Annotated in this window: 42 protein-coding genes and 1 pseudogene; 14 read left to right on the forward strand and 29 right to left on the reverse strand. The window is 68.7% G+C overall.

The genetic code is table 11. The annotated features are described in order from the left end of the window. The 6 genes and pseudogenes from CIW48_RS29060 to CIW48_RS29085 all read right to left on the reverse strand — a co-directional run. A pseudogene (locus tag CIW48_RS29060) lies at positions 1-217 on the reverse strand (transposase); the annotation flags it as partial. Positions 218-482: 265 nt separating this feature from the next. Beyond that, the gene (locus CIW48_RS29065; protein ID WP_149313894.1) at positions 483-1,589 is read right to left on the reverse strand and encodes a YeiH family protein; all 1,107 of its coding nucleotides are present in this window, start codon (positions 1,587-1,589) and stop codon (positions 483-485) included. Positions 1,590-1,618: 29 nt separating this feature from the next. Next, positions 1,619-1,936, reverse strand: coding sequence for a cytochrome c (locus CIW48_RS29070; protein WP_149313895.1), 318 nt, complete (start codon positions 1,934-1,936; stop codon positions 1,619-1,621). Beyond that, positions 1,933-3,141, reverse strand: a complete 1,209-nt coding sequence (locus CIW48_RS29075) for a molybdopterin-dependent oxidoreductase (protein WP_149313896.1) — start codon at positions 3,139-3,141, stop codon at positions 1,933-1,935. The genes CIW48_RS29070 and CIW48_RS29075 overlap by 4 nt, the downstream gene beginning before the upstream one ends. 65 nt (positions 3,142-3,206) lie before the next feature. Beyond that, positions 3,207-4,565: an MFS transporter gene (locus CIW48_RS29080; protein ID WP_149313897.1), complete on the reverse strand. Its 1,359-nt coding sequence runs from the start codon at positions 4,563-4,565 to the stop codon at positions 3,207-3,209. A 101-nt stretch (positions 4,566-4,666) separates the two neighbouring features. Next, complete coding sequence (locus CIW48_RS29085) at positions 4,667-6,361, reverse strand: choline dehydrogenase (RefSeq protein ID WP_149313898.1); 1,695 nt, start codon at positions 6,359-6,361, stop codon at positions 4,667-4,669. Between the two features lie 126 nt (positions 6,362-6,487). Here CIW48_RS29085 and CIW48_RS29090 point away from each other — a divergent pair, with 126 nt between their 5' ends. Then, on the forward strand, positions 6,488-7,516 hold the full coding sequence (locus tag CIW48_RS29090; RefSeq protein ID WP_149313899.1) for a histone deacetylase family protein: 1,029 nt from the start codon (positions 6,488-6,490) through the stop codon (positions 7,514-7,516). Positions 7,517-7,532: 16 nt separating this feature from the next. Here CIW48_RS29090 and sucD read toward each other — a convergent pair whose 3' ends face one another. The 4 genes from sucD to CIW48_RS29110 form a co-directional block, all read right to left on the reverse strand. Beyond that, positions 7,533-8,450, reverse strand: a complete 918-nt coding sequence (gene sucD, locus CIW48_RS29095) for a succinate--CoA ligase subunit alpha (protein WP_149313900.1) — start codon at positions 8,448-8,450, stop codon at positions 7,533-7,535. Further along, positions 8,447-9,574 (reverse strand): ATP-grasp domain-containing protein, encoded by a 1,128-nt coding sequence (locus CIW48_RS29100; RefSeq protein ID WP_149313901.1) that lies wholly within the window; start codon positions 9,572-9,574, stop codon positions 8,447-8,449. Before CIW48_RS29100 ends, sucD begins: the two co-directional genes overlap by 4 nt. After that, the gene (locus CIW48_RS29105; RefSeq protein ID WP_149313931.1) at positions 9,571-11,004 is read right to left on the reverse strand and encodes an aldehyde dehydrogenase family protein; all 1,434 of its coding nucleotides are present in this window, start codon (positions 11,002-11,004) and stop codon (positions 9,571-9,573) included. The genes CIW48_RS29100 and CIW48_RS29105 overlap by 4 nt, the downstream gene beginning before the upstream one ends. An 84-nt stretch (positions 11,005-11,088) precedes the next feature. Next, positions 11,089-12,393: an MFS transporter gene (locus CIW48_RS29110; protein ID WP_149313902.1), complete on the reverse strand. Its 1,305-nt coding sequence runs from the start codon at positions 12,391-12,393 to the stop codon at positions 11,089-11,091. Positions 12,394-12,627: 234 nt separating this feature from the next. Between CIW48_RS29110 and CIW48_RS29115 the strand changes: the two genes are divergently transcribed. Together CIW48_RS29115 and CIW48_RS29120 are read left to right on the forward strand one after the other, a co-directional pair. Next, positions 12,628-13,491, forward strand: a complete 864-nt coding sequence (locus CIW48_RS29115) for a LysR substrate-binding domain-containing protein (RefSeq protein ID WP_149313903.1) — start codon at positions 12,628-12,630, stop codon at positions 13,489-13,491. A gap of 77 nt (positions 13,492-13,568) precedes the next feature. Beyond that, entirely contained in the window at positions 13,569-13,823 is a 255-nt protein-coding gene (locus CIW48_RS29120) for a hypothetical protein (protein ID WP_207105495.1), read from the forward strand. Positions 13,824-13,961: 138 nt separating this feature from the next. Here the strand turns inward: CIW48_RS29120 and xsc are convergent, their stop codons facing one another. Beyond that, the gene (gene xsc / locus CIW48_RS29125) at positions 13,962-15,740 is read right to left on the reverse strand and encodes a sulfoacetaldehyde acetyltransferase (RefSeq protein ID WP_149313905.1); all 1,779 of its coding nucleotides are present in this window, start codon (positions 15,738-15,740) and stop codon (positions 13,962-13,964) included. A gap of 214 nt (positions 15,741-15,954) precedes the next feature. Between xsc and CIW48_RS29130 the strand changes: the two genes are divergently transcribed. From CIW48_RS29130 to CIW48_RS29150, 5 genes are all read left to right on the forward strand, one after another. After that, the gene (locus CIW48_RS29130; protein WP_149313906.1) at positions 15,955-16,716 is read left to right on the forward strand and encodes an IclR family transcriptional regulator; all 762 of its coding nucleotides are present in this window, start codon (positions 15,955-15,957) and stop codon (positions 16,714-16,716) included. A 17-nt stretch (positions 16,717-16,733) separates the two neighbouring features. Then, complete coding sequence (locus CIW48_RS29135) at positions 16,734-17,669, forward strand: bifunctional enoyl-CoA hydratase/phosphate acetyltransferase (protein ID WP_348645145.1); 936 nt, start codon at positions 16,734-16,736, stop codon at positions 17,667-17,669. A gap of 62 nt (positions 17,670-17,731) precedes the next feature. Then, positions 17,732-19,237: a PLP-dependent aminotransferase family protein gene (locus CIW48_RS29140; protein WP_149313907.1), complete on the forward strand. Its 1,506-nt coding sequence runs from the start codon at positions 17,732-17,734 to the stop codon at positions 19,235-19,237. Positions 19,238-19,340: 103 nt separating this feature from the next. Further along, a complete protein-coding gene (locus CIW48_RS29145) occupies positions 19,341-19,757 on the forward strand; it encodes a nuclear transport factor 2 family protein (RefSeq protein WP_149313908.1) in 417 nt (138 codons plus the stop codon). Further along, the gene (locus CIW48_RS29150) at positions 19,754-21,142 is read left to right on the forward strand and encodes an FAD-binding oxidoreductase (RefSeq protein ID WP_149313909.1); all 1,389 of its coding nucleotides are present in this window, start codon (positions 19,754-19,756) and stop codon (positions 21,140-21,142) included. Before CIW48_RS29145 ends, CIW48_RS29150 begins: the two co-directional genes overlap by 4 nt. Before the next feature lie 10 nt (positions 21,143-21,152). Here the strand turns inward: CIW48_RS29150 and CIW48_RS29155 are convergent, their stop codons facing one another. The 7 genes from CIW48_RS29155 to CIW48_RS29185 are packed head-to-tail and all read right to left on the reverse strand — an operon-like array spanning position 21,153 to position 29,312. Beyond that, positions 21,153-22,181 carry an ABC transporter ATP-binding protein gene (locus tag CIW48_RS29155; protein WP_149313910.1) on the reverse strand — a complete coding sequence of 343 codons (1,029 nt, stop codon included), beginning with the start codon at positions 22,179-22,181 and terminating at the stop codon, positions 21,153-21,155. After that, positions 22,178-23,188, reverse strand: a complete 1,011-nt coding sequence (locus CIW48_RS29160) for an ABC transporter ATP-binding protein (RefSeq protein ID WP_149313911.1) — start codon at positions 23,186-23,188, stop codon at positions 22,178-22,180. The genes CIW48_RS29155 and CIW48_RS29160 overlap by 4 nt, the downstream gene beginning before the upstream one ends. Positions 23,189-23,190: 2 nt before the next feature. Beyond that, on the reverse strand, positions 23,191-24,099 hold the full coding sequence (locus CIW48_RS29165) for an ABC transporter permease (RefSeq protein ID WP_149313912.1): 909 nt from the start codon (positions 24,097-24,099) through the stop codon (positions 23,191-23,193). Next, on the reverse strand, positions 24,096-25,079 hold the full coding sequence (locus CIW48_RS29170) for an ABC transporter permease (protein ID WP_149313913.1): 984 nt from the start codon (positions 25,077-25,079) through the stop codon (positions 24,096-24,098). Before CIW48_RS29170 ends, CIW48_RS29165 begins: the two co-directional genes overlap by 4 nt. Continuing rightward, positions 25,076-26,689, reverse strand: coding sequence for an ABC transporter substrate-binding protein (locus CIW48_RS29175; protein ID WP_149313914.1), 1,614 nt, complete (start codon positions 26,687-26,689; stop codon positions 25,076-25,078). The genes CIW48_RS29170 and CIW48_RS29175 overlap by 4 nt, the downstream gene beginning before the upstream one ends. Beyond that, positions 26,680-27,678, reverse strand: coding sequence for a GTP-binding protein (locus tag CIW48_RS29180; RefSeq protein ID WP_149313915.1), 999 nt, complete (start codon positions 27,676-27,678; stop codon positions 26,680-26,682). The genes CIW48_RS29175 and CIW48_RS29180 overlap by 10 nt, the downstream gene beginning before the upstream one ends. Then, positions 27,675-29,312 (reverse strand): amidohydrolase, encoded by a 1,638-nt coding sequence (locus tag CIW48_RS29185; RefSeq protein WP_149313916.1) that lies wholly within the window; start codon positions 29,310-29,312, stop codon positions 27,675-27,677. The genes CIW48_RS29180 and CIW48_RS29185 overlap by 4 nt, the downstream gene beginning before the upstream one ends. A 335-nt stretch (positions 29,313-29,647) precedes the next feature. Here CIW48_RS29185 and CIW48_RS29190 point away from each other — a divergent pair, with 335 nt between their 5' ends. Next, positions 29,648-30,010: a transposase gene (locus CIW48_RS29190; RefSeq protein WP_149313917.1), complete on the forward strand. Its 363-nt coding sequence runs from the start codon at positions 29,648-29,650 to the stop codon at positions 30,008-30,010. 203 nt (positions 30,011-30,213) lie between these two features. Here the strand turns inward: CIW48_RS29190 and CIW48_RS29195 are convergent, their stop codons facing one another. From CIW48_RS29195 to CIW48_RS33575, 7 genes are all read right to left on the reverse strand, one after another. Beyond that, a complete protein-coding gene (locus CIW48_RS29195; RefSeq protein ID WP_173009438.1) occupies positions 30,214-31,161 on the reverse strand; it encodes an acetamidase/formamidase family protein in 948 nt (315 codons plus the stop codon). Positions 31,162-31,183: 22 nt separating this feature from the next. Next, positions 31,184-31,897: an urea ABC transporter ATP-binding subunit UrtE gene (urtE, locus tag CIW48_RS29200; RefSeq protein WP_149313918.1), complete on the reverse strand. Its 714-nt coding sequence runs from the start codon at positions 31,895-31,897 to the stop codon at positions 31,184-31,186. Next, positions 31,894-32,604, reverse strand: a complete 711-nt coding sequence (locus CIW48_RS29205; RefSeq protein ID WP_149313919.1) for an ATP-binding cassette domain-containing protein — start codon at positions 32,602-32,604, stop codon at positions 31,894-31,896. The genes urtE and CIW48_RS29205 overlap by 4 nt, the downstream gene beginning before the upstream one ends. After that, positions 32,601-33,701: an urea ABC transporter permease subunit UrtC gene (gene urtC / locus CIW48_RS29210; RefSeq protein WP_149313920.1), complete on the reverse strand. Its 1,101-nt coding sequence runs from the start codon at positions 33,699-33,701 to the stop codon at positions 32,601-32,603. Before urtC ends, CIW48_RS29205 begins: the two co-directional genes overlap by 4 nt. Continuing rightward, the gene (gene urtB / locus CIW48_RS29215) at positions 33,698-35,329 is read right to left on the reverse strand and encodes an urea ABC transporter permease subunit UrtB (RefSeq protein WP_149313921.1); all 1,632 of its coding nucleotides are present in this window, start codon (positions 35,327-35,329) and stop codon (positions 33,698-33,700) included. The genes urtC and urtB overlap by 4 nt, the downstream gene beginning before the upstream one ends. Further along, positions 35,322-36,548, reverse strand: coding sequence for a transporter substrate-binding protein (locus CIW48_RS29220; RefSeq protein ID WP_149313922.1), 1,227 nt, complete (start codon positions 36,546-36,548; stop codon positions 35,322-35,324). The genes urtB and CIW48_RS29220 overlap by 8 nt, the downstream gene beginning before the upstream one ends. 169 nt (positions 36,549-36,717) lie before the next feature. Next, entirely contained in the window at positions 36,718-37,221 is a 504-nt protein-coding gene (locus CIW48_RS33575) for a M28 family peptidase (RefSeq protein ID WP_173009439.1), read from the reverse strand. A 1-nt stretch (position 37,222) separates the two neighbouring features. On the opposite strand from CIW48_RS33575, the gene CIW48_RS33580 reads away from it, so the two are divergent. The 3 genes from CIW48_RS33580 (at position 37,223) to CIW48_RS29235 (ending at position 38,993) form a co-directional block, all read left to right on the forward strand. Further along, positions 37,223-37,417, forward strand: coding sequence for a hypothetical protein (locus CIW48_RS33580; protein WP_173009440.1), 195 nt, complete (start codon positions 37,223-37,225; stop codon positions 37,415-37,417). A gap of 333 nt (positions 37,418-37,750) precedes the next feature. Then, positions 37,751-37,885, forward strand: coding sequence for a hypothetical protein (locus CIW48_RS34640; RefSeq protein WP_281407402.1), 135 nt, complete (start codon positions 37,751-37,753; stop codon positions 37,883-37,885). Positions 37,886-37,949: 64 nt separating this feature from the next. After that, entirely contained in the window at positions 37,950-38,993 is a 1,044-nt protein-coding gene (locus CIW48_RS29235; protein WP_149313924.1) for a YihY/virulence factor BrkB family protein, read from the forward strand. Between the two features lie 143 nt (positions 38,994-39,136). On the opposite strand, the gene CIW48_RS29240 is transcribed toward CIW48_RS29235, so the two are convergent. Next, positions 39,137-39,391 carry a hypothetical protein gene (locus CIW48_RS29240; protein WP_149313925.1) on the reverse strand — a complete coding sequence of 85 codons (255 nt, stop codon included), beginning with the start codon at positions 39,389-39,391 and terminating at the stop codon, positions 39,137-39,139. 258 nt (positions 39,392-39,649) lie between these two features. Between CIW48_RS29240 and CIW48_RS29245 the strand changes: the two genes are divergently transcribed. Further along, positions 39,650-40,885 (forward strand): MFS transporter, encoded by a 1,236-nt coding sequence (locus CIW48_RS29245; protein ID WP_149313926.1) that lies wholly within the window; start codon positions 39,650-39,652, stop codon positions 40,883-40,885. A 342-nt stretch (positions 40,886-41,227) separates the two neighbouring features. On the opposite strand, the gene CIW48_RS29250 is transcribed toward CIW48_RS29245, so the two are convergent. Together CIW48_RS29250 and CIW48_RS29255 are read right to left on the reverse strand one after the other, a co-directional pair. After that, a complete protein-coding gene (locus CIW48_RS29250) occupies positions 41,228-41,803 on the reverse strand; it encodes a hypothetical protein (RefSeq protein WP_149313927.1) in 576 nt (191 codons plus the stop codon). A 168-nt stretch (positions 41,804-41,971) separates the two neighbouring features. Then, complete coding sequence (locus CIW48_RS29255) at positions 41,972-42,223, reverse strand: hypothetical protein (RefSeq protein ID WP_149313928.1); 252 nt, start codon at positions 42,221-42,223, stop codon at positions 41,972-41,974. Positions 42,224-42,533: 310 nt separating this feature from the next. On the opposite strand from CIW48_RS29255, the gene CIW48_RS29265 reads away from it, so the two are divergent. Beyond that, entirely contained in the window at positions 42,534-42,785 is a 252-nt protein-coding gene (locus CIW48_RS29265) for a hypothetical protein (protein ID WP_149313934.1), read from the forward strand. Between the two features lie 367 nt (positions 42,786-43,152). Here the strand turns inward: CIW48_RS29265 and CIW48_RS29270 are convergent, their stop codons facing one another. Next, entirely contained in the window at positions 43,153-43,437 is a 285-nt protein-coding gene (locus CIW48_RS29270) for a hypothetical protein (protein WP_149313930.1), read from the reverse strand. Between the last annotated feature and the right edge of the window lie 400 nt (positions 43,438-43,837).

Genomic DNA, 43,837 nt, shown 5'->3' on the forward strand with positions numbered 1-43,837 from the left:
CGGCGAGCAGGCCGCGGATCATGTTCACCAACTGGGTGCGTTGCTTGACCAGCAGGTCGCGCGTCCGGTGCAGCGCCAGCGCCGCCTGCTGCTCGGTCGACTTCACCGGCACGAAGCGCATGCTCGGGCGCGTCACCGCCTCGCAGATGGCAGCGGCATCGTTCGCATCGATCTTACCGCGCTTCACATATGGCTTCACGTAAGCCGGCGGCATCAGCTCCTGCATCTGCGTGGCTGCTGCTTCGACAGCGACCACATCCTGGCACCGAGATGCCGTCAGTTGGAGCGGGAGCCATCCACCCCATCTGCTTTCCGGCAAGCACTCAAGGTCCCCTTCTGGCGCGGAGCTGAAATTGGCCCAGCCGCAAAGGTCTGCAGCTTTGCGCCTAATGCAGCCTATTATTGGGGCGCGTCAAACCCGCTGGAAGCAGACTTCGAGGCAGCGGGCTCAACGCGCAACGGATGCAATCGGTCGCGATGACTTACTCGATCCCAAGACCGCGGATGAGCAGCACGGCAATGGCGAGAAGGACGGCGAGGGAAGAGGTCACGGCCAGCGTGACCCGTCCGCCCACTCGGGCCAGCACGCGCACGTCAACGCCGAGGCCCAGGGCAGCCATCGACACGATCGTGAGGAAGCCCGCGACCCGCGAGACCGGCGCCACCCAGTCGCTCGGGATTGCCCCCAGCGAGCGTAGGGTCGCCATGGCGAGGAAGCCCAGGATGAACCAAGGCATCAGCTTGAAAAAGCCGAGGCGGCGGGTTTCGCCCCGCGTTGCGCCTTCGGAGCTTGCGCCCGGCAGACGCGAGGCGATCAGCGATAGCGCCACCACGACCGGTCCCAGCATCAGCACGCGCACGAGCTTAACCAGGGTTCCGATCTGCGTCGCGAGCAGGCCTACGGGCACCGTGGCAGCGAGCACCTGCGGCACGGCGTAGACGGTGAGGCCGGCAAGCACCCCGTACTGGTGCGCGCTGAAGCCCGCGAGGGGCACGAAGAGCGGGAGGCCGAGCACCATCAACACGCCGATCACGGCGGTGAAGGCGATGGCGGCCGCCACGTCGCGGCTGTCGGCGCCGATCACGGGCGCAACCGCCGCGATCGCCGAATTGCCGCAGATCGCGTTGCCGCAGGCGATGAGAAGCGCCATCCGCACCGGCAGGCCGAGCGCCCGGCACAGGCCACAGCTCGCAAGGATGGTGAGCACCACCGTCCCGACGATGCCCGCGAGCAGCGCGGGACCTGACGCGACGATGGCGGATAGGCTGACCGAGGCGCCGAGCAGCGTGACGGCAACCTCGAGAACCTGCTTGGCCGAGAAGGCTATGCCGGCCTTGAACCGTCCGCCCGGCACCCATGCCGTGCGCAATGCCGTGCCGAGCAGGATGGCCAGGACCAGGGCTTCGATATACGGATGGCTGAACCAACGCTCCTCGGCGGACTGCAGCCCCTGTGCCGCGACGGTGATGACGAGGCACAGCAGCAGCCCCGGCAGCAGGCTCCCGGCCGCCCTGGCCCAGGTATGAAGGCGGCTCGCGCCGCGGGACGGAATTTCGGCTTCAATCTGTTCGGCGATCCTGGCGATCATCGCTCGGTGTGCTTCCCGCTGCCCAGGGCTCAATAGGTAGCGGCGAGGTAGGCGGCGATGGCCTTGGCGTCCGCTTCGCCAATGGGGGCGTGGTAGACCTTGACCATTTTCGTCACCTCGGTCTCCCAGAACGCCGCGCCTTTCTTCGGCGGCTGCGTGGCGACGTAGTCGACCGAGTGGCAGACCATGCAATTGCCCTGCGCCGCCTCGAAGCCCGGCTTGTGGCTGGCGTCGGCGGGCGCGCGCAGCTGCGCCGTGGGCTCGGGCAGGGCGTAATCCTGCGGCGCGGCGGAGAGCGGGCCGCCCAGCGCGATGAGAAGCGCGACAGATCCGGTCAGTCTCATCATGCCGCCCTCACACGGGTCATCTCGACGACGTTGCGCATGTACCCGGCCGGGTTCCAGCGCGGCTCCATCGGCTGGGTGTCGCCGTCGTTGCCCGTGGCTCGCACCATCAAGACGTGCGCGCCGGGGGCCAGCTCGACCTCCGCATTCCAGGTGCGGAAGGCGTAGCGGCCGAGATCCTGGCCCAGCGTCGCCCCGATCCAGGTCTTGCCGTCGTCGGCCGAGACCTCCACCGAGCGGATGCCCGAGCCGCCGTCGAAGGCGATGCCGCGCAACGGCACCCGCCCGGCCTTCACCTGCTGCCCGTCCGTGAGGTTCGTCACGAAGGAGCGGACGTTGAAGCGGCCGATCGGCACCGTCTTATCGGGCGCCTTGCCCGGCTCGGTGCAGGCGCACGCGTTATCGGGGATGCGATAGGCGGTCTTCATCCAGAAGCCCTCGAAGGGCTTGTCGAGGACCGTCACCGCGTTGAGGTGCTTGACCCAGTAGGTCCCGTAATAGCCCGGCACCACGAGCCGAAGCGGGTAGCCGTTGAGCCAGGGCAGGTCCTGCCCGTTCATCCCCCAGGCCAGCATCACCGCGCCGTCGCTTGCATGGTCGAGGGGCAGCGCCTTGGCGAAGTCGGGCGTCTCGGGCAGGACCGGCCCGTCGAGACCCTCGAAGGAGACCTGCACCGCCCCCCCCTTCACGCCGGCCTTATCGAGCACCGCCTTGAGCGGCACCCCGGTGAAGCGGGCGCAGCCCATGGCGCCGTTGGCGAGTTGCCCGCCAGCCATGCGCGGCTCGAAGAAGCCGCGCGAATTGCCCGAACATTGGTTGACCGCGACGACCTCCGCCCCCGGCATCCGCTTGAGGTCCGCGAGCGAGAGGGAGAGCGGGCGGTCGACATGGCCCTTCACCTCGACCCGGAACGCGTCCGGGTCGATGCGGGTGGGGATGTCGGCGAGGTGGTAGCGCACGAAGAACGCGTCGTTGGGGGTGATTGCCCCATGGTCAAAGACCGAGAACGGCGTCTCCAACTGCGGCGGGCGCGCTGTCATCTCCAGCAGCGGGCGCTTGCCGGGATAGGCCACGAGCGGCCGCTCGCCGTTGCCGAAGGGCAACATCGCCTCCTCGGCAGCACTGGCTGGGCGCAAGCCAAAGGCCGCTGCAGACAGAGCCAGTCCGCCGCCTACCAGGATATCGCGCCGCTTGGGTGAAGGAGCCATCACGTTCTCCGTTCGATCACGGCGGCCAGAAGGCTCGGCCGCCGGCTTCAGTCCGGGTTGGCCTGTCAGGCGACCTGTGGGTATCTCGCCGGGCGGCCCGGCAATTCCTGAATCAGGCGTCGGCGGTGGATCCGGCCGATCCAGATCGCGGAGGCGGCGCTGACCAAACCAGAGAGGGCGCAGTATCCGCACACAAGCCAGGGGTTGTTCGGCCCGGAATATTGCAGCAGCGCCGTCGCGATGATCGGTGTCAGGCCGCTCGCGAAGATCCCGGAGAACTGGTAGACGAAGGAGATCCCCGTATACCGCACCCGCGCCGAGAACAGTTCCGAAAACAACGCCGCTTCCGGCCCGTAGACCGCCGCGTAGAGGATCCCGAATGGGATTATGATCGCGAACCAGATCATGCGGATGCTGTCAGGGTACGAGACGAACACCCAGAAGGCCGGGAAAGCCGCGAAGCCGGAGATCACTGCGCCCCAGGCATAGACCTGTGTGCGGCCGATGCGGTCGGAGAGCCAGCCGAAGAAGGGAATCGTTGCGCACATCACCACCGCCGCGGCGGTGACGCCGAGCAGAGCCTCGGTCCGTGGCACCTTCAGGGTCTGCGTCAGGTAGCCGATGGCGAAGACGGCGAAGATGTTGAACACCACGCCGTCGACCATGCGCGCGCCCATGCCGGCCATGACCTCGGCCGGATAGCCCTTGATCATCGACACGAACGGGATATCCGCCTCGCGGTTGGCCTGCTTGACCTTGGCGAATTCGGGCGTCTCCATCACGTTCAGGCGGATATACGCGCCGACCGCCACGAGGACGACGCTGAGCAGGAACGCGACCCGCCACCCATAGGCCAGGAACTGCTCCTCGTTCAGGGTGTAGGACAGAAGCGCCACCACGCCCGAGGCGAGGCACAGGCCGAGCGAGAGGCCGATCTGCGGGATGCTGGCATAGAAGCCGCGCTTGTCCTCCGGCGCGTATTCGAAGGCCATCAGCACCGCCCCGCCCCATTCGCCGCCGAGGCCGATGCCCTGGACCACCCGCAGCAGCAGGAGCAGGATCGGCGCCGCAAGGCCGATCTGGGCGTAGGTCGGCACGATGCCGATGAGGAAGGTCGCCACGCCCATCAGCATCAGGGTGATGACGAGCATGCTTTTGCGGCCGATACGGTCGCCGAAATGTCCGAAGATCACGCCGCCGAGCGGCCGCGCAATGAAGCCGACGGCGAAGGTCGCATAGGCGAGCAGCGTCGAGACGAGGGGGTCGCTGACCGGGAAATACAGCTTGTTGAAGACGATGCCGGCTACGACCCCGTAGAGGAAGAAGTCGTACCACTCGATCGTCGCGCCGATGAGAGATGCGGTCACGACCTGACCGATCCCTCCCCTGGCCGATTGTGCTGAGCGCCGCTCCGGATACGACATTGGCACCTCCTCCCTCAGTCTCGTCTTGGGTATTAGGGCGAATTCCTCACATCGCGGGTGCCTTCACCGGGCACCTCTCGAAGTCCCGTTGGCCGTGACCTTCAGGGATGTGCCGGCTCCGGCGCCGGCATCGCGCGCGGGGTGGCCGTGCGCGCCTGAACGGTCTCCCGCGCCTCGGCGAGGATCAGGTCGGAGGCCTTCTCGGCGATCATCACCACCGGGGCGTTGGTATTGCCGGAGACCAGCGTCGGCATGATCGAGCAATCGACCACGCGCAGGCCGTCCATCCCGCGAACCCGCAGGGCGGGATCGACCACCGCCATCGGATCTGTGCCCATCTTGCAGGTGCCGGAGGGGTGGAAGATCGTCGCGCCCGCGTTCCGGGCGAAGTCGAGGAACCCGGCATCGTCGGTGACGCCCGGTCCCGGTTTCTCCTCCGAGAGGATCAGCGGGCGCAGGGCCTGCGTCGCGGCGAGCTGCCGGGCGAACTTGATGCCCTCGACGGTGCAGCGCCGGTCGGTCTCGGTTGCGAGGTAGTTCGCACGCATCACCGGCGGCGCGAGGGGGTCGGTGCTGCGCAGGGTGACGGTGCCCCGGGATTCCGGCCGCAACTGGCAGACCGAGAAGGTGCAACCTGACCAGGGATGCGGCTGCCCGCCCGCCATGTCGGCCGAGAGAGTAGCGAAGTGGAACTGGATGTCGGGCGTGCCCGGCCCCGGCATAACGCGGGTGAACAGCCCACCCTGGTTGATGCCCACCGCCAGCGGACCGCTGCGGGTGAAAAGCCAACGTAGTCCGATCCGCGCCTTGCCGGCGATGTTGCGCAGATCGTCGTTAGTCGTGATCGGCTTGGTCAGTCGGTAGATCAGTCTGACCTGCAGGTGGTCTTGCAAGTTCTCGCCGACGCCGGGCAAGTCGTGCCGCACCGGGATGCCGTGCGGCCGCAACGCGGCCTCCGGGCCGATGCCGGAGAGGAGCAGCAATTGCGGGCTCTGAAGGGCGCCCGCCGCGAGGATCACTTCCCGCGCCGCCCGGATCTCGACTTCGCGGCCGTGCCGGAGGACCCGCACGCCCACTGCGCGCCGTCCCTCCAGGATCAGTCCGGTGGCGTGCGCGTCGGTCTCGACGCGCAGGTTCGGGCGCCCCTTGGCCGGGCGCAGATAGGCCACCGCTGTGCTGCAGCGCAGCCCGTTGCGGGTGAAGAGCTGGTAGTAGCCCACCCCCTCCTGATTGCCGCCGTTGAAATCGTCCGTGCGGCGGACGCCGAGTTCCCCGGCGCCCTCGATGATCCGCTCAATCAGTTCGTGCTTGTGGCGGATGTCCGAGCACCAGAGCGGGCCGTCGTCCCCATGAGTGGCGCTGGCGCCTCGTGTGTTGTGCTCGCTGCGGATGAAGTACGGCAGCACATCGCGCCAGGACCAGCCATCATTCCCGAGACTGGCCCAATGATCGTAATCCTCGGCCTGCCCGCGCACGAAGATCAGCCCGTTGATCGAGCTCGATCCGCCGAGCGTCCGGCCGCGCGGCCAATAGATCGCCCGGCCGTTCATGGACGGCTCCGGTTCGGTGGAGAAGCCCCAGTTCAGGGTCTTGTGGACCATCGTCTTCCCGTAGCCGATGGGAAGGTGGATCCAGGGGGAGGTGTCGCGCGGGCCGGCTTCCAGCAGCACGACCCGATGGCGCCCGTCCGCCGAGAGGCGGTTGGCGAGGACGCAACCCGCCGTACCGCCACCGACCACAACGTAATCGCATTCGACGCGCTCAGGCGCGTCTGCGGAATGATGGCGTTTCCTCAAGATTATCTCCGTCCCGAGCGTTTGTCTCGAAAAACGGTACGTTATGTTCTATTTGATGAGAGGATTAGGCCTGTGTCAATATGTTCACCGTGAATTCGGTGAGCCAGATCCGGCGAGGAGCAAGGCATGCAGGCGTTCCACCACGGCGACAGCCTCCGGCACGATCCCGACCGCTACTTCCGGCGCGGCGCGATCATCAGCCATCCCGAGCAGGCCGAGCGGTACCGCCTCCTGCTTGAGGCGACGCAGGATGGGAGGCACCTCCTGCGCGAGGCCGGCGATGCGGGGCTCGACCCGATCCTCGCCGTGCACGATGCGGGCTACGTTGCCTTCCTGCGGGATGTCTGGGCGCGCCGGGCCGAGTTGCCGGGCATCGAGGACGAGATCCTGACGGGCCACTTCGCCCGGCCGCAGATGCACCGTCGGCCGGAGGGGCTGCTCGGGTTGATCGGCCTCTACACCGCCGACACATCGACGCCGGTGCGGGCTGGGACGTGGGCGGCAGTCTACGGTTCGGCTCAGGTGGCAATCGCCGCCGCGGACGCCGCCCTGAGCGAGTCGCACGCCTACGCCCTGTGCCGGCCGCCGGGGCACCATGCCTATGCCGATTCGGCTGGAGGGTTCTGCTACTTGAACAACAGCGCCATCGCCGCCGAACGCCTGCGCGCCACCACCGGCGGCAGGGTCGCGATCCTCGATATCGACGTCCACCACGGCAACGGCACGCAGGGCATCTTCTATGGGCGGGGCGACGTGCTGACCGTCTCGGTCCATGCCGACCCGGCCGATTATTTTCCCTACTTCGCGGGCTATGCCGACGAGACCGGCGCGGGGCCGGGCGAAGGCTTCAACCGCAACCTTCCCCTGCCGCAGGGATCGGGCGATGCGGCCTGGCTCGCGGCGATCCGTGAGGGGTTGTCTGCCATTGCCTCCATCACGCCCACCGCCCTCGTCGTGGCCCTGGGGCTCGATGCCTCGGCGGACGATCCGATCGGAGCGCTCAAGGTGACAACGCGGGGCTTTCAGGAGGCCGCGGCGCTGATCGCCGACGCCCAACTGCCCACCGCCATCGTGCAGGAGGGCGGCTACCTGTGCCCCGCCCTCCCCCGCAACCTCGCCGCGTTCCTCGCCGGGTTCGACGGCAGGCGGATGTGAACGCCGTGTCTTCCCCTCACTTCCCCGCGTGAAGGGCAAACCCGGCGGCTGTCGGCACCGGGTGCCCGAGGGCGCACCGGAGCAGTTCCGGGAGCTCACCCGGCGTGTCCGCGACGGCGACGCCCGCCGCCTCCAGGGCCGCGCGCTTGCCCGCGTAGCTGCCGCGATCCCCGGAGACGATGGCGCCGGCATGGCCCATCTTCTTGCCAGGAGGAGAGGCCCGGCCAGCGATGAAGGACACGACAGGCTTGCTCATCCCGGCGGCGTATTCGGCCGCCGCCTCCTCCATCGCCCCGCCGATCTCGCCGACGAGGACCACGGCGCGGGTTCGCTCGTCCCGGTCGAGGGCCATTAGCGCATCGCGGGTGGTGGTGCCGATCATCGGATCGCCGCCGATGCCGAGGAAGGCCGACTGGCCGTAGCCCGCCCGCGTCAGGTTCAGGCAGACCAGCGTCCCGAGGCTGCCGCTGCGAGAGATCACGCCGATCTCGCCGGGTTGGAAGATGTTCGGGTTATGCCCCGGCATGATCCCGACGAAGCCCTCGCCCGGCGTCACCACCCCGGCGGTGTTCGGGCCGACGATCCGCGTGCCGTGGGCGCGGGCCGCGTGATGGATGGCGAGTACGTCCTGCATGGGGATGTGCTCGGTCAGCACCACGAGGGTCTTCGTCCCCGCCTCGATGGCGTCGATGGCGGCGGCCTTCGCGGCGGCGGGGGGGATGAACATCACCGCCCAGTCGAAGTGCGTGCCGGCCATGGCCTCCCGCGCTGTCGCGTAGACCGGAAGACCGAGATGCTCTTCCCCTGCCCGCTTCGGGTTGACACCGGCCACGACCTGCGTGCCGCAACCGAGCATCTTCTCCGTCCAGAAGCTTCCCTGCTTGCCGGTGAGCCCCTGCACGAGGACGCGTGCGTTCTGGCGATAGATGGTCATCGGGCCGCCTCCACCGCGGCCTGCACCGCGTCCTCCATCAGGTCGTAGGGCTCGACCCCAAGCCCCTCGCGCACGAGGCGCACGGCCTCGTCCTCGCCGGTGCCGTGGATTGAGAAGAAGACCGGCACCTCAGGGTTGAGGCGCTTCCAGGCGGTGACGACGCCCTCGGCCATCACGTCCGTGCGGGCGAAGGCCCCGCAGAAATTGACGACGAGGCTCTTCACGCCGGGATTGGCCAGCACGAGCTTCAGCGCTGCCTCCGACTTGGTGTAGGCCTCCCCGCCGATCTCCAGGAAGTTCGCTGGGCGGCCGCCGCAATGGCTGATGACGTCCATCGTCGTCATGGTCAGCCCGGCGCCGTTCGCCAGTACGCCGACATTGCCGTCGAGCTGGATGAACTTCAGACCCTGCTCCGCGCCCTCCCGTTCGAGGGCACTCATCGGTTCGGGCGAGGCAGCAGTGGCGAGGTCCGAATTCCGGAATGCTGCCGAATCGTCGAGGGTGAGCTTGCAATCCAGGGCGACGACGCGGCCGTCCTCCAAGAGCGCCAGCGGATTGATCTCGATCAGCTCCGCATCGACGCTCCCGCCCACCCGGTAGAGGGCGGGCAGGATCGCTTCGATGTGCGCCCGCGCCGGGCCGAGATCGAGCCCGTCCAGGAGGGCGCGGGCCGCCTGTTTATCGAAACCCTGGTCGAGGTCGACCCGGTGGCGGTGGAGCGCGTCGGGCCGCGTGGCCGCGACCTCCTCGATATCCATGCCGCCCTCGGTGGAGAACAGCACGAGGGGCGTCCGGCTCTCCGTGTCGGTGAGGATCGCCGCGTAGAATTCCCTGACGATGGCTGCGCGCTCTTCGAGCAGCACCGACTCGACCCGGTGCCCGTCGATGGTCATGCCGAGGATGGCGGACGCCACCTCGCGCGCCTCGTCCGGGTTCATGGCGGCGCGGATGCCGCCCGCCTTGCCGCGCTTGCCGGTGGGGACCTGCGCCTTGACCATGCAGGGGCCGAGTTCGGCCGCCGCGACGGCGGCGTCCTCGGCGGTCAGGCAACGAATGGCCCTGGGAACGGGGATGCCGGCGGGCGCCAGCACCCGTGCCTTGGCGACGTGTTCGAGGAAGTTCATCGCGCGCTCTCCCGATAGCCGATCTTGTTCCAATGGGGGCCGAACAGGTCTTCCTCGCTGGGTTTGTCTTCGGGGATCGGGGTTACGAGGTGGGTGATGTTGAGGAAGTGGCGGTAGCTCAGGTTCTCGGAGATGCTGTTCTTCTGCCAGGAGCCGCAGCCCATGCTGAGGGTGAAGCCGAGGCCGGAATTGAATCCGCCGCCATTGCCGAAGGTGTGGGCGAAGTTCACCAGCACCCGGACCACGTCGAGATGTTCGGCCAGCTCGCGGGCGCGATCCATGTCCGTGGTGTGGATGCCGCAGGAATGGCCTTTGCCCTGGTGGTCGAGGATCGCCGCGACCGTCTTCTTGGCATCGGCAAAGTCCTTCGCCCGGTAGACGGTGAGGACCAGGGCGAGCTTCTCGCCGGAGAACGGTGCCCCGCGGCCGATCTCGGTCTCCTCCACGAGGAAGTATTGTTTGGCGGCAGCCGCCTCGGGCAACTCGAAGGCCCTGGCCAGCACCGGGGCATCGCGGGCGATCAGATCCCGGTTGAGCTTGCCGCGCACCCAGAGGCGGTCGGCGATGCGCTGCTTCTCCTGCGGCGTGCAGAGATAGGCGCCGGCCCGCTCCAGGGCGGCGATGGCCTGTTCGTAGACCGCGTCCACGATGACCACCGCGTTCTCGGAGGAGCAGGAAGTCGAGTTGTCGAAGATCTTCGAATCCCGGATCCGCGCGGCGGCGGCGTCGAGGTCGGCGGTTTCGTCGATCATGACCGGCACGTTGCCGGCGCCGACGCCGATGGCCGGCGTCCCGCTCGAATAGGCCCGGCGGACATTGTCCTGCGAGCCCGTGACCACGACGAGGTCGCAGGCGCGCATCATCGCCTCGGTCGAATCCTTCGTGACCGGGGCGGGCAGGATCTGCACGAGGTCGGCGGGAAGCTCGATCGCCTCGAGTTCGGCGCGCATCAGCTCCACCACGCGGGCGGTGGTGCGATAGCCGAGCGGCGACGGCGCGATGACGATGGCGTTGCGGCCCTTGATCGCCATCATCGCCTTGTTGACCGGCGTGGCACCTGGGTTGGTCGAGGGCGTCACCGCTCCGATGACCCCCATCGGCTTGGCGTATTTCACGAGGCCGCGGGCCTCGTCGCGCTCGATGACACCCACCGACTTGCCGCGCAGCAGGTCGCGCAGGGTGCCGAAGGTCTTGCGCTGCTTCTTGACGATCTTGTCCGCGACGTTGCCGAGGCTCGTATCGGCCACGGCGAGTTCTGCGATCTCGCGGGCATGCTCGGGCCTGTAGAGGGCCCAGGCGAGGGCGCGGACGGCGGCGTCGGCCTGTTCCTGATCCACGTTCGCGAAGAGCGCCTGAGCGGTCCGCGCCCGCTCCATCGTCTCGGCGACGGGATCGTGGACGGCCAGATCGTCCGGTTTGGCGAGGGGCATGATAGCGGCAGGCGACATGGCGCGCTCCTTCAGATGTCGAGGGCGTTTCGGGTCGAGGCGGGTCGGCCGGAGGGCCTGGTCCGGTCAGGCGGTGGGCCTGACCGGGACGGGACGGCTGAGGACGAGGTCGTCCTGGGGCGCGTCCACGAAGGGCTCGTTCGGCCGCATCCGCAGGGCGAGGCCGGCGCCTGCGAGGAGGAGCCCGAGCGAGGCCATGAAGGGCAGGTCCCAGCGCCCGGTCATGTCGATGATCAGCCCGAACACGACGGGGGAGATCATACCCGCGAGGCCGAAGCCGAAGTTCATGAAGCCCGAGGCTGTGCCCGAATACTGGGGCGCGATGTCCATCGGTACCGCCCAGATCGGCGCGACGATCAGTTCGGCGAAGAAGAACGCGCCGGACAGACAGAGGGTAATGATGAGCAGGTTGGTGGTGAACAGCACCGGCAGCATGAAGGCGAAGGCCCCAAGGAAGCCGACGACGATGACGCTGACGCGGGCTCGAGCCACGTCTCCCGTGCGCCGCAGGATCCGGTCACTGACGACACCGCCCACCGTGTCTCCGACGACGCCCGCGAAGAACACGCCGGAGGCGAAGATCGCGGATTTCTTGATGTCGAGGTGGTGCTGGTGAAGGAAGTACGAGGGAATCCAGTTCAGGAACAGCCAGAGGGTCCAGCCGTAGCAGAAATCGGTGAGCGTCACCGGCAGCATCCGCCGGAGCAGACGGCCCCACGGCACCGCCTTGCGCTCGCCGGCGATCTTCACCGGCGGCAGAACGGCGAGTTCCTGCTCCGTGACGCCCTTATGCTCGCGGGGATCGTCGCGGAAGTAGAACCACCACAGGCCGACCCAGGCGAAGCTGATCAGGCCGATGATGATGAAGCTGTCGCGCCAGGATAGCGCCACGATCAGGAAGGCGATGAGGGGCGGCGTGAGTGCGTTGCCGAGGCGGGCGGCGGCATGGGTGATGCCTTGCGCGAAGCCGCGCCGGTCCGCAGCCATCCAGTTCGCCAGCGCCCGGGTCGCCGTCGGGAAGGCGGAGCCCTCGCCGATGCCGAGGAGGAAGCGGGCCGCGACGAGGGACATCGCCCCCTCCACGAAGCCGATCATGACCGTGGCGGCGGACCAGATCGCCCCGCAGATCAGGAGCGTCTTGCGCGGGCCGAGGCGATCACCGAGCCAGCCGCCGGCGATCTGGAAGAAGGCGTAAGGATAGGCGAAGGCCGAGAAGGCGAGACCCAACTCGACATTGGTCAGGCCCAGTTCTTTCTGCATAGCCGGAGCGGCCGTGCCAATATTCACCCGATCGATATAGGTGATCAGGTACATCAGGCAGATGACGAACAGGACCCTGTCCGTCGCCTTGAAGCGTACGAGCCGTAGCATTCCGCCCTCCTGAAAGGGGGCGCCTGGGCGTCCTCGATTCAACCGCATGCGACGGCGTGCGGGTCACGAGAACCCGGCGTCCTTCCTGCGTTTCCACCGTGACCGGCGCGGGAGGCGTCAGGTCTCAAGCCTGACTTTTTGGTCCCTCACGGTCCGATGAGGGCACGCTAACCATTGCGTGATCGTAGGAGAAATATATTCTCTTCATCCCGATCATTCAGGAAATTGATCGATATGATTCCGGATCTTGAGATTCCGCTGCTCAGAACGTTCGTGGCGGTTCACGATACCAGGAGCATCACTCTGGCCGGAAAGCAGGTCGGCCGGACCCAGCCGGCGATCACCCACCAGATGCACCGGCTGGAGCGGGCGCTGGGTCGTCCCCTCTTCGACGGCGAGCGGCGGCACGGGGCGCTGACCCGCGACGGGGAGGTGCTCCTCGCCTATGCCCGCAAGCTTCTGAGCCTGAATGACGAGATCCGCGACCGGTTTGGAGGCCCCGACATAGCCGGCCGGGTGCGGCTCGGCGTGCCGGATCTCTACGCCGCCTTCCTGCTGCCCTCGGTGCTCGCGGGCTTCGCCAGGGTCTATCCGCAGGTAGAAATCGAGCTGCGCTGCTCGCGCAGCCACCAGTTGCGCGCCGCCCTCACCCGCGAGGAGATCGACCTCGCGCTGATGACCAAGCAGCCGGATCAGGAGGTCGGCGTCATCGTGCGGGAGGAGCCCCTGGTCTGGGTCGCGTCGCGGGACTTCGACCTTGATGCGCGGACGCCCCTGCCGCTGGCCCTCCTGCCCCCCGGCAGCCTCTACCGCCAATGCGCCCTCGACGCCCTGGGACAGATCGACCGAAGCTGGACGATCACGGCGGTGAGCGACAGCATCGCCGGGCTACAGGCGGCGGTCCATGCGGGGCTGGCCGTCTCGATCTTTCCCCTCTGCGCAGTGGACGGGGAGATCCGGCGGCTGACCGCCGCGAGCGGATTGCCGGATCTGCCGGCGCTCCGAATCGTGTTGCAGCGCAAGTCGGGCGAAACCTCCTCCGCCATCGATCATCTCGCGCAGTATATCCTGTCGGAACTCGGCAATATCGGCGGCTGAGCGCCTTAGGCCTGCTTGCCAAGCAACCCGGCAATGCGGCAGCGCGACGCGATTGTTTTTGCGGTGCAGCAGGCTAGATGCTAGCTCACTTCACGGAAGTGACGATCTCTGCGGCTGCCATGAACCACCTCGAACGTGTGCGCGACATCCTGCCGATCCTCGCCGCGCTCTACGCCATGGTGATGGTGGCCAACACCCATGCCGCCCCCCGCCCCATGCCCCCCGCCGCTACAAGCATCGACGCGGAACGCGTGGTCTCGGGCCTCAAGTGGCACATGCTCGAAATTGCCCGGAACGAGCAGAACGAGGCGATCCTTTTCCCGGGGAACTGAGAGGCCGGGTCGATGACCTGCTCTCCGTCATTGCGAAGGCAGTGAAGCAATCCAGGGCGACGGGCCGCTTCCGGCCGTGGCGCCACTCTGGATTGCTGTACGTTACTCGCAATGACGAAAAGGATTTGCGCTGGATGATTAGACCGGCGGGTGCTGCGGACGCATGTCCGACTTCTCGATGCCGGCGATCGGCACCGGCTTCTTCATCGCGTCGCGGCGGAAGGGCTCGCCGAGTTCCTGGTTCAGGATCACCTCGATGAAGGTGGTCACGCCGCGCGATTGATCCTCGCCGGCCTGCTGGATGGCCTGGGTCAGGTCGCGGGTGTTGTCCACCCGCACGCCCTTGAAGCCGCAGCCCTCGGCAATCTTCGCGTAGCTGAGCTTCGGGTCGAGTTCGGTGCCGACGAAGTTGTTGTCGTACCACAGCACCGTATTCCGTTTCTCCGCCCCCCACTGGTAGTTGCGGAAGATCACCATGGTGATCGCCGGCCACTCGTCACGGCCGATGGAGGTCATCTCATTCATCGAGATGCCGAAGGCGCCGTCCCCCGCGAAGCCGAAGACCGGCGTGTCCGGTTGGCCGATCTTGGCGCCGACGATGGAGGGGAAGGCGTAGCCGCAGGGGCCGAACATGCCCGGCGCGAGGTATTTCCGGCTCCGTTCGAAGCTCGGATAGGCGTTGCCGATGGCGCAGTTGTTGCCGATGTCAGTGGACATGATCGCGTCGCGCGGCATCCCGGCCTGGATCGCCCGCCACGCCTGACGGGGCGACATCCGATCGCTGTCGCGCGCTTGCGCCTCGCGGTTCCAGGTCGTGCCCGGATCGTCGTCCTCGTGATCGAGCGAGGTGAGGGCCTGCGCCCAGGATGATTTTGTCTGGTGGATCAGCGCCTTGCGTTCCTCGCGGCCGGCATTTCCGGCCTCCGAGGTCAACTGCTCCAGAAGCTGCCGGGCGACCTGCCGGGCATCGCCGCAGATGCCGACGGTGATCGGCTTCGTCAGCCCGATCCGATCGGGGTTGATGTCGACCTGAACGATCTTGGCCTGCTTCGGCCAGTAATCGATGCCGTAGCCTGGCAGGGTCGAGAACGGGTTGAGGCGGGTGCCGAGGGCCAGCACGACGTCGGCCTTGGCGATCAGCTCCATGGCGGCCTTTGAGCCGTTGTAGCCGAGGGGGCCCACGGCGAGCGGATGGCTGCCGGGGAAGGCATCGTTGTGCTGGTAGCCGGAGCAGACCGGCGCATCGAGGCGCTCGGCGATGGCCGCCGTCTCGCGCACGGCGTCGCCGATTACCACGCCGGCGCCGGCGAGGATGACCGGGAACTGCGCCGCCGAGAGGATCTCGGCCGCCTCCGCGATGGCCTGCCGGCCGCCGGCCGGGCGCTCCAGCCGCACGATCTGCGGGAGCGGCACGTCGATGACCTGGGTCCAGAAATCACGCGGGACGTTGATTTGCGCCGGAGCGCAGCCGCGCCATGCCTTCTCGATCACGCGGTTCAGGACTTCCGCGACGCGGGTCGGGTCGCGAACCTCTTCCTGGTAGCAGACCATGTCCTTGAACAAGGCCATCTGTTCCACTTCCTGGAACCCACCCTGGCCAATGGTTTTGTTGGCTGCCTGCGGCGACACCAGCAGCATCGGCGTGTGGTTCCAGTAGGCGGTCTTCATCGCGGTGACGAAGCCGGTCACGCCGGGCCCGTTCTGGGCGATGGCCATGGCCATCTTGCCCGTCGCGCGGGTGTAGCCGTCGCAGATCAGGCCGGCATTCGTTTCGTGGGCGCAGTCCCAGAAGGTGATCCCGGCCTTCGGAAAGAGATCCGAGACCGGCATCATGGCCGATCCGATGATGCCGAAGGCGTGCTCGATGCCGTGCATCTGCAGCACCTTCACAAAAGCTTCTTCCGTGGACATCCTCATGGCGCACCCTCCTGGTGTTTCCTCGCATCGGCCCCGCCGGGCCCCCTGCGATCCCCTGTTCCGGAGTGTTCTGCGAGCGGACCGTGGCGCTCAGACCGTCTCGATCCGGCAGCCGCTTGCAGGTCATTCATGGACCGACACTCGGCCCTCTGCAACACAAATCTCGTTTTTTTGCTTTCGACGTTCAGTTTTTTGGAATAGAGGTCGTTTCCAGATGGAAGACACCGTCGAGTCCTCACCGGCCCTCAAGGCCTTCGGTCTCCTGGAGGCGATCGCCGCCATGGATCACGCCCCGACGCTCGCGGAGCTGACGGAGGTGGCCAACCTTCCGAAGCCGACGCTGCACCGCTGGCTGACGATGCTGGAAGGCGCCGAGCTGCTGCGGCGGCTGCCGGACGGGCGGCGCTACGAGCTGGCGGCGCGGTCCACGACGCTGGCCTTCGCCATCCTGTCGAACAATCCGGGGTCGATCCGCCGGCACCAGATCCTGCAGGGGGTCGTCCGCGACCTCGGGGAATCCTGCAACCTCACGCTGCTTCAGGGTGGCGAGGTCATGTATCTCGACCGCGTGGAGGCGTCCCTGCCCCTGCGGGTGGCGTTCCGGAAGGGCTCCCGCGTGCCGGCCCATTGCTCGGCGAGCGGCAAGCTCTTCTTGGCCTTGATGCCGCGCGGCCGGCGGGAGCGGTTGCTCGCGAGCCTGCCCCTCGACAAGCACACCGCCAACACGATCACCGACCCCGCCGCCCTCGAAGCCGAGCTGCAGCAGATCAAGCGCCAGGGCTATGCCCTCGACGACGAGGAATTCCTCACCGGCCTGTTCTGCATCGCCGTCCCGATCTTCGACCGGGACGGTCGCGATTGCGTGGCGGCGCTGGCCCTCCAGGCTCCGGTGGTCCGCCTGTGGCGGGAGAACGCCCCCGACCGCCTGCCTGTGCTCCGCACCGCCGCGTCGGCGCTGGCCGCGGCGCTCACCTAACACCCCGGGAGATTCCCATGGACATGCCCCGCAGCGCGCCTTCGTATCCCAGGATGGACGACCTCGCGCAGCGGGCCAGAGCAGCCGGGGCGGTTCGGGTCGGCGTGGTCTATCCGTGCGACACGGGAGCCCTGGCGGCGGCCCTCGAAGCGGCCGACCTCGGCTATATCGATCCCGTGCTGATCGGGCCCACCGTCTTGATCCGCCGGGTGGCCTCCGAGGCCGGGCTGGACCTGACGGACCGGGAGATCGTGGAGGCGCCCGACCCGCACTCAGCCGCCCGGCGAGGCGTCGCACTGGCGGGAGACGGATCGCTCGGCGCGCTGATGAAGGGGTCGCTTCACACCGATGAATTGCTTGGAGCCGTCGTCGCGCGGGAGAGTCCGCTGCGGATGGGCCGGCGCACGAGTCACGTCTTCTGGTTCGATTGCCCCGCCTACCACAAGCCGCTGATGCTGACCGACGCGGTGGTCAACATCGCCCCGGGCCTAATGGAGAAGGCCGACATCATCCGCAACGCCATCGACTTGGCGCATGGGCTCGGCAACGCCGCGCCGAAGGTTGCCATCCTGGCCGCGGTCGAGACCGTGAACCCGGCGCTGCCCTCCACCATCGATGCGGCGGCCCTGTGCAAGATGGCCGACCGGGGGCAGATCTCGGGGGCGGTACTCGACGGGCCGCTAGGCTTCGACAACGCCGTGTCGCTCACCTCGGCGCACACGAAGGGCATCGTCTCGCTCGTGGCGGGCGAGCCCGACATCCTCGTGGTCCCGAACCTCGATGCCGGCAACAGCCTGTACAAGTCACTGGTCTACCTCGGCGGCGCCGCCTGCGCGGGGCTGGTGCTCGGCGCCAAGGTGCCAATCATCCTGACGAGCCGCGCCGACTCGATCCAGGCCCGCATCGCCTCCTGCGCCCTGGCCACCCTCGCCGCCAAGCCCCGGCCGAACTGAGCGGGCCGATGGCACTCTCCGTGCATCGTTTCGGCACGGAGGATCGTTGGGACAGGCATCGCATGGCTGCCACGGATCACGCCGTCGCCTGGACGCAACTGTTCGGAGCACTCGATCGCGCCGGTCTGGCTCTTCACCTCCAGATCCGGCGGGCCATCGTCGTCGCCATCGAGCGGCGGGTCCTGACGCCGGAGGCGCGGCTGCCGTCCTCCCGGCAATTGGCGAGCCTACTGGGGGTGGCGCGCAACACCGTTGTAGCTGCCTATCAGCAACTGATCGACGAGGGGTTCCTCGTCTCGCACGAGCGCAGCGGCATCTTCCTCGCTCCCGGAGTGGAAGCCCCCGAGGAAAGTCCCACGCGCCCGAAGACCTGCCTCGACTGGTCGAGGCGCCTCGCCATCCGACCGTCGCGGCTCCCGCAGATCACGAAGCCCCGCGACTGGCTGGACTACCCCTACCCCTTCGTTTTCGGCCAGTTCGATCCCTCCCTGTTCCCAGCCAACGATTGGCGCGAGAGCGTGAGGGCCGCCTCCAGCGTCGCGGAGATCAACGGCTGGGCCGGCGATCTCATCGACGAGGACGATGCCGACCTCGTGGAACAGCTCCGGCTCCAGGTGCTGCCGCGCCGGGGCATCTTCGCGGGAGTCGACGAGGTGATGATCACCATCGGCTCGCAGCAGGCGCTGTCTCTTCTGACGCGGCTCCTCGTCGGGCATGACACTCCCGCCGGCATCGAGGATCCCTGCTATCCCGACACCCGCAACATGCTCGGACTCACGACCTCCGACCTCGCCCCGCTCACCATCGACCGGCACGGTGTGGTGCCGGATTCAGCCTTCGCCAGCCGAGACATCGCCTTCGTGACGGTCGGGCACCACTGCCCGACCACGGCCGTGATGCCGCTGGAGCGTCGCCACGCCTTGCTCGACGCCGCCCGGCGTCACGACGTCCTGCTCGTCGAGGACGATTACGAAGCGGATCTCGCGGTGGAGGGGGAGATCCCCTCCCTCAAGAGCCTCGATGCGGACGGGCGGGTGATCTATGTCGGCAGCTTCTCGAAGGTGCTCGCTCCGGGTCTGCGCATCGGCTACGTCGTCGCGCCCGGTAAGGTGATAGCCGAATTGCGGGTGCTGCGGCGGCTGATGCTGCGCCACCCGCCCTCGAACAACCAGCGCGCCACCGCGATGTTCGTCGCCCTCGGGCATTACCGCTCGCATCTGCGCCGCACCGCCGCCGCCCTGGAGGAGCGCGCCGCTTGCATCGGAAGCCTCCTGCCGCGCCTGCTGCCCGGCTGCCGCTGGCGTCGCGACCCCGGCGCGACGAGCTTCTGGATCGAGGGACCGCAGGTCCTCGACGCCCGGGACCTCACCGAGCGGGCACGCGCGCGCGGCGTCCTCATCGAGCCGGGCGACATCTTCTTCGCCGATCCCCGGGCCGGGCGCGCCTGTTTCCGGCTCGGCTTCACCTCCATCCGCACCGACCGGATCGAGGCGGGCCTCTCCATCCTGTCGGAACTCGTGATGCCCGCCGGAACCTCTCGCCCCCGTGTCGTGGCCGAGCGTGTCTGAATGGGAACTGGACGTCTCGATGGCGGGCCTCTGGATCTCACGGCACGCTCGGCCTGAGGTCTAAATCCATCGGGCCGATACCGATGGGCCAAGGACCAGACCGATGACTGATGCGACCACTGAAGCGGGCCGCCGCGCCTTGCTGGAGCGCCTGTTCGCAGCCTTCAACCGCCACGACGCGGACGGTGTCATGGCCTGCTTCACCCCCGGCGTGGTGTTCGACACCGCCGCCGGGCCGGAGCCCCACGGGCGCCGGCTCACCGGCCAGGAGGCCGTTCGCGCGGCCTTCGTCGGCGTCTGGACCGACATGCCGGACGTCGCCTGGACAGTGGCGGACCACACGGTCGCGGGGGATCGCGCCACCTCGGAATGGCTGTTCACCGGAACGCGGGCCGATGGCGGACGCATCGAGGTCGAAGGCGTCGATCTGTTCACCTTCGAGGGCGGCCTGATCGCCCACAAGAGCGCGTTCCGGAAGGACCGCCCGGTCCAGGCGGCCCGAGAGGGAGAACGGCCGTGACGCTGATCGCCGATCCGCAGTCGCGCCCGACCGGCGCGCCCTACGACCCGACCTACGATCCCCTCACCCACGCCACGCCCGGCACAGACCGGAACTATGCCCCGACCTACTGGGTCGCGACGGCCGGCCCCCCGCCGGAGGATGACGGCCCGGTGACGGGGGATATGGATACCGACGTGGTGATCGTCGGCTCCGGCTTCACCGGCCTGTCCTGCGCGCTCAGCCTCGCCCGCGACCACGGGATCAAGGCCATGGTGCTGGAAGCCAACCGGGTGGCTTGGGGATGCAGCACCCGTAACGGCGGCCAGGGACAGACCGCCTCAGGGCGGCTCAGCCGCTCGCAATGGATCGCCCGCTACGGGCGCGAGACCGCCCTGAAGCTCCATGCCGAGATCATGGAGGGGTTCGACTACTTTACAGACCTCGTGCGCGAATTCGACCCCGATCCGCAGCCCGGCGGCCACATCTACGTGGCGCACCGTCCGCGCACCTACGAGAAGCTCGCGGCGGAATCGGCGCTCGCGAACGAAGTGTTCGGCTACCGGACGCGGATGATCGGCGCCGACGCGTTGAAGCGCGACTGGCTCGACGAGGCCGGGGCGGTGGGCGCCTTGCACGAGCCGCTCGGCATCGGCATCCACCCGGCGAAATTCGCCTTCGGCTATCTGCGGGCCGCCCGTGCGGCGGGAGCGAAGGTCTATCCATCAAGCCCAGTGCTCGAGATCGAGCGCGACGGGGCGGCGTTCCGGGTGCGCACGCCCCACGGCACCGTGCGGGCACGGGCGGTGGCCATTGCCACCGGCGGCTACACCAGCCAGGATCTGCACCCGCGCCTGCGCAGCCGGATCATGCCGATCCTGTCGAACTCCCTCGTCACCCGGCCGCTCACCCCGGAGGAGATCGCGGCGTCATTCCGCACCACCACCTTCGTCACCGACACTCGCACCCTGCGCTTCTACTATCGCCGCCTGCCGGACGACCGGGTCCAGATCGGCAGCCGCAGCGCGATCACCGGGGCGGACGCGACCCATCCCCGTCACCTGCAATTGCTGATCGATGGGCTGCACGCGAAGTTTCCGGTGCTGGAGGGAATCCGCGTCGATTACTCGTGGTGGGGCTGGGTGGATGTCAGCCACGACATGATGCCCCGCGTCGTGCAGCCGGAGCCCGATGAGCCGCTATTCTACAGCCTCGGCTACGGCGGCAACGGCGTGTCCTTCTCGGCCCAGGCCGGGCGGCGCCTCGCGGGGCTGGTGGCCGGGCGCAAGCCCGTCGGCCTGCCGATCTACGAGGGCGCCCTCCCGGGACACCCGTTCGCCCCGTTCCGGCGGATCGGCCAGCGGATGCTCTATCGGTGGTACCACCACCGCGACGAGGCGGCGTAAGGGGCTTCCCTCACGCCGCCTGCGCGCCGTCGAAATCCGGCGGCGCGATCTCTCCCACCCGGTGGCAGGCCACGGCATGGCCCTGGCCGACCGGGAGCAGGGCCGGATCCTCGGCGCGGCAGCGGTCCACCGCGAAGGGGCAGCGGCCGGCGAAGCGGCAGCCGGCGGGCGGATCGATCGGGCTCGGCGGCTCGCCGCGAACGAGGTAGCGGCGCTTCAGAGCGTCGCGGACCGGGCCGGCGGGCACGGCGGCCGAGATCAGCGACCAGCTGTAGGGGTGGCGCGGGGCTGAGAAGAACGCCGCCGTCGAGGCCTGCTCGACGATCCGGCCGAGATACATCACCGCCACCTCGTCGCAGAGGTGCTGCACCACCCCGAGGTCGTGCGAGATGAAGACGTAGGCGAGCCCCCGTTCCGCCTGGAGCCGGGCGAGCAGGTTGAGGATTTGCGCCTGAATCGCGACGTCGAGGGCTGAGACTGCCTCGTCGCAGACGATGATGTCGGGCTTCGTCGCCAGCGCCCGCGCGATGCAGAGGCGCTGCCGCTGGCCGCCGGAGAACTGGTGAGGAAACAGGCTCCTCGCCTCCGAGGGCAGGCCGACGCTCGCGAACAGCTCGTCGAGGCGCTGGGCCGCCTCCCGGCGCGAGAGCCCTTCCAGCAGGCGGAGCGGCTCTGCCACGAGATCCCCTGCACTCCGGCGAGGATCGAGGGAGGCGAAGGGGTCCTGGAACACCATCTGGATGTGGCGCCGCGCCTCCCGCAGGCGCCCTCCGCCGAGGCGGAGGATGTCCTGTCCATTCAGGACCACCCGGCCCGACGTGGCGGAGACGAGGCGCATCACCCCCTGCGCCGTGGTGGACTTGCCGGAGCCCGACTCGCCGACGATGCCGAAGCTCGTGCCTCGCCGCACGGAGAAGCTAACGCCGTCTACGGCATGGACCACGGATCCGCCGTGCCCCGGAAGGGGGAAATGGACTTTGAGATCCTCCACGCGGAGGATCTCGGCTTGGGTCGCCAGGGCGGGGGAATGGGCGTTCATGCCGCTCGGGTCTCCGGATGCCAGCAGGCGACCGCCCGCGAGGGGCCGTGCGCTGACAGGGCCGGCTGCGGCCGGTCGAGGCAGATGGCGTCGGCGCGGTGGCAGCGGTCGGCGAAGGCACAGATCGCCGGGCGCCGGCCGAGCGGCGGGACGAGGCCGGGGATCTCCCGTAGGGCGCCCTGCGAGGCTGCGGCCGCGGCGCCGAGGCGCAGATGCGGCGTGCAGCCCATCAGCCCGCGCGTGTAGGGATGCGCGGCGGCCCGCATGATAGCGCGGGTCTCGCCCTGCTCGACGCAGCGACCGGCATAGAGGACCGCCACGGTTTCGGCGATGTCCGCCACCGCGCCGAGATCGTGGGTGATGAGCACGATGGCCGTGCCCATCTCGTCCTGCAACACCTTCAGGAGGTCGAAGACCTGGGCCTGGACCGTCACGTCGAGCGCGGTGGTCGGCTCGTCGGCGATGAGGAGCTTCGGGCGGCAGGCGAGCGCCATGGCGATCATCACCCGCTGGCGCATGCCCCCCGACAATTCGTGCGGATAAGCGTGCAGCCGCCGCTCGGCGGCCGGGATTTGCACCGCCTTCAGCATCGCCAGCGCCCGTTCGAGGGCGTCGCGGCGGCCGAGGCGCTGATGCAGACGCAGCGCCTCGCAGATCTGGTCCGCCACCGAGTAGACCGGGTTCAGGGCGGTCATCGGCTCCTGGAAGATCATCGACATGGCCGAGCCGCGCAGGGCCCGCAGGCGGGCGGGCGCGGCCTGGGTCACGTCCTCTCCGGCGAGCAGGATGCGCCCGCCCGTCAGCGCGAACCCCTCCGGCAGCAGGCCGAGGATGGCGAGCGCCGTCATGCTCTTGCCGCAGCCGGATTCGCCGACCAGCGCGACGGTCCGCCCCGCCTCCACGGAGAAGCTGAGGCGTTCGAGCACGGGTGCGCCGCCGCCGGGCCGGGTCAGGGCGACGGTGAGGTCTTCCACTGTGAGGACGGGAGCCGACCCTGCCGCATCCATGGTCAGCTCCGCTTGCGCAGGCGCGGGTTAACCGCGTCGTTGAAGGCATCGCCCACGAGGCTCACGCCGAGGACCGCGAGGAAGATCGCCGCGCCCGGCAGCACCACCGTCCACCACGCGTCGAGGGCGTAGGCGCGGTTCTGGCCGATCATCAGGCCCCAACTCATCACGTTGGGATCGCCTAGGCCGAGGAAGCTCAGCGCGCCCTCGAACAGAACGGCGGTGCCGATAGCGAGCGTCGCCGAGACGACGATGGGCGGGGCGGCGTTGGGCAGGATCACCCGGCCGATCAGGTAGCCCGGCCCCGCCCCGGCGGCACGGGCCGCCTTCACGAAGTCGAGGCCGCGCAGGCGTAGGAACTCAGCGCGGGTGAGCCGCGCTGTCGGCGGCCAGGAGACGATCCCGATGGCCGTGGTCGTGATCGCGATCTTCTGGCCGAATAGGGTGACGAGCACCATCGCGAAGAGCAGCGTCGGCAGCACCTGGAAGAACTCGGTAAGCTTCATCAGCCCGGCATCGACGGCGCCGCCGAAGAAGCCGGACAACGCCCCGAAGGTGATGCCGATCACCACGGTCATTAGCGCCGAGGACAGGCCGACGAGGAGCGTCGCGCGCCCGCCCTGGAGGAGGCCGGCGAGGATGTCCTGCCCAAGATAATCCGTCCCGAGGATCGGATCGCCCCCCGGCGGCTGGAACGGCGCGCCGACGATCTCGAACGGGTCGACCCCGTAGAGGCTCGGGCCCGCGACGGCCGCGAAGACAAGGGCGAGGAGGATAGCGAGGCCGACGATCCCCGAAGGGTTGCACAGAAACAGGCGCAGGGCGGCGAGCCCCGGCGAAGCCGCCTTCCGGGGGACGGGCATGGCGGCCGGCACAGAGCGGGCCGGCTCTACGGCGAGCAATGCGCTCATGCGGTCCTCCCGGCGCGGATGCGCGGATCGATGAGGCGGTAGATCAGGTCGGTGACGATGTTGGCGGTGATGACGAGCAACGCCGAGCAGAACAGGATGCCGAGCAACGTCGGATAGTCGCGTCGCAGGATCGACTCGAAGGTGAGCCGCCCCAGGCCGGGCCATGCGAACACCGTCTCAACGAGGATCGCCCCGGCGAAGAGCTGGCCGAACTGAAGCCCCACCATCGTCACGAGGGGGATCAGCGCATTGCGCAGGGCGTGCTTGCCCACCACCACCCGCTCGGGCAGGCCCTTGGCCCGGGCGGTGCGGACGTAATCCGCCTGCAGCGCGTCGATCATGCTCGTGCGCATCAGGCGGCTGTACTGCGCGACGTAGACGATCCCGAGGGTGAGGGCCGGCAGGACGAGGTGGCGGCCGACGTCGAGGATGGCGGCCAGCCCCGTGGCGGGGTTCGCCACATCGCTCATCCCGGCCACCGGGAGGACCGGCCAGACGGAGGCGAAGAGCACGAGGAGCATCAGCCCGGTCCAGAACACGGGTGCGGCGTTGCCCGCGATGGCCACGAGGGACACGGCGTGGCTCAACAGGCCGTGGGGTCTCCGGGCGCTCAGGATGCCGAGAGCCGCCCCGGCCAGCACCGCGAAGCCGAGGGACGTCAGAACCAGGATGGCGGTGGCGGGGAGTTGCCCAAGGATCAGCCGCGAGACCGGCTCGTTGAAATAAAAGGAATAGCCAAGGTCGCCCCGCGCCACCCGTCCGACATAGGTCGCAAGCTGCTCGGGAACGCTGCGGTCGAGACCGTAGCGCGTGCGGATCTCGGCCATGATCTCCGGCGAGGCCCCGCCCATCTCTCCGGCGATCACCTGGGCCGGATCGCCGGGCGCCGCCTGGATCAGCAGGAAGTTCAGCACCACCACCGCCAGCAGCAAGCCGACGACGTTGAGCGAGGTCGCGCCGAGGCGGCGGAGCGCCGTCATCGCGCCGCTTCCGCATCCGCCGCCGTGCCAGCCCAGGCGACCTCGTCGAGGGGCGAGAGGGAGCCCCAGATCGATAGGGGCAGCCCCGTGAGGCGCTTGTCGAACACGCCGTTGTAGGGGGTCAAATTTATGTAGGCGATCGGCGCCTCGGCGACGACGATCTTCTGGAACTCGCCATAAAGCGCCTTGCGCTTGGGCAGATCGGCTTCGACCGCAGCCGCGTTCAGGAGGTCGTCGACCTTCGGGTTCTTGTATTGCTGCGTATTTGACCAGATCACGCCCTTGCGGATGTTGGTCGAGAGGTAGGTCCGCGCCACGCCGATCACCGGGTCGCCCCAGTTGAAGACGTTGTCCATCGTCAGGTCGAAATCGAAGTTCGAGATGCGTTGCGCCCAGGTCGGGAAGTCCGGGGCGGCGCGCACCTGCAGGACGATCCCGATGCGCTTCAGACCGGCGCGGAGGTATTCGGCGACGTTGCGCTGCTGGTCGTTGTCATTGGGGATGTAGTCGATGGTGAGCTGCATCCGCGTTCCGTCGCTGCCCTTCTTCAGGCCGGCCTCGTCCAGCAGCGCATTCGCCTTCGCGATGTCGAGCTTGTAGGCCTCCACTGCGGGCTCGAAGAACGGCGAGCCGGGCACGATGGGGCCGGTATCGGGCTTCGCCGCGCCGCCCAGGAGCTTGCCGGTGACGAAGTCGCGGTTCACCGCGTAGGCTATTGCTTGGCGCACCCGCACGTCGTCGAGGGGCTTCTTCCCGCAATTGAAGGCCAGCCAGTTGATCGGGCCGATTCCCTCGAAGCCGCGATCGGTGACGGTCAGGTTCGGAGACTTCGACAGCCGCTCGATGTCGCGCACCGAAGAGAGGAACGGCAGCATGCCGATCTCCCGCCGCTCGGTGGCGATCACGAGGCTGTTCTGGTCCGGCAGGATCCGGTAGACGAGCCGCGCGAGCCGGGGCCGCCCTTCGAGGAAGAACTTGTCGAAGCGCTCGAGCTGGACCGCCTCGCCCTGCTTGTAATCCACGAACTTGAACGGCCCGGAGCCGATGGGCTTGAGGTTGGCCGGGTGAGTCTTGATGTCCTGCCCGTCGCCATAGACGTGCTTGGGCAGGATCGGCATCAGGCCGGGCGACATGGCGAGCAACAGCGCCGGGTGCGGGCGCGAGAGCTTGATCACCACGGTGTGCGGATCGGGCGTCTCCACCGCCGAGACCGGCTCCAGCATGGTCTGGAATGGGTGGTTCGCCTTGATCACTCCAATGGAGAAGGCGATATCCTCCGAGGTGAGCGGATGGCTGTCATGGAAGACGGCATTCGTCACGAGCTTGAGCGTGACGCTCAGATTGTCGGGAGCGATCTCCCAGGATTTGGCGAGATAAGGCTGCGGGTTCCACTTGTCGTCGTAGCGCAGGGGGCTCGCGAAAAGCTGCGTGGAGACCATCCCGGTGGCGATGCCGGATTGCACGGCGCCGTTGAAATGTCGCGGCACTTGGTTGGTGCCGATCACCAGAGGGGCGTCGGCCCCCTCTGCGTGGCCCTGCGGGATGCCGAGCAGGGGAACGGCGAGTGCCGAAAGGCCGGTGCCGAGGAGCGTGCGTTTGGTCAGGCGCATCGGTGGACGTCTCCCTGGAGGATGGGCGGCTCGGCCCGAAGCAAGGCGCGGTCGAGAAGGGACGCGACGGCGTCGCCGCTACCGGGATGCCCGGTCGAGATGCCGACGAGCTCGATCCTTCCATCCGGAAGGGCTTGTAGCGGCGTGAGAGTCCAGCGGCGCCCGACCATCTGCAGGAGATGCGTCTCCGGACGGTCGCCGAGGCGAAGGCATCCCTTCAGCCGCAGAAGCGAGGGGGGAAGCGCGGACAGGGCGCGGGCGAGTCTCTCTCGGTCGAAGGCTCCGACCCGACGGTAGAGGATGCGGGCGAAATCCGTCTCGTGCGCGGCCTCGGCGATGGGGAAGCCCCCATCGTCGCCCCCACGGGACGACACCGTGTCGGGGGCGAGGATCGCCTGCGGCAGGGCGGCGTCGACCGTCTCCACCAGCGGAACGCCGGGGCGCAGGGAAACCAGGACCTCCCGCGACGCAGACAGGCCCGAAGGATCGACGAGGTCGCACTTGTTCAGCACGAGGAGGTCTGCCGCCCGGATCTGCCGGACGATCGTGTCGCCAAGGCGCGCGTCGGCGACGAGCGCAGGAAGGCGCTCGGCATCGGCCAGCACGATCACCGCGTGCAGGACGAGGCCAGGCTCGACCCGTGCGATGTCGGCGATGGCGCCCGGATCGCCGACGCCGCTCGCCTCAATCACCATGTGATCGAAGGGCTCCGGCTCCGCGAGTACCCGCATCAGAGTGTCGAGGAAGCCATCGGCGAGGCTGCAGCAGACGCAGCCATTCGTGAGTCGCAAAGTCTTGCCGTCATGGTCGGCCACGAGGCCCGCATCGACGTTGATTGCGCCGAAATCGTTGACGAGGACGGCGTAACGCCCACTCGCCCCGGTGAGCAGCCGGTTCAGCAGCGTGGTCTTGCCGGCTCCGAGGAAGCCGCCGAGCACGGTCAGCGGGCAGCGCGTGGCCGGGTCGAGGACGGGCAGCCGGCGCCTCATGCGGGCGGCACCTCGAACACCCGGCCCCCGAGGACGGTGGCGTGGACGACGATGTCGCGGAGATGCTCCGGCGGAGCCTCGTGCGGGTCTGCGTCGAGCACTGCAAAATCGGCGAACTTGCCCGCCTCGATGGACCCCACCAGATGGTCCATCCGCAGCGTGTAGGCCGCCCCGAGCGTCACGGCATGCAGCGCCTGGGGCACGCTCAGCCGCTCCTCCGGCCCCAGCAGGCGGCCTGAGGAGGAGAGGCGGTTGACCGCGCACCAGGCGGTGAAGAGCGGCCCGAGCGGCGTGACCGGCGCGTCGGAGTGGATCGAGAAGGGAATGCCGAGCCGTGCCGCGCTGCCCGCCGCATCGAGCCGCGCCGCGCGCTCCGGCCCCATGGTCAGGTCGTGGTGCGCGTCACCCCAATAATAGAGGTGGTTCGAGAACAGGTTGAGGCACAGGCCAAGCGCTTTGACCCGGCGCAACTGCGCCTCCGTCGCCATCTGGCAGTGCTGGAGGGTGTGGCGATGGTCCGGGCGGGGATGAGAGATCTGCGCCTTCTCGACGGCATCGAGGGCGGCCTCCGTGGCTTCGTTGCCGTTGGTGTGAATGTGCAGCTGGATGCCGGCCGCATGGTAGGTCCCCACGATCCGGTCGAGATCCTCCGGCGCCACGTACCAGAGGCCGTTTGGCGCGCCGTTGTGGTAGCCCGGCGGCAGCAGGCGGGCGGTGAAGCCTTGGATCGAGCCGTCCACGATGATCTTGACGATGCCGAAGCGCAGCTGGCCCGTATTCGCCGCCCGGAGCCGGGCGATCTTGGCGATCCCCTCCTCCGGTGGGCAAGAGACGGAGGCGAGCGCTGGCACGATCCGCACCGGCAGGCCCTCAGTGCAGGCGTCACGATAGACCGCGACGGAGGCGTCGTTGAGCTCGTTGTGTAGGTCGGCGATGGTGGTGATGCCCTGAAGCTGCGCCGCCGCACCGAAGCGCCCCACGTCGCCCGCATCGAGCGCACCGCTCATCGGGTTGTAGCCGAGACCCCGGAACAGGCGCAGCCGGGCGGCGATGCCCTGCAACTCGCCGGAGGGGCTGCCGTCCGGCAGCTTCGGCACGCCGTCGATCGACGTTTGCGCGTCGAAGCCCGCCATCTCCAGGAGCAGGCTGTTGACGTTGGTGATGTGGAGGCTGGCGTGGTGGACCATCACCGGCCGCGTGGTTGAGACCCGGTCGAGGTCGTGCCGCGTTAACCGCGCGCCGCCGAGATGCAGCGGATCGAACCCCCAGCCGTAGAGAAGCTTGTCCGGACCCGAGATCGCCGCCGAGGCTTCCGCGAGGCGTCCGGTGACCGCTTCGATGCTGCGCAGGCCGGGAACGTGGCGCCCATCCGGACTGCGGCGGTCACCCGCGCCGACATAGGTCTGTTGCCAGAGCGTGCCCTCCATCACGTGGGCGTGGCCCTCGACGAAACCGGGCAGCATGATCTTGTCGGCGAACCGGTGATCGAGCGTGCCGCCGAGTTCGGCAACCTCGTCGGCGTCCCCGACCATGAGCACTCGGCCGTTCCGGACCGCCACATGCGTGGCGACGGGCCGCGCGGGATTCATCGTGTAAATCCGCCGAACCTCGAAGATCGTGATGGCGTCTGGCATTGCGGTCCCCGTCGATTCCGCAACGATGCAGGCCGTTTGATCGTCCTCGATAGCGCCAGATGCCGGGGAGAATGGGAGCCAGGAGTGGGGCTATCCGCTGATAGCTTGTCTACCCGTGCACAGGACGCGCGAGAGGCTGTTACGGGCTGGTGCGAACTCGGCAGCCCTCTGGAGTAGGAGGATCAATCCTACGCAGCACCGAACTCTGCTCCACTGGGGTCTTTCGTCCGGATCGCGGACAGCGCTTCACCAAGTTGAGTACGTGCTGGCGGTCCACTTCTTGCCCGTGGCTTACCGAACGGACGCAACAAGTCTGACGAAGCTGGAGATCCTCGATGAGCCGGTCCCTGCACACGGATGAGGAGATCGCCTTTCTATTGGACGAGGCCGCGCGTGGCATACCGATCGTCGAGATCTGCGTGAGCGCCGGTATCTCGCTCGGTACCTTCTATCGGTGGCGACGGCGCCTCGGCGGGCTCAAGCCCGCGGGCGTGGCTCTGCTCGGCCGGGTCGAGCAGGAGAACGTGGCCCTGCGGGCAGAGGTGCAGCGCCTGCGGGCCGCGATAGCGGTCCAGCCGGGGCGCGGGGAGACGGGCCGGCCAGGCGCCGCGCCGCGCACAGCGCTGCGCCAGAGGCCGAGCTACCGCGGCGGCGAGCCCTGCATCGGTCGCTTCGCCTTCGTGCGAACCGCCAACTAGAGCCGGCACACCATCGCGTTGCGCTGCGGTTCGCGACCCGCCGCGATGCACTGCCTGGCCGCACCTCGGGGTGCTCGGGATGAGAGTGCGACCGGGATTGCTTGATCCGGCACCAGGGCGCTTTCCGTTGTCGGGTACCCGTATGGGACCGCGTCCAGGCCGCCCCGGAACGAGCGCGCTGAATTGGCGGGCGCGCACCACATTCATTTCCCGGCCAGCGCCGTCTTGGGCATCATCATGTGGACGCCCTTGTTGCCGTCGACCGTCTGGGTGATCCGCAGGTTCCCGGCCAGGGAGCACAGCATATAGGCTTGGTTGCGGGTGAGGCTGGTGCGGACGCAGACGAGGCGCACCATCTCGCGCACGGCTTGGCGCATGGCCTCGTCGAGGCTCTCGTGGAGGCCGATCGACATCAGGTCGGTGGGGGTTTCGGCGAAGGGCCAGGCGCCCTGGAGATCCTTGCGCACCGTCAGCCGGAACGTGCCGGTCAGCCCCGTCTCCAGCGCGGTGATGCAGACCTCGCCGTCACCCTGCACCCCGTGGCCGTCGCCCGCGTAGAAGCCGCCGCCCTCATTGAAGACCGGCAGGTACAGGGTCGTTCCGACCTTCAGCTCCTTGTTGTCCATGTTGCCGCCGAAGGCGCGCGGCACCGGTGAGCCGACCCGGCCCCAGGCGGGGGGCGGGGCGGTGCCCAGGATGCCGAAGAACGGGTCGAGGGGCAGCTCCGTCCCCCAGGGCAGGCGGCAGAATCCGCGGTCGCTGTCGATGTCGGCGTGGACGGTCTCGTACTCGGTGAACTCGTCCGGCAGGGTGCCGAGCAGCGGTAGGATCGAGACGAAGCCCCAGTCGAGCCGGAACTTCAGGTTGAGGATGTCGACCTGAAGCATGTCGCCGGGCTCGGCCCCTGCCACATGGATCGGTCCGGTGACGAAGTGCGGGCCGCCGCCTGGCTTCAGCGTATCGAGCGCGTGGAGCAGGTCGGCCGGCACCCGAGCCGGGTCGGGGTGGAGCGACTCGCGCCCGCCGGCCGGATGCGAGTGCAGGGTGACGGTGTCTCCGGACTCGACGGTCAGCACGGGCGGCAGGGCGGCGTCGAAATAGCCGAGCACCATGGTCTCGGGGATGGCGGGGATCTCGTGATGGGTGGGCACGGCGTCTCCTGGGTGGGGTTCGTCAGACGGCGATGTGACGGGTGAGGGTCTCGTGGTTCAGCGCTGCCGGGTCACCGCGCGCGACGACACGACCCCGCGACAGCACCACCACGGCGTCGGCGACCCGAAGGGCGAAATCGAGATACTGCTCCACGAGCAGTACAGTGATCCGGCCTTTGAGCCCGGCGATCACCGTCTCGATGGCGACGACGATCGAGGGCTGGATGCCCTCCGTCGGCTCGTCGAGCAGCAGGACACGAGGCCGCGTCGCAAGCGCCCGGGCGATCGCAAGTTGTTGCTGCTGGCCGCCCGAAAGATTGCCCCCCGGACGGTGCCAGAGGCCGCGGAGCGCCGGGAACAGGGCGACCGCCTCGTCGACGGCGTCGGTTCGCTCCAGCCCGTGGGCCCGGGCCGCGACCCGCAGATTCTCGGCGACACTCAGGTCCGGAAAGATCTCGCGTCCCTGGGGCACGTAGGCGAGGCCCGAGCGGGCCCGCCGGTCGGGCGACAGGCGAGTCAGGTCGGTCTCATCCAGTGCGATCCGCCCGCGGCTCGCCGGGATCAGGCCGGTGAGGCAGCGCAGCAGCGTGGTCTTGCCGGCGCCGTTGCGGCCGAGCACGGCGAGGCAGGCGCCCGGCTCGACCGTGAGGCCGATCCCGCGCAGCACCTGTGCGCTGCCGTAATGCTGGTCGAGCCCCTCGACGGCGAGACGTGCGGGTTCGCGGGCTTTCGTCATCGGCCGAGGAACACCTCGATCACGCGGGCATCGCCCCGCGCGCCCTGCATGCTGCCCTCGTAGAGCGTGCGGCCCTCGTGCAGCACGGTCACCCGGTCTGCGATGGCCTCGACGAAGCCCATATCGTGTTCGATCACGAGGATCGCGCGGTCCGGCCGGCGCAAACTCCGGATCAGCGCGGCGGTCTGGGCGGTCTCGGCGTCGGAGAGCCCTGCCACGGGCTCGTCGAGGAGGAGCAGCGCCGGCTCGGCGGCGAGCACCATGCCGATCTCCAGCCACTGTTTCTCGCCGTGAGCGAGGCTGCCGGCCGGCACCTCGGCCCGCGGGCCGAGGCCGATCTCGCCGAGGATCGAGGCGATGCGGGCCGGACGGTCGCGCGGGCTCAAGGCGGGGCCGCAGCCGATCTCCAGGTTCTCGCGCACGGTGAGCGCCGGGAAGACGCTGGGCTTCTGGAACTTCCGCCGCACGCCGGCCCGCGCGATTTCGGCTTCGGAGCGCTTGGTCAGGTCGATCTGATCGCCGAGCATCACCCGGCCGGAAACCGGCTTGGTGACGCCCGAGATCACGTCGAGAAGCGTGGTCTTGCCGGCCCCGTTCGGGCCGATCACGGCCCGCACCTCGCCGGCATCGACCGCGAGCGACACGGCATCCAGCGCCGTGAACCGGCCGAAGGCGACCGTCAGGGCGTCGACCACGAGGGCGCTCATCGGGGCCTCCGCAGCCAGGTCGGGCGCGGGCGGAGTGCCACGAGGTCGAGGAGGCCGTTCGGCAGGACCAGCACCACGAGCAGCACCAGACCGGACAGGATGAAGGGCCACGCCTCCGGCATCGCGGCGCTCAGCCAGAACTTCAGGCCGTTGACGAGGATCGCGCCGATGACCGCGCCGCCGAGCCGCCCGAGGCCGCCGATCGCCACCCAGACGGCGATCTCGATGGAGAGGTCGGGCGCCAGCACCCGCGGATTGATGATGCCGACCTGCGGCACGTACAGGATGCCCGCGAGCGCCGCGATCATGGCCGAGAGGCACCAGATCCCGAGCTTGAGCCGGGTGGTGCTGTAGCCCAGCGTGCGCAGGCGGGTCTCGTCGTCGCGGCAGGCGAGCATCCGCCGCCCGACGGCGCTGCCGACGAGGAGCCGCGTGCCGGCGAGCAAAGCCGCCAGCGTCAGGAGGGCCGCGACGGCCAGACCGGTGACCACGCCCGGCGAACCCATCGGCCAGCCGAACAGCAGCGGGAAGCCGGTCATGCCGTTGTTGCCGCCGAGCCCGGTATCGTTGCGGTACATCAGCAGCATCGCGACGTAGACGAGCGCCTGGCTGATGATCGAGAAGTAGACGCCGTTGACCCGCGAGCGGAACGAGGCGAGCCCGAACACGAAGGCGACGAGGCCGGCGAGCGCCAGCGCGAGGACGAAGGCGTACGGGGCGTGGTCGAGACCCGCCCAGTAGGCCGGCAGGCTCTTCCAGCCCATGAACTGCACGAAGTCCGGCAGCACGCCGGTCATCGCGGCGCCGTGGGCCAGCAGGTGCATGGCGCCGACATAGCCGCCGATCGCGAAGAACAGGCCGTGCCCCAGGCTGAGGATGCCGAGATAGCCCCAGACCAGATCCAGCGACACGGCGAGGATCGCGAAGGCGGCGAGCTGGCCCAGGGCGTTGACGAGATACGGCGCGGGCGGCGCCACGAGGAGCCCCGCCGCGGCGGCGAGGCAGAGCCCGACGAGGCCGGCCACCAGCGGATCGCGCACGGCGCGCCGCGCCGGTCCGGCTGCCGGAGCGAGAGCGGTCTGCACGGCGCCGCTCATCGCCGCCGCCGCACCGCGAACAGCCCCTCGGGCCGGCGCTGCAGGAACAGGATGATTCCGACGAGCACGATCACCTTGGCGGCGACCGCGCCGGAGATCGGCTCGATCAGCACGTTGGCGCCCCCGACCCCGAGGGCCGCCACTAGGGTCCCGACGAGGCTGCCGACGCCGCCCAGCACCACGACCATGAAGCTGTCGACGATGAAGCCCGCGCCCATGCCGGGATTGACGCTGTAGATCGGACACAGCGCCACCCCGGCGAGCCCCGCCAGGCCCGAGCCCAGCCCGAAGGCGAGGCGGTCGACCCGGCGGGTCGGCAATCCCAGGCAGGCGGCCATGTCGCGGTTCTGGGTCACGGCGCGGATGTCGAGCCCGAGCGGGGTCCGGCGCAGGACCAGGAGCGTCACGACGAGCGTCGCCGCCGCGAAGCCGATGGCGAACAGCCGGTTCCAGGTCATGACGAAGTCGGCGTAGAGCGGCACGCCGCCGCTGACATAGGCCGGCATGACGAATTGCAGGTTCTGGGTGCCGACCGTCACGCGGACGAGGTTCACGAGGAACAGGCTCACCGCCCAGGTGGCGAGCAGGCTCATCAGCGGCCGCCGGTAGAGGTGGCGCAGAATCAGCGCCTCGACCGCGATCCCGACCAGGGCGACCGCCAGGAAGGCGATCGGGATGGCGGCGACGAGGTAGAGGTCGAGCAGGCCGGGGGCGAGGCGGCGGAAGGCCTCCTGCACGGCGTAGGTCGCGTAGGCGCCGAGCATGATGAACTCGCCCTGGGCGAGGTTGATCACGCCCATCAGCCCGAAGATGATCGCGAGCCCGGCCGCCGCCATGAACAGGATGCTGGCGAAGCTCAGGCCGTTATAGACGACCGCGAGGCCGTCCCCGACCGCCACCGCGCGGGCGACCTGTGCGAGGCCCGCATCGAGCGCCGCCCGGAAGGCCGGGTCGGCAGCGTAGGCGGGATCGCCCTTCAGCGCCGCGAGCCGTGCCTGCGCGGCCCCGGACGGGCTCGCGGCCACCGCGGCGATCGCCGCCCGGCGCCGGGCCGGATCGGGCGACGACAGGGCGGCCGCCTGGGCGAGGCCGGCGATGGTCGCTTTCAGCGCGGCATCCGTCTCCGCATCGCGGGCCCGGTCGAGCACGGCCGCCGGAACGGTGGCGATGCGCCGCTCCAGAACCGCGAGACCGACGGTGCGGGCGGCCGGATCCGGGCCGGTCAGCAACGCGACGGTGCCGCGCGCGGTCTCGATTGCGGCGCGCTGGCGCAGGCCGAGGACCGGCGCGCGCGTCTCCGAGACCGGCCGCGGTGCGCCGATGATCGCGTCGCGGCCCTCAGGCGCGCCCGGGCGGTCGAGCAGGACGGCGCCGTCCGCCGGGCAGGCCAGGCGGCGCTCGGCCAGCGCGCCGAGGAGCCTGCCGGCGAAGGCGAGGTCGTCGGTCGGAAGGTCCCCGCCAGCCTGCACGAGACCCTCGGCTCCGCGGACCTGCGCGGCGCTGTCCCCGCACAGGTCCGCCGCGAAGGCCGCCCGGTCGAGCGGCGCGGCGGAGGCCGAGGCCGCCCCGAGCGCAAGACACCCGAGCACCAGAAGAGCGCGGAGCGGAAACCGCCTCAGATCAGCCATAGGGGCTGAATGGGACCGGCTTCGGAGCGTTCGGAGATTGCCAGAGGACGTCGAAGCCGCGCTTCTCGTTGACAGAGCCGATGAAGACGCCGCGGGAGACGTAGTTGTTCTCGCCCGTCATGGTCAGCGTGTAGCCCGAGGGATCGTCGAAGCTCAGTCCCGCGAAGGCCTTGCGCACCTCCGGCACCGCGAAGGACCCGGCCTTGGCGGCGGCGAGCGCCCAGAGATGGACGCTGTCATAGGCCGAGACCATCGGGTCGATCACCGTGTCGGCGCTGAACGGGACGTTCTTGGCCTTCACGTAGGCGGCCCACTCGCCGAGGAATTTCTGGTTCCGCTCGCCCTTGGCGGCCTGGAGATAGGCCCAGCAATTCAGGTGGCCGACGAGCTTTCCGGTATCGAGCCCCTCGAGGTCGGCCTCCACCATGTCGAGGCCGAGGATCGGCACGTCGGTGGCGCTGATGCCCTGGTTGGCGAACTCGCGCAGGAAGTCGGGGATCGAGGAGCCGACGACGGTCAGCACCACGATCGCCTGGCCGCCGGGCTGGCTGGCGAAGGTGCGGACCTGATTCACCAGCGTCTGGAAGTTCGAGAAGCCGAACGGCACGTATTCCTCGCGCCACGCGCTCTCGGGGATGCCCTTGCTCTTCCAGTACCCCTTGAGCTGCTTGTTGATCGTGCGTGGCCAGACATAGTCCGAGCCGATCATGAAGAAGCGCTTCGCGGCGACGCCGTCCGGACCCATCAGGTAGTCGACCGCCGGCAGCACGGAACTCGCGGGCGGCGAGTTCACGTAGACGACGTTCTTGGAATTCTCGTCACCCTCGAAGTGCAGCGGGTAGAACAGCAGCCCGTCATTCTGCTCGACGACCGGCAGGACTGACTTGCGCGACACGGAGGTCCAGCAGCCGAACAGGGCCGCGACCTTCTCCTGCTGGAGCATCTGCCGGCCGATCTGGGCGTAGAGCGGCCAGTCCGAGGCGGGATCGGAGGTCAGCACCTCGATCTGGCGGCCGTTGACGCCGCCGCGCCCGTTGATTTCGTCGGCGGCCATGCGGACCACGTGGTTCAGCCGGCCCTCAAGATTGGCCATCGTGCCCGACGACGAGAACAGGCAGCCGAGCTTCACGGTATCGGCGGCGAAGGCAGGCCGGATGATGGCCGGTGCCGCGAGCAGCGCCGCTGTCCCGATGAAGCTGCGCCGCGTGAGATGCGTCATCGACCCCGAAGCTCCCATGGATGGACCGTCCGAGTGTCGGCCGAGGTCCGGGGGACGGGAAGGTCAAAGAAGCTGCAGGCCAGCTAGGGCGTTGCGCATATTGGTAGCACTTGCGTGAATGACGGGCGCATTCTGACCGAGAGCGTCAAAATTGCCATCTCGGGCGCCGTTATGCTTGGCCCGCCTTCGTCTTGGCGCATCGCCTGATCGACGGTGGACGCAGCTGGAAGACGCTGTCGGGAGCCGACCTCAAGACCGCGAACGGATGGTCCGCATATCCCGACGCCTCGGCAGCCGTGAAGTCCTTCGCAGTGGCAGCCCGGGAGCGGATGGTCCGGGGCAGCGACTGGCCGGGCCGCGGTGAGACGCGCATGCCCGACGATGCTCGGCGACTCGACCTTCCGGATGATGTGTGCACGGCGAGCAGACCGACGCGCGGGATTTGGTCGACGATCCTGCAGCGCTCTGCGGCGGCTGCGCCGGTGCGGCGCTGCCGGCGACGTCTTTCCCGATGAGGTGCTACGCCAAAGGCCGTCAGGCGGCCGCGGCCGGCGACGGAATCGAGGTTGACGTTCAAGGCGATGTTTTCGCGCTCGGCCACGGGCAGGCCGTCGAGGTAGACGCGCGAGCCTGTCAGCGCCCATTCCTCCGCACCGAAGAAGGCGAGGCGCAATTTGCGCCGAAAGCGCCCCGCCTGGGGGGGCGAGCGCCCGCGCCACCGCGACGCCGGCGGCGTTGTCCATCGCGCTCTCGGCGAGGTCGTGGCCGTCGAGATGCGCGCTCTGCACGACGGTCTCGGCGGTTTGCCCCGGGAGGATCCCCCCTCGACGACCTCCAGCGTGGCGGAGGCGGCCCGCCACCCGGCGTAGGGGGCCGGCACGGTCTCGGCGGGACGCCCCGTCGCCGCCGCGCCAAGGTGCCGGACGAGGTCGCGCGCCGCGGCCTCCGAGGGCGTACCCGCGAGGCGCCCGCCGCAATCACAGATCGCCGCGAAGTCGTCCGGAAGGAGCCGTCTGACAGGATCCCGGCGGCGCTGGAGGGCGGCTGCGTCAGGAACCGTGCTCCATCAGGTAGGGCCGGACGTGCCGGTCGATCTCCGCGGCGAAAGCCTCGGCGAGGCGGGAGAGGCCGCTCTGCGCCGGCTCCAGCATGCTCGAGAAATTACCGCGCGAACTCAATCGCATAGGTGTTCGCATTTTTGCATGTCGGCCCGCGTCAAACCTGCCGCCCCGCCCGAGAGCATCCTCACCGCCGCCGCGATCAACGTGCTCGACGGCATCGGCCTGGCGCCAGACAGGCTGATGCTCTGCCGGTTTGACGGGACCGCGCCTCAATGACAGGCGCTTGCCTCAGCCCGGGTCTTGATGAACCTGAGCAATCGCAGGCTTGAAGGGGCGCCTCATGCAACAGGACGAGGCGGAAGGGGACGATTGGCGCTCCGTCAGCACGCGCCCGCCCGATGTGGCCAGCATCGGCAACGCGCTCGCCCGATCCTCCGAGCCCGGCCGTGGCCGCAATGCTGACCAACCCAGCGAGATCCCAGCCCTCGGTTGGCATGACATCCTCTGGCGCGTCGTCCTCTCTGTGCCGCGCGACCGGGTGTTCGCCACAGCCGGCGGCGTGGCGTTCTTTGCCCTGCTCGCGATCTTTCCGGCGCTGGCCACAATCGTCTCGCTCTACGGCCTGTTCTTGGATCCAACAGCCATCGGACAACACCTGAGCCTGCTCGCAGGCGTTTTGCCGAACGGCGTGCTCGGCCTGTTGTCCGAGCAACTCGTTCGTATCGCGCGGCAGAGTCCCGGCGCCCTCAGCACCGCCTCGCTCCTGAGCCTGCTTACGGCCTTCTGGAGCGCGAATTCGGGCGTCGGCGCGCTCTTCGACGCGCTCAACGTGATCTACAGAGAGCGCGAGAAGCGATCGCTCGTTCGCTTCTACGCGACAACCTTTCTGTTCACCCTGAGCGGCATCGTCTTCATTCTCGCGACGGCCGGCGTGCTGGTGGTTCTGCCGATCGTGCTGAACCGCATCGGCTTAGGAGCCCTGACCGACACCGCGCTCCGCGTCCTGCGGTGGCCGGCGCTCTTGATCCTCGTGAGCCTGAGCTTGTCACTGACCTACCGGTATGGTCCGAGCCGGCGGGAGGCGAAATGGCGCTGGGTGAGCTGGGGCAGCGTTGTCGCCGCTGTCTCCTGGGTCTGCGCCTCCGTCCTGTTCTCCTGGTACGTGGCGAGCTTCGACAGCTACAATCGCGTCTACGGCTCGCTCGGAGCGGGGGTCGGCTTCATGACCTGGATCTGGCTCTCCGTGGTCATCACGCTTCTTGGGGCGGAGCTGAACGCCGAGATGGAGCGTCAGACTGCCCGCGACAGCACCACAGGGCGGCCCAGGCCGCTTGGATCACGGCAGGCATTTGCCGCCGATACCGTTGGTCCACCGCAGGGTTGAGGCCATTCGCCCTGGCGCCTCTTCACGCAGCGCTTGGAGGATCTTGGGAGGCCACCGCCTCGGATCGGTCGGCATCCGGCAGGCGAAAACGAAGGCGGGGCGCCCGAGCGGGCGCCCCGAGGTCGTTTGAAGGCGGCGACCGCTCAGTCGTCCCAATCGTGATGGCGGTGGAAGCCGCCGTCACGACGCTCGATCACGCGCATGCCCGGGCGATCCCAGTCGCGATGTCGGAAGCCGATGCCGCGATAGCCCTCGCGATAGTTCTCCCGCGCGATGACACGGCCGTGGCCGTGGCCCGGCCCATAGCCATATCCGTCACCCCACTCATGAGCCTGGACGGTTGAGGCAGCGCCCACGAGAGCGGCTGCGGCGGCAAGGGTCAGAGTGATCTTCTTCAAGCTGCATCTCCGTATCAGTGATTGCTCTCAAAACGTCATCGCTTCGAAAACCGTTCCCTTGAAGTATGACTCTTGCCTCACTGAGACCGTTACTGGTGTGCGGGCCTGGTGGCGCCAAATGTCTACCTGAAACCGCGCGCACGCTCGATGCGGAACGGTTCAGGTTGTTCGCGCGTCTCTGGTGACCTGTCTTCGCGCGACACGCGCGGGCCGCGTTACCCTCCCTCCTGCGGGGTCGCGGCACACCGGCCTGAGAGCATGCTCGCGACCACCCACCTTGCGCTCATCAACGTCTTCACCGGCGACATCCAGGGTGGCCTCGGTCCGTTCCTGGGCACTTGGTTGGCCGAGACCGGCGGCTGGTCGCCGGCGCGGGTCGGATTCGTCACGACGCTTGTGGGCGTTGGCGCCCTGTTCCTCAGCGGCCCTGCCGGCGCGCTCGTCGACCGGATCGGGCGCCCCCGCCTCCTCATCGCCGCCGCCTGCGCGGCCATCCTCGCCGGCACGCTGCTGGTCATGCCCGCCACATCGTTCCCGGCGGTGTTCGCCGCCCAGATGCTGGCCGCGGCCGGCGGCGTACTCCTTCTCCCGGCCGTTACCGAGCTGACCCTTGGCATCGTCGGCAAGGACCGATTCCCGAAGCAGCAAGGACGCAACCAAGCCTACAACCACCTCGGCATCCTGGTCGCGGCGGCGATCATAAGCTTCGGTACCGTCCGCCTCGGGCCGTCCGTGGCCTTCTGGGTGCTCGGCGCCATGGCCCTCCTGGCCATCGCCGCCAGCGTGACGACCCCGGGCCACTGCTACAATGGACGCCGCGCGGTCGGCTGGAAGGAGGACGATCCGGACGACAAGCCCGAGCGGGCGAGCGCCCGTAGCGTGCTCTCGAACCGCAAGCTGATGGTGTTGGCGGTGGCGCTGGCGCTGTTCAACCTTGGCAACGGCGGCATGCTGACCCTGCTCGGGCAGAAGCTTGTGGCAGCCGGCACTGACGCCACCGCCTGGACGGCCCGTTACGTCATGGTCGCGCAGCTGGTCATGATCCCGGTGGCCCTGTTCGCAGGCTCGCTCGCCGACAAGCGCGGGCGTCGCAAGCTCCTGCTGGTGGCGCTCGGGGTGCTGCCGATACGCGCGGCATTGTCCGCCTTCATCGACGACCCGGTGTGGCTCATCTCGGCAGAGATTTTCGATGGCGTGGCCTCGGGCATCGTCGGGGTGGCCGTGCCAGTGGTCGTGGCGGACCTGACCTGGGGCTCGGGCCGTACCCAGACGGCGCTTGGAACGGTCAACGCCGTGCAGGGCATCGGCGGCGCGCTCTCGGCCTGGTACGGCGGCTTGGCGCAATCCCTGCTCGGCTGGACCGGTTCGTTCCTGGCCCTCGGGGCCCCCGCGCTCATCGCCCTCGTCCTGGTCGTCTGGCTCGATGCGACCTGCGAGCCGGGACGTCGCACACGCCGGCGCGAGCGCTTGACCGCGAGCCCGCAGCCCGCCTGACCCGGACGCTAGACCGCCCGCGTCCGAGTGCCGGCATCGTGGCGTTCTGGTGCTCGACGAGGAGAGGCCCGGCACCGGGACCGACCTTACGCCGAGAATGACCGCTCGTCCGGTCAGGCCGGACCGCCTCGGCGTGAAATTCAGGCGTAATCGGCCAAAGCCTTGCTCTGCGCCGCAGCCGCCATGATCCGCGCCAGCTGTCTCACCCGCTCAGCCCGATCTCCCGGGCAGAGGCCAAGTAAGATGCTGGGTAGCGTAAGTGAGAGCGAGCACTCGAAGGCGCCCGCCCGCGCAAATCGTCCGGCAGTTGAAGGATGATCGGCTCTGCGCGGAGCGAGGCCCTTAGGGCGCCCGGCAATCCATCGCCGCCGTAGCCTCGATCACGCTGAGAGCCCGGCGCCTCACTTCCAGCGCCGCAGTCGGGCTGTCCGAGACGACGGACGCCTCGCGCTTCAGCGCCGCGTCGCAGGCGCACGAGCTGTAACCGGCCGTGTCGTAGCAGGTGTCGTGGCGCAGGCATGCCGCGTCGAGGTCGTCGGTGGGCGGCAATCCCTCGCCCCGCTGGCCCTTCCCGCAATAGTTGCCGTGGAACAATTCCTTGCCGGCGACGACGCGGTCGAGGGCGCCCTTCGGCGATGCCGGCGCCTCGGCCCGGCCGCTGGGGTTCAGGTCGTTGGCCGGGCCGCCAGCCTTCGATCCTGACGAGCGAAGCGCCTTCGGAATGTCGGAGCGACCGTCGGGCTCGTTCAGGGCTTCGCCGGACCGTCCGTTCGGGTCGGAGATGTCCGGCAGCGGAGGGGGCGGCCCCGGTCGGGGATCGTCCGCCTCGATAGGCGCGGCGCGCACGCCCTGAGCCATCGAAGCGTGCGGGCAGGCCACGAGGATTAGCCCCACGACGGCGAGGAAAGACGGTCTCAAGGATGCCCTCCGGATCAGCAGCCCCTAAACTCGAAGCTCAGCTTTCTCGTTCCGGAGGCGGCCCCGGCGGCCTTTCCCAGCAATAACTTGTGTTCAGTGGGTGAACGACATGCTTCGCAGCATGCGAAGACAGCCCGCTCAGGCTCGGCCCCGCCTAGATGATGAGGTTCAGTAGCGGTCGTAGCCGTAGCGGCCGTAGCGGCGTCCCGCGTCGATGCGCATGTCCCTGCGACCGTATTCACCGAACTCACGGTGGCGTCGATAGCCGTGCGCCGGAGCCCAAGGTGGGGGACCGCCGTGACGGAAGCCACGTTCGCCCCTCGCCCACGGCGGATCGGCCATGGCGGCCGACGAGGCCCCGATGATGCCGCCCGCCAGGGTGAGTGCGCCGAACACGGCCAGCATCAACTTGCGAAACATCGAAGGCCTCCCTCGTGTCGGCGTGTTGCCAACTTCGGTCTAGAGACCGCGAGCGGGGCTGAACCGTTCCATGGGACGCGTCGGAGCGACCGGAGGCTGTCCGCTCGGCTCGCCGTCACCGCCCTCAGGGGTGCCCCCTTCACCGATCAGGCGCCCTCATCCGACCGGGGCACCGCCGCTGACCTGCTCACCACCGTCCCCGTGCGGGAGGCTCCCCACTTTGTGCCTCCGGCTAGGCCCCTGCATGCAACGGTTTCCTGAGCCTCCGGATTTCTGATCGGTTTCCCGAAACGAGGAAGGGATGTTTGCCATGCCACTATGTTTGGTCGCGACCGTTTTGCTTCTGTCCGCGGCGGCCACCTCCGCCCTCGCTGCGCCGATGTCGGCGGACGACAAGGCGGCCCTGCAGCAACAATGCATGGGAGACTTCACGACCTTCTGCGGGGACATGCCGCCCGAGGACGGCCCTGAGACGCAGGCATGTTTCGAGAAGAACATGTCAAAGTTGTCGCCCGGCTGCCAGGGCGCCATCCAGAGCTTCAAGCAGGGCAAGAGAGGCTGATCGGCCGGCCGCGCCGACGGCGCCCTGCCCAGGGCGAATTCGGCGCGGTCGCGCTGCGGAATGAAGCACGATTCACAATCCCAGGCGCGCAGGCCGAGGATCTGGCCCGGCGGGGTCTGCGCGGCACCGAGCGCATCCGCGTGGCCGAGGATGACGAGCGGGTGCATCCCTGCTCGGTCGGATCCTCATGACAGCGCACCATACCACCGGCAACGCGCACAATGCCGGGGGCCATCACGGCCTGACCGGCCCCGGAACGCACCTGCTGCCTGAGCCGTTCGGGCTGGACCAACGGGCCGAAACGGTCGGCGCGGGCCTGGCCTGGACGGCTGAGGGGCGATCCGAAGCCGGACCGCCCCGCATCCCATCAATAGCTGTAGGACCGACGCGGGTAGGTCTGGGATGGCCCATATCCAGTGTCGCGAGGCTGGACCCGCGAGCCGTACTCGATCTCCTTGCGCCGTGCCTGCCGGTTGGCGAGGTAGCGTCCACCGATGCAGCCCGCCACAGCGCCGACGACGCCGCGCTCGGCTAGGTAATGGCCGGCCAAGCCTCCGATGATCGCGCCCTTGATGCAACCCTTCGCCTCGGCGGCCCCGACGCCCATCAGGGTCACGAAGGCGACGACTGAGGCTTTCGCGACGATTCGCATGACGATGCTCCTGCTGGACTCAGGAGAGAATGTCCTCGTGTCGGTCACGTTCCGGCTGGTTGCCGCAATTCCCCCACTTCTCATATGTGAGGCGTCGTCAGCCTGTGCCGGCCTTCGCCCTGTTGGTCGAGGGACGCCGCGGCACCGCGGGCGTGGAAGCCACGGGGCAGGACAAGCGCCGCCGACCTTGTCGTCGTGATCCGGCAACCCAGTGACTGGGCGGCCCTCCGACTGTCGGGCGGTCGATCGCCTGAGAGAGCGGCCGCGACTGGTGTGGCGTAATCGACCTGACCGGTTCCTTTGAACCGCCCCGGGTTTCCCGGAGGCCGTTTGGTTTGGGTCAGGCGGCCAAGGCTTGGACCTCGGTCTGGGCATAATAGCGCGCTTCGGCCTCGGCGGG

It is taken from the genome of Methylobacterium sp. P1-11 (assembly GCF_008329595.1).
Classification (GTDB): Bacteria; Pseudomonadota; Alphaproteobacteria; order Rhizobiales; family Beijerinckiaceae; genus Methylobacterium.

Excerpts from the sequence above, each read along its gene's own strand:
- CIW48_RS29065 (WP_149313894.1), bottom strand. The coding sequence starts at position 1,589 with ATGATCGCCAGGATCGCCGAACAGATTGAAGCCGAAATTCCGTCCCGC.
- CIW48_RS29070 (WP_149313895.1), bottom strand. The coding sequence starts at position 1,936 with ATGATGAGACTGACCGGATCTGTCGCGCTTCTCATCGCGCTGGGCGGC.
- CIW48_RS29075 (WP_149313896.1), bottom strand. The coding sequence starts at position 3,141 with ATGGCTCCTTCACCCAAGCGGCGCGATATCCTGGTAGGCGGCGGACTG.
- CIW48_RS29080 (WP_149313897.1), bottom strand. The coding sequence starts at position 4,565 with ATGTCGTATCCGGAGCGGCGCTCAGCACAATCGGCCAGGGGAGGGATC.
- CIW48_RS29090 (WP_149313899.1), top strand. The coding sequence starts at position 6,488 with ATGCAGGCGTTCCACCACGGCGACAGCCTCCGGCACGATCCCGACCGC.
- sucD (WP_149313900.1), bottom strand. The coding sequence starts at position 8,450 with ATGACCATCTATCGCCAGAACGCACGCGTCCTCGTGCAGGGGCTCACC.
- CIW48_RS29100 (WP_149313901.1), bottom strand. The coding sequence starts at position 9,574 with ATGAACTTCCTCGAACACGTCGCCAAGGCACGGGTGCTGGCGCCCGCC.
- CIW48_RS29105 (WP_149313931.1), bottom strand. The coding sequence starts at position 11,004 with ATGCCCCTCGCCAAACCGGACGATCTGGCCGTCCACGATCCCGTCGCC.
- CIW48_RS29110 (WP_149313902.1), bottom strand. The coding sequence starts at position 12,393 with ATGCTACGGCTCGTACGCTTCAAGGCGACGGACAGGGTCCTGTTCGTC.
- CIW48_RS29115 (WP_149313903.1), top strand. The coding sequence starts at position 12,628 with ATGATTCCGGATCTTGAGATTCCGCTGCTCAGAACGTTCGTGGCGGTT.
- CIW48_RS29120 (WP_207105495.1), top strand. The coding sequence starts at position 13,569 with ATGCTAGCTCACTTCACGGAAGTGACGATCTCTGCGGCTGCCATGAAC.
- xsc (WP_149313905.1), bottom strand. The coding sequence starts at position 15,740 with ATGAGGATGTCCACGGAAGAAGCTTTTGTGAAGGTGCTGCAGATGCAC.
- CIW48_RS29130 (WP_149313906.1), top strand. The coding sequence starts at position 15,955 with ATGGAAGACACCGTCGAGTCCTCACCGGCCCTCAAGGCCTTCGGTCTC.
- CIW48_RS29135 (WP_348645145.1), top strand. The coding sequence starts at position 16,734 with ATGGACATGCCCCGCAGCGCGCCTTCGTATCCCAGGATGGACGACCTC.
- CIW48_RS29140 (WP_149313907.1), top strand. The coding sequence starts at position 17,732 with ATGGCTGCCACGGATCACGCCGTCGCCTGGACGCAACTGTTCGGAGCA.
- CIW48_RS29145 (WP_149313908.1), top strand. The coding sequence starts at position 19,341 with ATGACTGATGCGACCACTGAAGCGGGCCGCCGCGCCTTGCTGGAGCGC.
- CIW48_RS29155 (WP_149313910.1), bottom strand. The coding sequence starts at position 22,181 with ATGAACGCCCATTCCCCCGCCCTGGCGACCCAAGCCGAGATCCTCCGC.
- CIW48_RS29160 (WP_149313911.1), bottom strand. The coding sequence starts at position 23,188 with ATGGATGCGGCAGGGTCGGCTCCCGTCCTCACAGTGGAAGACCTCACC.
- CIW48_RS29165 (WP_149313912.1), bottom strand. The coding sequence starts at position 24,099 with ATGAGCGCATTGCTCGCCGTAGAGCCGGCCCGCTCTGTGCCGGCCGCC.
- CIW48_RS29170 (WP_149313913.1), bottom strand. The coding sequence starts at position 25,079 with ATGACGGCGCTCCGCCGCCTCGGCGCGACCTCGCTCAACGTCGTCGGC.
- CIW48_RS29175 (WP_149313914.1), bottom strand. The coding sequence starts at position 26,689 with ATGCGCCTGACCAAACGCACGCTCCTCGGCACCGGCCTTTCGGCACTC.
- CIW48_RS29180 (WP_149313915.1), bottom strand. The coding sequence starts at position 27,678 with ATGAGGCGCCGGCTGCCCGTCCTCGACCCGGCCACGCGCTGCCCGCTG.
- CIW48_RS29185 (WP_149313916.1), bottom strand. The coding sequence starts at position 29,312 with ATGCCAGACGCCATCACGATCTTCGAGGTTCGGCGGATTTACACGATG.
- CIW48_RS29190 (WP_149313917.1), top strand. The coding sequence starts at position 29,648 with ATGAGCCGGTCCCTGCACACGGATGAGGAGATCGCCTTTCTATTGGAC.
- urtE (WP_149313918.1), bottom strand. The coding sequence starts at position 31,897 with ATGACGAAAGCCCGCGAACCCGCACGTCTCGCCGTCGAGGGGCTCGAC.
- CIW48_RS29205 (WP_149313919.1), bottom strand. The coding sequence starts at position 32,604 with ATGAGCGCCCTCGTGGTCGACGCCCTGACGGTCGCCTTCGGCCGGTTC.
- urtC (WP_149313920.1), bottom strand. The coding sequence starts at position 33,701 with ATGAGCGGCGCCGTGCAGACCGCTCTCGCTCCGGCAGCCGGACCGGCG.
- urtB (WP_149313921.1), bottom strand. The coding sequence starts at position 35,329 with ATGGCTGATCTGAGGCGGTTTCCGCTCCGCGCTCTTCTGGTGCTCGGG.
- CIW48_RS29220 (WP_149313922.1), bottom strand. The coding sequence starts at position 36,548 with ATGACGCATCTCACGCGGCGCAGCTTCATCGGGACAGCGGCGCTGCTC.
- CIW48_RS34640 (WP_281407402.1), top strand. The coding sequence starts at position 37,751 with ATGTCGGCCCGCGTCAAACCTGCCGCCCCGCCCGAGAGCATCCTCACC.
- CIW48_RS29235 (WP_149313924.1), top strand. The coding sequence starts at position 37,950 with ATGCAACAGGACGAGGCGGAAGGGGACGATTGGCGCTCCGTCAGCACG.
- CIW48_RS29245 (WP_149313926.1), top strand. The coding sequence starts at position 39,650 with ATGCTCGCGACCACCCACCTTGCGCTCATCAACGTCTTCACCGGCGAC.
- CIW48_RS29255 (WP_149313928.1), bottom strand. The coding sequence starts at position 42,223 with ATGTTTCGCAAGTTGATGCTGGCCGTGTTCGGCGCACTCACCCTGGCG.
- CIW48_RS29265 (WP_149313934.1), top strand. The coding sequence starts at position 42,534 with ATGCCACTATGTTTGGTCGCGACCGTTTTGCTTCTGTCCGCGGCGGCC.
- CIW48_RS29270 (WP_149313930.1), bottom strand. The coding sequence starts at position 43,437 with ATGCGAATCGTCGCGAAAGCCTCAGTCGTCGCCTTCGTGACCCTGATG.